This window comes from Actinoplanes sandaracinus, from assembly GCF_030009775.1.
Taxonomy (GTDB): domain Bacteria; phylum Actinomycetota; class Actinomycetes; order Mycobacteriales; family Micromonosporaceae; genus Actinoplanes; species Actinoplanes sandaracinus.
In genome coordinates this window covers 56445-113527 of record NZ_JASCTH010000019.1, presented here as the reverse complement: position 1 = coordinate 113527, position 57083 = coordinate 56445, and the positions used below count along the sequence as shown (strand labels likewise).

Below are 57083 nucleotides of genomic sequence, written 5' to 3'. Positions count from 1 at the left end.
GATCGACGCTGTCGAGGCGTTCTATGCCGGTCGTGACCTTCCGGTGACCGTGCAGATCAGCCCGGCAGGGCAGCACACCGCGCTGGACGCGGCGCTGGCGGCGCGGGGCTACCGGCACGAGGCGCCGACACTGGTGCTGACCGCCCCGGCCGCCGAGGTCGTGTCCCGGGCGCCGGCCGGGCCGGCCGTCGAGATCACCGCCGGGCTGACGCCGGGATGGCGCGACGCCTACGCGAACCTGGCGGTCAGCGATCTCGTCCTCGCCCGGATGCGGCTGCCCACCGGGTACGCGTCGGTCACCGTGGACGGCCGGACCGCCGCCCTCGGGCTGTTCGTCGCGGGAGACGGGCTCACCGGGGTGTACTGCATGGCCACCGAGCCGCGGTTCCGGCGCCGGGGATTCGCCGCCGCGATCCTGCGGGCCGGCGCGGAGTGGTCGGTCACCCATCGTGCGGATCTGATGTATCTGCAGGTGGAGGCGGACAACGAGGGGGCGCGGCGGCTCTACGGGAAGGCCGGCTTCACCCACTCGCACGGCTACCACTACCGGGTTTCGGCATCGCGTACGGTGCCCCTGTGACATCGGCGACCCGATGGACCACCCAGGCGTGGTTCGCTTCCGTGCTGGCGACGATGGTGCTGCTGATCGTGGCCGGGAGCGTGCTGGGCGCCAGTGTGCTGGCCGACACGACAGCGGTGTCGAACCGGCTGAGCGACCGCATCTCGCCTGCCCGGACCGCGGTGGTGGAACTCGACGCGGCGCTGCGCGACCAGGCGTCCGGCGTGCGGGCCTTCTCGCTCAGCGGGCGGGCCGAGCTGCTGGAGCCGTACCGGCAGGGTGTCGCCGCCGAGCGGGACGCGGCCGGCCGGATTCGTTCCCTGCTCGCGGAGGAACAGGATCTGCTCGCCGCGCTCGACCGGGTGGAGCGGCAGGCCGCGCAGTGGCAGCGGGACACCGCGGAGCCCGCCGTCGACACCGGCGCCGACTCTTTCGCCGGGGTCCGGGAGCAGGTGACCGCTCTCGACGCGTTGCTCGTCGAGGAGCGGGCGCGGGGACGGGCGGCGCTCGACAGTTCCCGGCAGGTGCGTAACGCCGTCTTCATCGGACTGGCCGTCCTGCTGCTGGTGGCGGTCGCCGCGATCGCCGTTCTGCTACGGGTCGTGGTGGTGCGCCCGCTCGGGCGGCTCGGCGCCGCGGCGCGGACCGTGGCCGCCGGCGACTTCGACCGCCCGCTGGTCCCGGGCGGCCCGGCCGACATCGCCGCGGTCGGCCGGGACGTCGAGGCGATGCGTGGCCGCCTGGTCGAGGTGCTCGTCGCCACCGGTGAGGCCCGGGACGCGCTGGCCCGTTCCAACGCCGACCTGGAGCAGTTCGCCTACGTCGCCTCGCATGACCTGCAGGAGCCGCTGCGCAAGGTGGCGTCGTTCTGCCAGATGCTCCAGCGCCGGTACGCGGATTCCCTCGACGACCGGGCCCAGCAGTACATCTCCTTCGCCGTGGACGGCGCCACCCGGATGCAGCGGCTGATCAACGACCTGCTCACGTTCTCCCGGATCGGGCGGGTCTACGACGGTCGCCGGCCGGTCGACCTGAACGAGATCGTGGAACAGGCCGCCGCGTTGACGATCGAGCAGAACGGGGCGGGCATCGACTGTCCGGAGCTGCCGACCGTGCCCGGAGATCCGACGCTGCTGATGATGCTGTGGCAGAACCTGTTCTCCAACGCCGTCAAGTTCCGCCACCCCGACCGGCAGCCGCACGTGACCGTCACCGCCACGTCCGAGGGTGAGCTGTGGACCTTCACGGTCCGGGACAACGGCATCGGCATCGACCCGCAGTTCGCCGAGAAGATCTTCGTGATCTTCCAGCGGCTGCACGGCCGGGAGCAGTACACCGGCACCGGCATCGGCCTGGCCATCTGCAAGCGGGTCGTCGAACACCATGGCGGGACCATCCGCCTCGACACGTCCCACGACGGCGGCGCCGGGTTCGTCTTCACCCTTCCGGGGCCGGACATCCGGCCGGATGTGCCGCTGGATGAGGGCGGATAGAATGCCGGGACGTGCACAGCGGCAAGCCGGGGGAGTGGTCATGATCGAGGCGGGGATGCTCGATCGTCTTCGCCCTGGCGATCATGCCTGCGTCGTCATCGGCGACGATGAGACCAGGGTCCGCTGTCTGGCGACATACATCAGCGCCGGCCTTCGCGAGAGCGACCGGATTCTCTACCTCGGTCCCGATCCGGACGGGCTCGCCGGCGACCTGGTCGCCGCAGGCGTGAACGCGCACCCGGCACTGGCTCGTGGCCAGCTGGTGATGGCGACACCCGAGCAGGCCTATCTGGCGTCCGGGACCTTCGATCCTGAGGTGACGATGGCGGGCTGGCGCACCGAGGCCGGCCGGGCCCAGGCCGACGGCTACCGCGGCCTGCGGGCGATCGGTGACATGTCGTGGGCGGCCCGGCCGGTCCCCGGCGCCGACGATCTGGCCTGGTACGAGGCGAATGTGAACCGGGTGTTCGCCGACGGGGGCGCGATGGCGATCTGCGTCTACGACCGGCGCCTGTTCAGCGCCATCGACATGGAGCGGGTGAACCGGGCGCATCCGGCCTCGGTGGAGCCCGGCGCCGACCCGGAGGAGGACCCCGCCCTGCGGTTCATCCGGACCTTCGACCCGCCCGGTGTGCGGCTGCGGGGCGAGGCGGACCTGTCCAACCGGCAGGCCCTGCGGGCGGTGCTGGAGCGGCTGGCCGACGACACCCCCGCGGACGGGCGGCCCCTGACGGTCGACGTCTCGGAGCTGGCGTTCGCCGACGCCGCCGCCATGCGGATCCTGATGGCGGCCGCCGGCGCCTCGCGCGTGCGGGTGACCGGCTCCTCACCCAGTCTGCGGCGACTGCTCGCCTTTCACGGCGCCGACGCGGTCGCCGGTCTCACGGTGGAGGCCGCATGAGTTTCGACCATCCCGGGCTCCTCTACGAGGGTGTCGAGGACTATCTGACCGCGACGACCAAGTTCGTCCGGGGCGCCGTGGCGGCCGGTGACGCCGTCCTGGTCGCTGTTCCCGGGCCCAACCTCACCGCCCTGCGGGACTCCCTGTCGGACGTGGCCGCCTCGGTCGATTTCGCGGACATGACGGTGGCCGGGCGGAACCCCGGCCGGATCATCCCGGGTGTGCTGCTGGCGTTCGCCGCCACGCACGCGGGCCGCCGAGTGTCGATCATCGGCGAGCCGATCTGGCCGGGCCGGTCAGCGGTCGAATATCCGGCCTGCGCCCAGCACGAAGCCCTGATCAACGCGGTGTTCACCGGGCGTGACGCGGCCATCCTGTGCCCGTACGACGCCGGTCGCCTCGACGCGGCCGCCGTGCGGGACGCCTGGCAGACCCACCCGGTGATGATCGTCGACGGCGGCCGGCAGGACAGCCCGGCCTACGTCGACCCGATCATCACCGCGGCACAGTTCAATCAGCCGCTGCCCGCGGTGCCGGCGGGGGCGGCGCGCCAGCCGTACTCGGAAGCGACCGACCTGGGCCGGGTCCGCCGGTTCGTCGCCGAGTCCGCGGCCCGGGCTGGCCTGCCCGAGGCCCGGGCCGACGACCTGATCACCGCCGCCAACGAGCTCGCGGAGAACACCATCGTGCACACTCCGGGCGGCGGAGTGATGGCCATGTGGACGGAGCCGGGGACCCTGGTCTGCCAGATCGACGACCACGGGCACCTCGCCGATCCGCTGGCCGGCCGCATCCCGGCGCCGGCTCACATCGAGGGCGGCCGTGGCCTGCTGCTGGCGCACCATCTCTGCGACCTGGTCCGCATCCACACCACCGCTTCCGGCACCACGATCCGCCTGCACATGACGCTCTAGCGCCCGCCTTCCCCGTTCTCCGGTTCGGCTGGGCGCGGTCACCAGCGACCCCTCGCGGGTGCGTGTCGGCGCACCCGGGGCGACGTCGACCGGGGCGGAAGCACGGCGATGACCTCCGCCGGTCATTTGTCCCAGATGGTGATGGTGTAGTCCCTGACACTCGTGAGGTCGAGGACACCGACTGTGCTGTGGCCGGCGACGTCGCGGCCGTGTGGCCGGCCGCCGCCGAGGAGGGCACGGTGATCACCATGTCGGCTAGAACACCGCCGACGAACGCGGCGAGAGTCCCGCCACACGCGAATGGCCAATCACCGATCTCGCCGAAAGGTCGGTCCGCTCGCTGTGCTCCCGATGTTCCCGACGTGAAAACAATGATCCGCTTGAGATCGAACCCATGGAGTCGCGCCGCTCACAAAATGGTCGCCACCCACGCGCCGGACGAATCGAAGGCGAATGGGCCGCCGCCGGTAGGTGCTAACCCGGTGCAGCCACCGATGAGAGGGAACTCCACCGTGGGCGGGACGGGCGCAACGATGGCCGGCACGCGGTGGCGCCGGTCCCGACCGTCACTCGGGCCGTCAGGCTGACTCGGAAAGCCGTCGGCGCCGGCGTTCTCCTCATGCGGATCACCTCGTCAGGGATGGAGTCCGTACCTGCTGACCGCACCACTTCGGACGCCTCGCCGCTCGGTCTTCCCCTAAAAGATGTCTCGTAACTCGGAACAAGCGTTGCCTGGCAACGGCTGTGAGGTCAGCCGGCCAGAGCGATGTTGTGCAGGTGGGCGATTCCGGCCGCGGTGACCGCGAGGGTGGAGCCTGCGCGGCGGTAGTCGCGCAGGATCTTGTAGGTCTTCAGGCGGGCCAGGGCGTGTTCGACGCGGGCGCGGATCTTGCGGTGTCCGCTGTTGTAGTCCTGCTTCCAGGGCGGGAGTTCGCTGCCGTCGCGGGGTTTGCGGTACGGGATGATCACTTCGGGGTTGCCGCGGTAGGCGCCGTCGGCCATCACTTCACAGCCGGCCAGTTGCTCATTGATGCCGCTGCTGCGATAGACGATGGTGCCGTTGCGGTTGCCGGGCTGGGGATCGCCCAGACCGATGACCAGGCGGGTGTTCGCATCGATCGCGACTTGCAGGTTCGCCGAGTAGCGGTAGTTCTTGCTCTGCGCGGCGAGACGGTGACCCCGGGTCGGGATCAGCGTGCCGTCGACGATCGCGACCTGGCCTTTCGGACGGCGGTGTACGGGGGCCAGCGCGAGTAGCGGGCCGACAGTGTCGATCACCCTATGAGCCGCGGAGTGCGACACCTCGAACAGCGGACCGATCTGACGCATGGTCAGGTTTGTACGCCAGTACACGGCTACCAGCAGGACCCGATCCGACAAGTCCAGGGCCCATGGCCGGCCCGGGCGCCCGTCAGCGATGGCGTCACCGCCGCGGCGAGCGACCACGCGCACCAGCCGACGCAACTGCGCCGGCTGCAAGCCAGTGAACGGGTGGATCATATCTTGCCGGGAGGCTGGGAAAATCCGCACCCATCGATGATTGCCGAGAGTGCGAGCCGGACCTTCACCGGGTTACGTGGCGCCGCTTAGCCGTACTACTCCGTTGGAGTCCGTTATGACTCTCCGTCAACGGTCACCCGGCTTCTGATGCATGGTCAATAAACGGTGCTGAATAGCACTCCGTCGTCTGAACTGCTGGTCGTGCCAGTCACGCCAAGACGGGCCCGTAGGTCGTTCTGTGACGGACAAGTGGAAGGTGCCGTACCCTTGGCTGCGCCGGGTGACCACGTAGCCCGCCGCGGTCAAGACTCGCTGCATCGCATCGAGCATCGCCTCGTCCACCTCCGACGAGAAACGCATAGCGGCACTACCCCGCTTCAACCGTGCGTAGTCCTGGGAACCGACCTCCCTCAACGCATGGTGTACCCGCCACGTGATTTGGACATCTTCGTCAAGAAGATCGACCTCCACGCGCGCCCCCACGTCGACGAAATCGACGAAGCCCCCAGGAGCGATCGGCATGCCTGCAACCCCTAGGTCCTCCCTGACCAAGTCGGCTAGTGCCTCAAGTTTCTGCTGGATGGGCTGCTCCGCGGCTGGTTCCGGTGCGGGTGGCGGCTCTGACGGCATGCCGGCACAGTAACGGAAGGGTTGACCCGGCCCGAGGGCTACCGCGGCATGGATGACCGTCGCGGCCGCGGGTGGCCCGAGCTGACACAGGATATGTAGACGTGAGCCCTGAAAACACGACGCGACCACGCCAGCATTGAGTTACGAGACATTCCTTAGGCTCCAGCCGTTCGGCCGCTTTGTGGCGCGCGCCAGGCGGAACGGGCCGGAACCAGTCCCGCCGAGGCGGTGCGGCGCGTAGAACCCGGTCGAGGAGCCGGCCGGCCCAGCCGGCGCCCGGGGTCAGGGCAGGCCGGAAACCCTGGGCGTGCCGGGGAGCAGGGCCCGGTCGATGGCCGCCTCGCAGTGCAGGCGGGTGGTGGGAAAGACCGGAACGCTGCTGTCGGTCTCGTCGACCAGCAGTTCGATCTCGGTGCAGCCGTAGATGACACCCTCCGCGCCCGCGTCGACCAGGTCACGGATGACACGGCGGTAGGCGTCGCGGGACTCCGGGCGGACGACGCCGAGACACAACTCGTCGTAGACGATGTCGCTGACGAGCCGCTGGTCCTCGGGGCTGGGGACGAGCACCGTGAGGCCGTGCCCGGCGAGACGGCCGCGATAGAAGTCCTCCGACATGGTGAACCGGGTGCCGAGCAGGCCCACCGTGGTCACGCCCCGCCGCTTGACCGCCTCGGCGGTGGTGTCCGCCAGGTGCAGCAGCGGGATGCCGGCCGCCGCCTCGATCACGTCGGCGACCTTGTGCATCGTGTTGGTGCACAGCACCACGAAGTCGGCGCCGGCCGACTCCAGCACGCGCGCCGCCTCGCCCAGCACGGCGCCCGCCTCGTCCCACCGGCCCTCGGCCTGCATGGTCTCGATGGCGGCGAAGTCGACCGAGTAGAGCACGCACCGCGCCGAGTGCAGGCCGCCCAGCCGCTCGTGCGTGAGGTCGTTGAGGATGCGGTAGTACTCGGCGGTGGACTGCCAGCTCATCCCGCCCAGAAGCCCGATCAGTCTCATGAGCGCGCCAGGATCTGCTCGCGGAGGATGTCGGCGTGGCCGCAGTGCTGGGCCAGCTCCCGCAGCACGTGCAGGTAGATCCAGCGCAGCGGCAGCGGCCCGCGCCGGTTGCCGGTCACCACGTCGTCCAGGCTGAACGCCGAAGCGGCTTGCCGGGACGCCGCGCACGTCTGCGCATAGGCGGCCCGGACGCTGTCGACGGTGTCCGTGTCGTCGAGGGCGAACGACTCGTCCGGTGTGGCGGGGATGCCGATCTCGCTGCGCGGCCGGCCGGTGAACGCCTCGTCGAACCACACCTTCTCCACGAAGGCAGCGTGCTTGACCAGGCCCAGCAGGGTGGTCCGGGACGGCACGAGCCGACGCCGGGCCTGTTCCTCGGTCAGGCCGTCCAGAGAGGCGGCTAGGGCGGTGCGGTGCTCGTCGAGGAACGACTCCCACTGCGCCCGGAGCGGTTGATCGATGACATCGTCCATAGGCACCGGTACAGACTGTCACACCGGGGCCGCCCAGCCGACCAGCCGCTGGAGGTGAGGGTCGGCGTCGCCGGCAACGGTTTCGGCCGGGCCGGCGACGATCTCGCCGCCGCTGCCGTCGATCGTGATCAGGACGCCCTCGGGGAGGGAACGGCCGTCCACACGCACGATCCCGGCGCCGGGATCGACGGTGAGGGCGGACGCGCCCACGACGGCGGGCCGGCCCATCGAGCGGGCGACGACGGCGGCGTGGCTGGTGGGCCCGCCGACCGTGGTGACGATGCCGGCCGCGGCGGCCAGGCCGTGCATGTCGAGCGGCGAGGTGTGCGGGCGGACCAGGATGACCGGCCCGTCGGGAGCCATCCGGGCGGCCCGGTCGGCGGTCACCGCGATCCGCCCGGCGGCGACGCCGGGGCTGGCGCCCAGCCCGCGGGCGAGCACTCTCGCGGCGACGATCCGGGGCGTACGGGCTGCCCGCAGCTGTGCCGCGGAGACCCGGCGCACCGCCGTCGCCCGGTCGATGACCCCCTCGTCGACCAGGTCGACCGCGACGCGCACGGCGGCCCGCCCGGCCAGCCCGCCGGGCCGCACCTGGAGGAACCAGAGACGCCCGGACTCGAAGGTGAACTCGACATGGCAGACGTCGCGGTAGTGGCGTTCCACTCTGGCCAGGCCGTCGAGCAGCGCCGCCCACACGCCCGGTTCGCGGTCGGCGAGCTCGGCCAGTGGCCGGGTGGCGGTGCGGCCGGAGACGACGTCCGCACCCGGCCGGCCGAACAGCACTTCGCCGTACGGGCTGGGGGCGCCCGTGCTCGGGTCCCGGCTGAACGCGACGCCGCTGCCGCTGTGCTCGTCACGGTCGCCGAACACCATCGCCTGCACGATCACGGCGGTGCCCAGATCGTGCGGGATGTCGTGCAGATGCCGGTAGGAGGTGGCGCGGGGCGAGTGCCACGACGCGAACACCGCCGCCACCGCCTCCAGGACACCCCGGCCGGGGCGCACGTTGAGGAACGTGTCCATCATGCCGGGCATCGAGACGGCCGCGCCGGACCGCACCGACACCCGCTCCGCTGGCCGCATGTCGCAGATGGCGGCTTCCAGCCCGCCGGGGAGGCGGCCGTCGCGGAGGAAGGCCCTGCAGGCGCTCGTCGCGATGACGAACCCCGGTGGCACCGGGAGCCCGAGGCCCATCATCACGACCAGCCCGTGCGCCTTGCCGCCGAGCACTCCGGCGTCGGCCGTCACGGCGGGAGAGAGGCGATGGACGAGGGTCATCGCGGGATCCCCAAGGTGACCAGCAGGTCTTCGTGCAGCTGGAACCAGACGTTGTGGTACGACGTCGTGGTGTCTGCCAGATGCTCCAGCTCGCCGGCCTCGGCCCGTGCCAGCGCCGCCGCGAGCCGGCCCCGGTAGCGGCCGAACCGTGGCAGGGCCGCACCGAGCGCGCCGCAGACGGCTTCGGCGCGCCGGTCCAGGTCGGCGAAGCGGGCCAGCACCCGGCCGTCGTAGGCGGCGTCCGTGTGGTCGTTGACGGTCGCCACCCCGTCGACCTGCCGCAGGTGCCACGCCGAGCAGAGATCCAGCAGTTCCGGGTTGAGGACCAGGAAGTCCTCGAACGCCCCCACCACCGCGTCGCGCGCCCCGGCGGCGGTCAGTTCGGCGGCGACCAGCCGGGCGTCCGCGGCCTTGCCGGCCTCGGTCAGACCCCACCCACCGAACGGGCCGGCCGTGCGGGTGACCAGCCCGTCGACCGCGAGGTCGATCAGCCGCGACTCGGCCTCGGGCTCGGGCAGGCCACTCGCGTCGGCGATCCGGGCCAGGTCGGTGAAGCCGAGGCAACGCAGGGTGTGCAGCACGAGCAGGTCGGTCACGACTGATCCGTTCCGGTGGCGGGGAGGGCGATGGCGACGGCGTGGCCGGCGCCGCGGCCCGACGCGCGGGCGACGACGCGACCCCCGCGGACCCGGACCGCGGCCTCGGTGCCGTCGCCGGCCTCGGCGCCGATGGCCGCGGCCAGCACGGGACCGTCGTCGAGGTCCACATGCACCGGTGGAGCGGCCGAGGCCGGGAACGCCCGGCGCAGGCAGGCGGCGAGCCCGGTGACGCGCAGGCGGATCAGCGCGCCGGTCTCGGCCGGGTCGCCGGAGACCACCGCCACGGTCACCCGGTCGCCGGGCCCGGCGGCACGGACCGCCTCCTCGGCGGCGCTCAGCCGGGCCGAGCCGAGCACCACCAGCAGACCGTCTTCGGCCACGCCGTCGGGCGACTGCCACGGGTCGTCACAGAGCTCGGCGGCCTGGACGAACGGCAGGTGGGGCGGATCCCAGTCGTCGGGCGGCGCGGCCCGGGCCAGATGGCCGCAGGCCCGGGCCACGTCGAACGGGTCACCGAACCCGGGGGCCGACCCGGCCAGATGATCGGCCCCGTGCAGCAGCGTCAGGATCAGCTCGGCCAGCCGCACCCGCCGCCCGGCGGCCGGTGGGCAGGACTCCAGAGCCAGGGCCAGCAGCAGCGCTTCCAGCCGGGTGACCTCGCCCAGGGCGGTGCGGCCCGGCTCGTCGTCGAAGACCCCGGTCACCGACCGGGACCGCAGCCGGGCCGCGGCCGCGGTGTCGCCGGCGAACGGGAGCCGCTCCAGCCAGGCGCGGGCGAACGCCTCGGCCGCCTCGTCCACCGCGATCCGGCCGGCCGGCGCGCCGGCCGGCAGGATCGGCGCGTGCGGCCAGGAGTCCAGCAGGACGGCCAGGTAGAGCGACCGCTTGCTCGGGAAGTTGGAATAGACGGCGCCGCGGGTCAGCTCCGCCCGGGCGGCGATCCGGTCGACCTTGGCATCGGCATAGCCGTGCTCGGCGAATTCCCGCACCGCCGCGCCCAGCACGGCGGATCGTGTGCGTGCCTGCTGTTGTGCCCGTGTCAGCCGAACCATGTCGCCAAGATACTCCGAACATCCGGATTCTCGGAACATCCGAAAAATCACTCGCCGGTGGGATCCGAGGCGCTCTAGAGTCGGCGCCATGTGTGAGGGAACCGTGTTCATGAGGACGCGCGGCCGCCGCTGACGGCGGCGCGACCTGCGAAAGTCCTGCCCGCCGTCTCGGTGTCCTGCCGGGCGGCCGTCGGCGGCTGCCCGGCTCATCCTCGAGCCGCGGAGCGCACCTCACCATGTCTGTTGCACATCTTCGTGCCGACAACGTCACCATCCGACTGGGCGGCCGCCTGGTCCTCGACCACGTCTCGGTCACCATCTCGGCCGGGTCCCGCCTGGCGGTGGTCGGGGAGAACGGGCGCGGCAAGACCACTCTGCTGCACGTCCTGGCCGGTCTGATCACGCCCGACGCCGGCACGGTCCAGCGGGCCGGCACGATCGGGCTGGCCGCCCAGACACTCGCCGCCCGGCCCGGCGACACCGTGGGCACCCTCACCGGTGCGGCGCTGCTGGAGTCCCGTGCCGCACTGGCGGCCCTCGGCGAGGCGGCAGAAGCACTGGGCGCCCCCGGCCAGGACGCGGAGGACCGCTACGCCGCGGCGCTGGAAGCCGCCACCCACCTGGACGCCTGGGACGCCGAACGTCGCGTCGACATTGCCCTCGAAGCCCTGCACGCGTGCACCGACCGTGCCCGTGAGCTGCGCACCCTCTCCGTCGGCCAGCGCTACCGGGTCCGGCTGGCGTGCCTGCTCGGCGCCCACCACGACCTGCTGCTGCTCGACGAGCCGACCAACCACCTGGACGCCGCGGGCCTGACGTTCCTCACCACCCGGCTGCGCGCCCACCCCGGTGGCGTCGCCCTGGTCAGCCATGACCGGCAACTTCTGCACGACGTCGCCCGCGAGTTCATCGACCTGGACCCCAGCCAGGACGGGCGGGCCCGGAGATACGCCGGCGGTTACGACCAGTGGCAGCACGGCCGCCGCCGGGACCGCGAACGATGGCTGCACGAACATGCCGAACAGCAGGCCGAGCATCGCCGCCTGGCCGAGGCCGTCGATCGCGCACGGGGCCGGCTGAGCACCGGCTGGCGCCCGGACAAGGGTGTCGACAAGCACAAACGCCAGTCCCGCACGCCCGGTGTGGTGCAGGCGCTCCACCGTGACCGGGAGGCCCTCGAGGCACACCGGATCACCGTGCCGGAGCCGCCGCCGGCGCTGCGCTGGCCGGAACTCGGCACCCGCAAGGGCGTGCCGCTGCTGCGCGCCGACCAGGTGCGGGTCCCCGGCCGTCTCGACCGGCCGGTCACCCTCAGCCTGGCCGGCGGCGACCGCCTGCTGGTCACCGGTGCCAACGGCGCCGGCAAGTCCACCCTGCTGTCCATTCTGGCCGGGCGGCTGCGACCGGCCACCGGCACGGTCCACCGTGCACCGGGCGCCCGGATCGGCCTGATCGCGCAGGAGGTGCCGGACCGGCCCGACGACACCACGCCGCACCGGCTGCTGGCCGGCCGCAGCACCGGCGGCCTCCTCGACGCCGAGGCTCTGCGCACCCCGGTCCGGCTCCTCTCCCAGGGCCAGCAGCGTCGCCTGGACCTGGCCCTCCACCTGGTGGAACAGCCCGATCTGCTGATCTTCGACGAGCCCACCAACCACCTGTCGTCCACCCTCGTCGACGAGTTGACCGAGGCCCTGCTGGCCACCCCGGCCGCCATCGTGGTCGCCACCCACGACCGCCGGCTGCTCAGCGACCTCGCCACCTGGCCCCGCCTGCACCTGACCTGACCGGGATCCCGGGTCCGGGGCCACCGGCCGAGAAGTCGGGTGCGACTGTCCGGCCGCGACTGTCCGCTTGTGCGAGGCGTCGCGGCCGGAGCGGCGGCTATGGTTCTGCCTCATGACGGTGCGTGGTGAGTTGATCACTGGTGCGGTGGACCGGGGGCAGTCGCACGATCTCGTGGTCGTCGTGCCCGGGATCATGGGCAGCGAGCTGACCGACACGGCGACCGGCGCGAAACTGTGGGGACTGCGCGACCTCGGCTGGTACGTGAAGGCCTGGAGCACCGGGTCCGGGTTGGCGGCGCTGCGGCTCGACGAGGACGAACGAGCCGGGCGGTACGGCCGGGTCACCCCGTCCGGACTGTTGCGCTTCCCCGCGTACGCCATCGGTTTCCAGGGTTTCGAACCTTATGAACGCCTTGTCGAGGCGGCCCGCCGCGCGGTGGTGGCGGACGCCCAGATCGTGCGTTTCGCCTATGACTGGCGGCTGCCGGTCGCACACAACGCCGGCCTGCTCGCCGAGACGATCGCGACCGCTCTGGATCAGTGGCGCGCCGACCCGTCGCACGACGAGCTGCGGCGGCTGCATCCGGACGAACGGCCCGCCCAGGTGGTGATCGTGGCGCACTCGATGGGTGGGCTGCTCGCCCGCTATCTGTCCCGGATCCCCGGAGCCACCGACGACGTCCGCGCGACGATCACTCTCGGCACACCGTTCTACGGTTCGGTGAAAGCGGCGGTCCTGCTCAACACCGGGCGCGGCGCTCCGCTGCCGCTGCCCTCCCGGCGGCCCGCGCGCCACCTCTTTCGCGAAGACGCGGACGAGGGGGTACGAGCCCTCGTGCGCTCCCTCCCCGGAGTGCACGACCTGCTGCCCTCGTACCGGTGCGTCAACGAGGGCGCACCCGGCCGTCGCCTGACCGAGAGTGACGCCGTCGGGCTCGGTGGTGACCCCGGCCTGGTCGCCGGCGCGTGGCGACTCCACCGCGAACTCGCCGAAGTGGAACCCGTGGCCCACCGCTGCATGGTCGGCACCTCCCAGCCGACCGCCCAGAGCCTGACCGTCGTCGACGGTGTCGTGACCACCCACGAGGGACTGTGGACCGACGGCCCCGGCGGCGCCGCCCGGTGGATCGACGCCGGCGGGGACGGAACGGTCTACCGGAACTCGGCGTCGCTGCGGGTGCCGCCGGACTACCTGCCGCAGCAGCACGGACCACTGGCCCGCACCGACGAGGCCGCCGCCTTCGTCCGGGGCGTCATCACCGAGCAGGACCCGGACCGGCTCGGCCCGCCGCTCGCCGCCGCCGAGATCGGCGTCGAGGTGCCCGATCTCGCCCTGCCCGGCGAGGAGTTCGGGGTCCGGATCACCGGCATCGACCGCCCCCGCGAAGCGGTCGTGACCTTCAGCGACGCCGGGTCCGGCCGGGTGCTGGAGATCCTGAAGGTCGAGCGTCGCGACGGCCGGTGGATCGCCCCGGTCACCGCGGGACGGCCCGGCCTCTACCGCGTCGAGGTCGCCGGCGGCGGCTGGAGCCCGGTCCGCCAGCTCACCCTGGTCACCGAACCGTCATGAGCGAGGAGCCGCGCATCGCGGTGTTCCCGGTCGGGATCGGGGCCTACCAGGACTCCGGCCTGCAAGACCTGGCCGTGGACCCGGAGATCGAGCGGGTCTGCCGCTCGCTCGCCGTGTTCGGCGGCCGGCACGTGCCGTGGCCGGCCCCGATGCGCGAACGCGGCGGCGACGCGGTCGTCAAACGCCTGACCGAGTGGCGTGACGGCGAGCCCGACAGTGACACCGTCCTCTACTGGGCCGGTCACGGCTGGTCCAACAACGAGGACGCCGCTCTGGCGCACCACCTGAGCCCAGCGCACGTCGGGGTGAGCGGTCTGCGGCCGGACGTCCTCGCCGCGATGATCGCCGACCGGCAGTCGATGTCTCCCGGATCCTGGGCGGTGGTGGTCGTCGAGGCCTGCCGCTCGTCCCGGTTCGTCGAACTCGTCGAGTCGTCGCTCAGCCGGATGCCGCACAGTCCCGGGCGGGTCCTGCTGATCGGCGTCTCCGGCGCCGGATCGATCCGGCTGGGGACGTTCGCGGACGCGCTCGCCCACTGCCTGGAGAACACCTTCCGCGCCGCGGAGACCATCGAACTCTGGGACCTGGCCCGGCAACTGGAGCGAACCCTTCAGGGCAGCCATGTGGTGCCGCGCCGGCTGGGCGAGTCGGCCCTGCGGCGGGTGCTTCCCTCGCCTGCGACCCCGCCGATCGCGGTCGACGTCGACGACGAGCTGAAACGCCTGCTCGCCGACCTGCCCGACGACGTGCGGCGGCACTTCCTCACCAAGGCGCAGGGCGGCGAGACCGGCGAGTTGCTCTGGTATTTCGAGGGCCGCGAGCGGCAGCTCGCGGAGATCGCCTCCTGGTTGCGGACCGCCCGGTCCGGGATGCTGGTGGTCACCGGCCCGCCCGGAAGCGGCAAGTCGGCGCTGCTCGGCCAGGCGGTCGCCCTCTCCCAGCCGGGGTTCGTCGACGTCATGACCGCCAACGAACTGATCGGTCCGGTGAGCGACGAGGCCCGGCCGCCGGCCGACGTCTTCGACACGGCGCTGCTCCTCACCGGTCTGACGGCCGCGGACGCCATCGGCCGGATCGCCGCCGACCTGCGGCTCGGAGCCGTCCCGGCCGCTCTGGCAACGGTCGGCGCCCAGCTGAGATGGCTGACGGCCGCGCTGTCAGGCGTCCGCGCGACTCTGTTGTTCGATGCCCTCGACGAAGCCCAGCAGCCGATCGTGCTCGCGGGCCGGATCCTGCCGGCCCTCGCCGCGGTGCCCGGCGTCCGGGTGATCGTGGGGACCCGGCGATCCACTCTGGAGGGCCCCGACCTGCCCCCGCCCGTCTCCGACGACCTTCTGGAGGCTCTCGGCCGGCCCACCACGGTGGAGGTGCCCCGGGACACCGAAGCCGTCCGGCGGTACGTCCGGCGGCGGGTCGGATCGCTGACCGCGGCCACACCCGAGGCCGCGGACCGGATAGCGGCGGCGATCGCGGCCCGCAGGCAACATTTCCTGTACGCCCGTCTGGCCGTCCACGAGGTGGCGGCGCGGCCCGACCTGTTGTTCCCCGGATCCTCCGCCATGCTGGCCGAGCTGCTCAACGGCGGCCATCGAGGGCTGTTCGCCGCGGCGGTGAAGCGGATGTCCCAGCGTGACCTGGCATACCCGGTGCTCCTGCGGGCGCTGAGCCTGGGGCTGGGACGAGGACTCCCGATCCGTGACGGGATCTGGGAACTCGTCGCGTCGGCGCTGCCGGGCGGGGAGACCGTCGAGGACGCCGCGATCTCGGGCCTGCTGCGGGACGCGGCGCCCTACCTCATGGTGGACGTCGAGGCGGGGCAGAGCGTCTATCGTCTCGCGCACCGGACGTTCCAGGAGCACCTGCTGAACTGGCCGGGGACGGACATGACGGTTCTGCACCGGCGGATCCTGGGCGTCCTGCTGTCGGCCGGGGGACTCAACCCCTATGTCGTCCACCACCTGGCCGGTCATGCCGCCCAGGTGGGCACCGCCGCGTGGGGGCTGCTCGCGTGGCGGCCCGATGTTTTGGACGAACTGGACCCGGCCGGCGTGGTCGCCGCCGTGGCGGGCCTGGGCGACCCGCAACTGCCGCCGGCCGTCGCGGCGGTTCACACGGCCCGCGGCGACCTGATCACCGCCGATCGCTCGCTCCGCCGTGTCCTCCGGCACCTGGCCATGGCCAGAACCCGGGCCGTCAGCGACTTCCGTGGCGAATCGGCCCGTCCCGGGCTGTGGTGTCTGCGCTGGGCGAACCTGACTCCCTATCCACGCCACGGCATCCTGCACGGCCACGACGGAACGGTCCGGGCGATCACCGCCCTCACCGTCGCCGGCGGTCGCCCGCTGCTGGTCTCCGGAGGATCGGATCACACGGTACGGCTGTGGAACCCGGCGACCGGCGTCGAGCTCCGGCAGTTCACCGGTCATACCGGGCCGGTCCTGGCGCTGGCCATGCTGCCCGGGAGGGTGCTCGCCTCGGCCGGAGCCGACGCCGTCGTCCGGCTGTGGGAGGTGGACACGGGCGTCGAACTGCGCAGGCTGATCGGCCATGCCGGTCCGGTGCACGCGCTGGCCGTGTGCCCCGACCTCGTCGTCTCGGCCGGCGACGACGCCACGGTGCGACTGTGGGATCCGGGCTCGGGCGCCCCGGTCAAGGTCCTGCGCGGGCACAGCGGGGCCGTACGCGCCCTGGCGGTGCTCTCCGACCGGGTGATCGCCTCCGCGGGTGAGGACGGCACGATCCGGTTCTGGGATCTGGACGAGGGCGACGAGATCCACGAGCCGATCGCGGCCGACGGGGTGCTGGCCCTTGCCGCACTGCCCGGAGTGGACGGCCGGAACCGCGTCGCGGCGGTGGGCCGGTACGACGGCGTGCGCGTCTGGAACCCGCTCACCGGCGCCGAGGTGGAATGGTGGCGCGACCACGTGGGCGGGGCCCACGCCCTGGCGGTGCTGCGGACCGAGCTCGGCGAGACGGTGCTCGCCTCCGGCGGGACCGACCGGGCGGTGCGGTTCCGCAGTTTCGACGGCGACAGCGCCGCCGCCCCCCTCGCCGGCCACACCGGTGGCATCAACGCGCTGGTGTTCCTGCCCGGACGCGACCGCAGACGGCTCGCGTCCGCGGGCGCCGATCAGACGATCCGCATCTGGAGGCCCCGCGTCACGGCCGAACCGGAGCGTTCGCTCAGCGGTGAGGACGAGATCAGCGCCCTGGCCCGGCTGCGGGCGCCGGACGGTCGTGACCTCGTCGTCTCCGCGGGCGCCGAGGGAGTGCTCCAACTGTGGGACCCGGAGACCGGCGCGAAGATCAGGCGGTTCGACGGCCAGGCGAACCCGGGGTCGTCACTGGCCGTGCTCTCGGCGACCGACGGGAGGACCGTCATCGCCGCGGCGGGAGCGGGTGGCCGCGGACTCGACGCGCGGCTGCGGTTGTGGGACTCGGCCACCGGGCACGAGATCGCTTCGTTCGGCGGCCTCTCGCACCCGGTCATGGCGGTGCTGCCCGGCCACGGCGGCCTGACCTGGCTGGCCGTCGCCGGCAGCTCGACCGTGCGGATCTGGGACCCGATCGGCCGTACCCGCGCCCTCGACATGAACATCGGTCACTCCGGCGACGACGTCGGATGGGTGCGGGCGATGGCCGCGGTGCCCGGCCGGCGGGGTCGCACCCGGCTGGTCACCGCGGGCACGCTCGGCGACGTGCGGTGGTGGGATCCGGTCGACGGCTCGCTGGTCGCACGCACACCGGCGAACCGTGACGACGGCGTCCGGGCCCTGGCGGCGCTGCCGGGCGACGGCGGGCCGCCGTTGCTCGCGGCGGCGGGCGACGGCGGTGTGGCGCGGCTGTGGAACGCGATCACCGCCGCTCCCGCCGGGGAGCTGTCCGACGCGGCCGGGCGGGTCACCGCGATGACGGCGGTGCCCGGCACGAACGGCCGTGCCCTGCTCGCGATCGCGAGCGATGACGGCGTGGTGCGGCTGTGGGATCCCCGGGCCCGCAGCCGACTGGCACACCTGCCGTGCAACTTCCGGATCAATGCGCTGGCCTGGGCCGGCGGCAGCCTGCTGATCGCGGGTAGCGACGGGTTGCTCGCGGCACGGATCGGGCTGATGGACCATCACCGGGGCCCGCCCGCGCCGCGCCTGCATCCGATCGGCGGGCCGGACATCGCCGCGGCGCGCCGGCTCGGCAACAGCCGCACCTGGTGAGCGAGGACCAGCCGCTCGTCCGGGCTGTCCGGTGGCCCGGACGACAGCCGGTCTCTCGCAAACCCGGTGGTCAGACCTGGTAGTTGCTGACGGCGGCGCCGAGGCGCTGGGCCATGCCGGCGAGTTCGGCCGCGGTGGTGCGGGCCTCGCCCGCGCTCCGGGTGGTCTCGTTGGCGGTGGAGGCGACATTGGTGATGTCGGCGGCGATGTGACCGGAGCCGGAGGCGGCCTCGGCGACGTTGCGGCCCATCTCGCCGGTGGTGGCGGTCTGCTCCTCGACGGCGGCGGCGATGGTGGTGGTGTAGTCGTTGATCTGGGCGATGACGTTGCCGATGTCGGCGATCGCCGACACCGCCGCGTCGGTGTCGGACTGGATGGCGGCGATCCGCTTGCTGATGTCCTCAGTGGCCCGGGCCGTCTCCTGGGCCAGATCCTTGACCTCGGAGGCGACGACGGCGAAGCCCTTGCCGGCCTCGCCGGCCCGGGCCGCTTCGATGGTGGCGTTGAGGGCGAGCAGGTTGGTCTGTTCGGCGATGCTGGTGATCGCGTTGATGACCTCGTTGATCTCGGTGCTGGCCTGGCCGAGTTTGGCCATCGTGTGGCTGGTCCGCTCGGCGGCGGTGGTCGCGGTGCCGGCGACCTGGGCGGCGTCGCCCGCGCTGGTGGCGATCTCGCGGATGGAGGCGCTCATCTCCTCGGTGCCGGCGGCGACGGTCTGCACGTTCGCGGAGATCACCTCGGCGGCCGCGGAGACGGAGCCGGCCTGATCGGCGGTGGTCCGCGCGGACCGGTTGAGCTCCTCGGCGATGGTCGACAGCCGGTCGGAGGTGCCGGCCAGGGCGGCGGCGTCGTCGCGCACCTGCCGGACGGTACCGGCGACGGTCTCGGCGGTGTGGTTGAGCGCGGTGGCGAGTTCGCCGATCTCGTCGGCGCCGCCGATTCGGGTCCGGGCGGTCAGGTCGCCCTCGTCGATGCGGCGCAGCACCCGTACGCAATGGGCGAGGGGCTGGGTGAGGCCCCGGGCGAACATCACCGCGATGGCCGCACCGATCAGCAGAACGGCCACGATCGCGGTGATGACGATGGCGCGGCCCTGGCTGTAGGCGTCGGCTGCCTCCTCGTGGGAGGCGGTGGCGTCGGCGACGGCAGCGTCCGAGACGCCGGTCAGCGTGTCCCGCACGGTGACGACGAGCGGCTGGACCTCGGTCGCCCGGACGGTGCGGACCTGCGCCAGATCTCCCCGGTCGGCGAGGGGGAACAGTCGGTCCGTGACGATGGTGAGGTACTGCTCCCAGGCGTCGTCGAACGATGCGAGGCTGTCGCGTTCGGCGTCGGCGCCGGCCAGTCTCCGGTAGCCGGTGACCGCCTCGGCGACCGTGCCGACCTCGGCGTCGAAGTCGCGCCGCTCGGCGGCCCGGGTGGCGGCGTCACCGGCCATCAGGTACTCCAGCGCGTCGATGCGGGCGCGGTTGAACGCCGACCGTACGTCGGCGATCGCCTGTGCCTTGAGGGTCTGCGAGTATTCGCTCTCGCCGGCTTCCGCGAGGGTGGACATCTGCCGGAGGGCGAAGAGGCCCACCGCGCCGCCGAGCGCCGCGACCAGCAGCACGACCACCAGGATCTTGGTGCCGATGCGCACGTTGCTGAGCAGGCGGGCAGCCGATGGTACGGGCTCGCTCATGACGTCGTTCCCCTCGTCCGGATTTCGCACCCGAAAGGAATCATTCGCCATCGAGGGTGAGCCCATGGCCGATTGCCGGTAATAGGGGCATCCGTCGGGACCTGTGGCCGGTCGCCATGAGGAACATGGTGCCTATGGGGCCGGTGCACATGGATGGCGGCGCCGGCGGCTCGTAGGGTGGCGCCATGACGACGCGGGTGGTCACGCTCGGCCCCGGCTGCCGGACCGTGCTCTGACATGCCGAGCGGACTGGAATACCTCGAGCTGCTGGCGCGCGAGGCCGCGCTGGTCGAGTTCGAGCGGCCGGTCGTCGACGCCCGCACCGCCGGGATCTCCGGTGCCGCACTGGACGGGCTGGAAGAGGCGAAACTGCTCGCGCTGAAGGTGCGGGCGCTGCTGGAACGCCGCCGCCGGCGGGAGGAGGAGCTGTCCGCCCTCTACGACACGGCCGGTGACCTGGCCGGGCTGCGCGACGTGGACGCGGTGCTGCGGGCGATCGTGCACCGGGTGCGGACACTGCTCAATGTGGACGTCTCCTACATGACGCTCGACGACGCCGGGCGCGGGGACACCTACATGCGGATCACCGACGGGTCGGTGGCGGCGAGCTTTCAGCGGCTGCGCCTGCCGCCCGGCGCCGGTCTCGGTGGGCTGGTGGCACTGACCGGGGCGCCGTACGCGACGGCGAACTACCCGACCGATCCCCGGTTCGAGCACACCGCGGAGATCGACCAGGGGGTCGGTGACGAGGGTCTGGTCGCGATTCTGGGCGTACCGATGAGGTTGGGGTCGGCCGTGATCGGTGTGCTGTTCGCGGCCGATCGCGCCGAGCGGCCGTTCGCCCGGGAGGAGGTCGCGTTGCTGTCGTCGCTGGCGGCGCATGCCGCGGTCGCCCTGGACACGGCGCGCCTGCTCAGCGAGACCCGGTCGGCGCTGACCGAGCTCTCCGCCGCCAACGTGGTGATCCAGGCGCACAGCGCGTCGGTGGAGCGGGCGGCCGCCGCACACGACCGGATGACCGCGGTGGTGCTGCGCGGCGGCGGGGTCGAGGACGTCGCCGCCGACCTGGTCGACGTGCTGGACGGCGCGCTGCTGGTGATCGACGCGGACGGCCGGGCTCTGGCCACCGCCCGTACCCCGGGCTGCGCCACCGAGCTGCCCGAACCCGCCGGTGCGGCCGTCGACGAGGCGGTGGCCGCCTCCCGTGGCGAGGGCCGCGGGGTGCGCCGCGGTGACCTGGTGATCGCGGCCGTGGTGGCCGGCGCGGACAATCTGGGCGCGCTGGTGCTGCGCCCGTCCGGCCCGCTCACCGATGTGGACCAGCGCATTGTGGAGCGTGCCGCACAGGTGACCGCACTGTTGCTGCTGTTCCGGCGAACGGTCGCCGACGCCGAGGCGCAGGTTCGCGGTGACCTGCTCGACGACCTGATCAGCCGGCCGGTCCGCGATCCCGACGCGGTCCGGTCGCGGGCCGCGCGGCTCGGTCTCGACGTGGACGCGCCCTGGGTGGTGGTCGCCGCCGGGGACGACGCCGGCGACGGTCTCGGGCAGCGGGCCGCCTCCTGGGCCCGCACGTTCGCCGCCGCCCGGCACGGCCTGGCCGTGCCCCGTGACGGGCGGGTGGCGCTGCTGCTGCCCGGCGCGGATCCGGCCGGCACCGCCCGGCTCGTGGCCAGGGAGCTCAGCCGGGTGCTCGGCCGGCCGGTCACCGCGGGCGGGGCCGGGCCGGCGGGTGGCGCCGAGGCCGTCGCCGCCGCGTACCGGGAGGCCGATCAGTGCCTCAGCGCCCTGATCAGCCTGGGCCGGGCCGGCAGCGGCGCGGGCACCGCCGACCTCGGCTATGTGGGGCTGCTGCTCGGCGACCGCCGGGACGTCGGCGGGTTCGTCGACGGCGTGGCCGGGCCGGTGATCGACTATGACACCCGGCGTGGCACCGCCCTGATCCGGACCCTGGAGGCGTACTTCGAGGCCGGTGGGGGACTGGCCCGCGCGGCCGAGGTGCTGCACGTGCACGTCAACACGGTCACCCAGCGGCTGGACCGGGTGGCGCAGTTGCTCGGCGACGACTGGCAGCGGCCGGGGCGGGCTCTGGACCTGCAACTGGCGCTGCGCCTGCACCGGCTGCGCGGTCCCCTGGGCGACGCCACCACCTGAACGACCCTCAATGTGTGGGCTGCGTCCATGGGTTCACGGGCGGTCCCGGACGTAGCGTCCCGGTACCACCGAATCCTGTGAGCTCCCGAGAGGATCAGCATGGCCACGATCGCCACCGAACGTGCCCCCATCGTCAAGGTCGTCTTCGCGTCGCTGGTCGGCACCGCCGTGGAGTGGTACGACTTCTTCCTCTACGGCTCCGCCGCCGCCCTCGTCTTCGGCGCGCTGTTCTTCCCGGCGTCGGACCCGGTCACCGGCACGCTGCTCGCCTTCGGCACCTACGCTCTCGGCTTCGTGGCCCGGCCGCTCGGCGGCATCGTCTTCGGCCACTTCGGTGATCGGGTCGGCCGTAAGAGGATGCTGGTGCTCTCGCTCATGCTGATGGGTGCGGCGACCGTCGCGATCGGACTGCTGCCGACCTACGCGACGATCGGCGTCGCCGCCCCCATCCTGCTGCTGATCTGCCGCCTCGCCCAGGGTTTCGCGGTCGGCGGCGAATGGGGCGGCGCGGTGCTGATGGCGGCCGAGCACGGCGACGACGCCCGTCGCGGCTTCTGGTCCTCGTGGCCGCAGGCCGGGGTGGCGCTCGGCAACCTGCTCGCCACCGGGGTGCTGTGGCTGCTCGCCCTGCTGCAGCCGGACGACCAGTTCCTGGCGTGGGGGTGGCGGATCCCGTTCCTGCTCAGTGCGATCCTGGTGCTGGTCGGGCTCTGGGTGCGGATGACCATCGCGGAGTCGCCGGTCTTCACCCAGGCGCAGGCCGCCCGCCGCAACCGGAGGATGGACCACCAGCCGTTGCTGGAGGTGGTGCGCCGCTATCCGCGGGAGGTCCTGCTCGCGATGGGCATGCGGCTGGCTGAGAACATCGGCTACTACCTGGTCACCGTCATCTCGATCACCTACCTGACCACGTACGCCGGCACGTCGTCGGACAAGGGCCTGATCCTGACGGCGTTGCTGATCGGCTCGGCCGTGCAGTTCGTGATCATCCCGGTGATCGGCGCGGTCTCCGACCGGGTGGGCCGCCGGCCGCTCTACCTGACCGGGGCCGTCGGTCTCGCGATCTGGATGTACGTGTTCTTCGGGCTCCTCGACAGCCGCTCCGCACCGCAGATCATCCTGGCGGTGCTGGTCGGCCTGTTCCTGCACGCGCTGATGTACGCGCCGCAGGCGGCGTTCTTCTCCGAGCTGTTCGGCACCTCGGTGCGCTACACCGGCGCGTCCGTGGGCTATCAGCTCGCGTCGATCCTGGCCGGGGCGCTGGCCCCGATCGTCGCGCTCAAGCTGCTGGGCGACGTGACCGATCCCGACCCGACCGCGGTGGCGATCTACATGACGGTCGCCTCGGCGCTGACCGTCGTGGCGGTCCTGGCCGCGCGGGAGACGGCCCGCACCTCGCTGCACCACGATCGCACCCTGGAACAGGTCGCTGACTGAGCACCTGGCGGACGGGACCACACCGGGGTCGCGCATCTGCCATCATCTCCGGCGTGATTCGTCTCTACGGACTGTTCGCGCTGATCGACCTGGTGTTGATCATCGTCGCGCTGATTTCCTGTCTCTCCGCCGAGGAGCATGAGATCCGGGCTCTGCCGCGGGTCGTCTGGGTGATCCTCATCCTCCTGTTCTCGCCGATCGGGGCGATCGTCTGGTTCGTGGCGGGCCGCCCGGCCCGCCCGGTCAGGCTGAGCAACGGCACCGTCTGGAAACCGGGCAGCGGCTTCCCGGAGAACGAGCGGCCCCGGCCGGTCTCGCCCGACGACGACCCCGAGTTCCTGCGCGGCATCGCGGCCCGGCGGGCCGAGCAGCAGGGTCAGGACGAGGACCTGATGAAGAAGTGGGAGTCCGACCTGCGCCGCCGCGAGGAGGAGCTCAAGAAGCGCGAACAGGAAGAGTGACACCCTTAATTGCACACCGATGAGCAAGAAGATAACCTGCACGTGATTGTGCAGGTTCGCTCATCGGAGGCCGGCTGTGTCCTCGACCCTCTATCGCGTCGCGGCCGCTGTCGTCAGGCACCGGGCGCGCACCATCACCCTCTGGCTGCTCGCCATCCTCGTGATCGCCGGCGCCGGCAACCTGGTCTCGGCCGGCACCGACGACGAGTTCACCATCCCCGGCTCGCCGTCACAGACCGCACTCGACACCCTCTCCCGAGTCTTCCCGCAGGTCAGCGGGGCCTCCGCGCAGCTCGTCCTGACGCTGCCGGACGGCCGTGGCGTCCGGGACCAACCGGTCCATGACGCTGTCACCGACGCGATCGACCGGGCGAAGGGCGTCGAACACGTCATCGCCGTGATCTCGCCCTACGACGAGAAGATCAAGGGCGCGATCTCCGCCGACGGTCGCGCGGCGATCATCACGGTGCAACTGGACGTCTCGGTCACCGAGATCGAGGAGGAGACCAGGGTCCGGCTGACCGCCGTCGCCGACGGTCTGCGGCAGCGGGCCGGACCGGGAGCCGCGGTGCTGGCTGGCGGTGACGCGTTCGCCGACCGGGTCCCGAAGCTCAGCCCCACCGAAGGCCTCGGCCTGCTCGTCGCGCTCATGGTCCTGCTGATCACCTTCGGCTCGATGATCGCCGCCGGGATCCCGCTGCTGACCGCCGTCCTCGGCGTCGGCCTGTCCGCGTCGCTGCTCTACGGCATCACCGTGGTCGCCGGAGTCCCGTCCACCGCCGTCATGCTGGCGGTGATGCTCGGCCTGGCCGTCGGCATCGACTACGCCCTGTTCATCCTCTCCCGGCACCGCGACCAGCTACGCGACGGCCTGGACGTGAACGAGTCGATCGCCCGCGCGGGAGCGACGGCCGGGTCGGCGGTCGTCTTCGCCGGACTCACCGTCATCATCGCCCTGGTCGGGCTCGCGGTGGCCGGCATACCGTTCCTCACCACGATGGGCCTGGCCGCCGCCCTGGCCGTGGTGATCGCCGTCGCCATCGCGGTCACCCTCATCCCGGCCCTGCTCGCGGTGGCCGGCGAGCGCATGCGCCCGCGCCCCCGGCGTCGCCGGTTCACCCTGCCCGAGATCAACGTCTTCCACCATTGGGTACGCCTCGCGACGCGCCGCCCGGTCATCACCATCATCGTGATCGTTCTCGGACTCGGCATGGCGACCCTGCCCGCCGGGGAACTACGGCTCGCCCTGCCCGACAACGGCAGCGAGGAGCACGGCAGCGCGGCCCGCACCACCTACGACACGGTGAGCGAGCACTTCGGACCCGGACACAACGGCCCCCTTCTGGTGACCGCGAACATCATCTCCAGCCGGGACCCGGTCGGTGACATGGACCGTCTCGGCGCCGAGATCGAAGCGCTGCCCGGGGTGGCTCTGGTCGCACTGTCCACCCCGGATCCGAAGGGCCAGGTCGGCATCATCAAGGTGATCCCGGACAGCGCCCCCGACTCGGCCGCCACCACCGACCTCGTGCACCGGCTGCGCGCCCTGGAACCCGCGCTGCACGAGAAGTTCGGCGTGCACACCGCGGTCACCGGGATCACCGCCGTCGGCATCGACGTGTCCGCCCGGCTCGGCGCCGCGCTGCTCCCGTTCGGGCTGCTCGTGGCCGGGCTGTCGCTGGTGCTGCTGACCATGGTGTTCCGGTCGATCGCCGTGCCGGTCAAGGCCACCGCCGGATACCTGCTGTCGGTCGGCGCCGCCTTCGGGGCCACCGCGCTGGTCTTCCAGCGCGGCTGGCTCGCCGAGACGCTGCACGTCAGCCACACCGGCAGCGTGATCAGTTTCCTGCCGATCATCCTGATGGGTGTCCTGTTCGGCTTGGCCATGGACTACGAGCTGTTCCTGGTCTCCCGCATCCGCGAGGAGTACGTGCACACCGGCGACGCCCGGCACGCCGTCGGCGCCGGATTCCGGGCCTCCGCGCCCGTCGTGGTCGCCGCCGCGATCATCATGCTCGGCGTCTTCGCGGCGTTCGTGCCGGACGGCAGCGCCACCATCAAACCGATCTCGTTCAGTCTCGCCGTCGGCGTGTTCGTCGACGCCTTCCTGGTGCGGATGACCCTGGTCCCGGCGGTGCTGCAGCTGCTCGGTGACCGGGCCTGGTGGCTGCCGCGCCGCCTCGACCGGGCCCTGCCGTCGCTGGACGTGGAGGGGGAGGGGCTGACCCGCGAACTGGCCCTGGCCGACTGGCCGGAACCCGGCGCGACCGACGTCGTCGCCGTGGCCGGCTACACCACGGACATCTTGCGGATCGGGCCGGGCGAGATCGTCGAGGTCCTCGGGGACCCCGGCACCACCCGCGCCTTCCTCTACGCGATCGGCGGCCGGGCCACCGGTCTGCCCGGCGAGGCGAAGACTCTCGGCCTCGTCCTTCCGCAGCGCGCTTCGACCGTACGGCAGAAGGCTGTTCTGGTCCGTTGCCCCGTGCTCGCCGAGCCGGGCCGGGCGACCGTGGCCGCCGCCCGCCTCGCCCCGCCGTTGTTGCTGGTCGAAGGCCTCGACCACGTGCCTGGCAGCGAGCCGCGGGAGGCCGTCTGGCGGGCGCTGCGCGACGCCGCCCGCCAGGGAACCACGGTGATCGTCACCGCCCGCGACTCGTTCGGCGCCCCGCGCGCCATCGATCTCAACCCCACCGAGGTGTACGCATGAAGATCCGCCGCCGTCTGCCGCACCTCGGGATCCTGCTCGTGCCGGTGCTCATCGCCGTCGCCCTGATCGCCGCCTTCGACCGTCCCGCCGACCGGCTGGCCACCGTCACCGCCGCCGTCGTCAACTCCGACGAGCCGGTGCAGCGTGACGGGCAGACCGTCCCGCTCGGCCGGGAACTCGCCGGTCGCCTGGTCAACGACGACGGCGACAACTACACGTGGGTGCTCACCGACGCCGCCGACGCGGCCGAGGGTCTGCGCACCGGTGGGTACGCGGTGGCCGTCACCATCCCGGCGAACTTCTCCGCCGCCGCCGTCTCCTCCGGCGGTGACACCCCCTCGCAGGCCGAACAGGCCCGCATCGACGTGACCACCTCCCGCGCCGCGGCCGGAGTCGACCCGATCGTCGCTCGCATGCTGACCGACGCCGCCGTCACCACTCTCAACCGGACCGTCGTCGAGACCTACCTCGACAACGTCTACGTCGGCTTCACCACCATGCACGGGCAACTCGGCAAGGCCGCCGACGGCGCCGGGGACCTGTCCGACGGCGCCGGGAAGCTCGCCGACGGCAGCGGACGGCTCGTCGTCGGCCTGAACCGGCTCGCCGACGGCAGCGCCGACCTCGCCACCGGCCTCGACCGACTCGCCACCGGCGGCGACGACCTCGCCGACGGCGTCGCGGACCTCGGCGACGGCGCGGGTGACATGGCCACCGCCACCCGGAAGCTGCACGACGGCGCCACCACGCTGGCCGAGGGAACCGCGGGGCTCGCCACCGGCACGAAACAACTCGCCACCGGCACCGGACAACTCTCCGACGGCCTCGGCGCCCTCGCCGGCAGTACCGCCGGCCTGCCACAGCAGACCCGCGCCCTGGCCGACGGCGCACGTCAGGTCGCCGACGGCAACAAACAGCTCGCGGACACCGTGGTGCCGCTCGCCGACAAGGCCGTCTCCGGCATCGACGCGCTGCCCGACCTCACCGCCGAGGCCGCACGCGCCCGCGCGCTCGCCGACCAGTGCGAGACTCCCGCCGACCTGTGCGACCAGCTTCGGGCCCTCGCCGACCGGATCGTCACCGAGGCCGGCGGCGCCGAGACCGCCAAGGACCGCCTGCGCGGCCAGGTCGTCGGAGTCCGCGACGGCATCACCACCCTGGCCGACGGCTCCCGGCAGGTCGCCGACGGGGCCGCCGCCCTCGCCGGACAGACTCCGCGCCTGGTCACCGCGATCGGCCAGGCCGACACCGCGGCCCGGCAACTCGCCACCGGCGCGAACCAGGCCGCCACCGGCGCCGCCGGAGTCGACAAGGGAGCCCAGCGGCTCGCCACCGGATCCGGCCGCCTCGCCGGCGGCGCGTCCCGGCTCGCCACCGGAGCGGGACGGGCCGCCACCGGCGCCGAGAAACTCGCCGACGGCACGGCCGACGCCGCGGCGGGCGCCGGCCGGCTCACCGGCGGCGCCCGCGAGGCCGGAGACGCCGGGCAGCAACTCGCCGACGGCTCCGGAAAGCTCGCCGAGGGTGCGGGCGCTCTCTCCACCTCGCTCGGCGACGGCCGAGACCAGGTCCCCACCTACACCGACGCCGAACGCGAACACCTCAAGACCGTCGCCGCCACCCCGGTGGCCGGCGACGTGCACGGCATCGGCGGCACCGGCGGCCTGATCGCGGGCGCGGTCATCGCCATCGCCCTCTGGATCGGCGCCATGCTGATCTTCCTGATCACCCCGGCCGCCGGCCGGGACCCGCTCGCCTGGCACGGCGCCACCTGGCGGCTCGCCGCGGTCAACGCCCGCCGCCCGCTGCTGCTCGCCGGGGCGCAGGCCGTGCTCGTCACCGCGGCCGCCGGGGCGCTGCTGACTCCCGGCCCGGTCGAACTGGCCGCCCTGCTTCTCGTCGACCTCCTGGTCAGCGTCACCTTCCTGCTGGTCAACCAGGCGATCGCGGTCGCCTTCGGCAACAGCGGCCGGATCCTCGCCGTCATCGTCCCGGTCGTCGTCCTCGCCGCCGCGATCGTGTCCGGCGTGCCGGCGTGGGTGACCACACTCGACGGGATCCTGCCGGGCCACGGGCCGGTGCTCGCGATCCGGGCCGTCACCGCCGACGCGGGGCTCGGCCCGGCCGGGATCGCGCACACCCTCGCCTGGCTGGCAGTGGGCGCCGTCGGATACCTCCTGGCGACCGCCCACCGGCGGACGACCGGCCCACGAATCCACGGCGCCTGAGCGGTGAAGCGGCACATGGCCGGCGGTCGGGAACGCACGGAACCGGTCCGCCCCGGCCGGTCCCGCGGGCTCGCCGGATCGGACTCCGGCGCCCACGCCCGGAAACCGCTCGCATCGATGGCCACTGATCACCTTCCGGCGTAGGTTGACAGCGGAACCGTCGATTGCCAGCGAAGCACCGCCCAAGGAGGCCGCCGCCCATGACGCTCCGTGACAAACCTCCGTTCCGCGCCGATCACGTCGGCAGTCTGCTGCGCCCGCCGCGGTTGCTCAAGGCCCGCGAGCAGCACGCGGTCGGTGAGATCAGCGCCGACGAGCTGCGCGCCGCCGAGGACGACGCGATCCGTGAGGTCGTCCGGATGCAGCGGGACGTGGGCCTGCGTTCGGCCACCGACGGCGAGTTCCGCCGCACCTCCTGGCACATGGACTTCATCTATCGGCTCGGTGGCATCCGGCCGACCGACGAGAAGATCCAGGTCCACTTCCGCAACGAGAGCGGCGAACTCGACTTCGAGTCCGCCGCGCTGGCCGTCGACGGCCCGATCCGTCTCGAGGAGACGATCTTCGGCTCGGACTTCGAGTTCCTGGCCGCACAGACCGAGCCCGGTGTCACCGCGAAGCTGACGATCCCGTCACCCAGCATGGTCCACTACCGGGGCGGCCGGGCGGCCATCGATCCGGCGGTCTACCCCGACGAGGAGAGGTTCTGGGCCGACCTGAGCGCCGCCTACGCCGATCAGGTCCAGCGGGTCGCCACCCTCGGCTGCCGCTATCTGCAACTCGACGACACCAGCCTCGCCTATCTGAACGACCCGGCCCAGCGCCGGCTCCTCACCGCACGCGGCGACGACGCCGAGCACCAGCATCTGCGGTACATCCGCCAGATCAACGCCGCGATCGCCGGCCGTCCCGAGGGCCTGAACGTCACCACCCACATGTGCCGTGGCAACTTCCGCTCGTCGTGGGCGGCCGAGGGCGGCTACGACTTCGTCGCCGAGGCCCTGTTCAGCGAGCTCGCCGTCGACGGCTTCTTCCTGGAGTACGACGACGACCGTTCCGGCGACTTCGCCCCGCTGCGGTTCGTACCGCCGGGAAAGATGGTCGTCCTGGGTCTGGTCACCACGAAACGCGGCGCCCTGGAGTCCAAGGACGACCTGAAACGCCGCATCGACGAGGCCGCCCGGCATGTGCCGCTCGAACAGCTCTGCCTGTCACCGCAGTGCGGCTTCTCGTCGACCGTCGAGGGCAACACCCTCACCTACGACGAGCAGGTGGCCAAGCTGTCCTTGATCGCCGAGACCGCCGCCGAGGTCTGGGGCTGACACCTGCCCCGGCCGGTCGCGGAGACGAAGACCAACCCGCCGCCCGGCCGTAGCTGGAACGTGTCACGCGGCGCTCGTAGCACGCCTGAGCGACGGCTGACCGGTGTCCGTGCCGGCCAGCCGTCGCGCGGACGTCCTTTGCGGCGCTTGAAGGGCGGCTGGGCTACGGCGCTGGGTGGGGTTACGTTGGCCGGTGCGCCGCCCGCAAAGCCCGAGCGACCGCGCCGACCCGCCCCGCCGGAATGCCCGCCAGGTTGATGCGGCCGGACGGCAGCCCGTACACCGCGTGCTCGGACCGCAAGCGCAGCATCGCCGCCGGGCCCAGCGGCAGCTTGAGGAACATGCCCCGCTGTTCGCCGAGACCGGCGAAGCCGGTGAGGCGGGCGAGCCCGTCCCGGAGGACGCCCAGCCGGAGCCGCATGGATTCGAGCTCGCCACGCCAGCAGGCGGTGAGCGCCGGATCGGTGAGGATCTCCGCGACGATCGCCGCGCCGTGCGCGGGCGGCTGGGAGTAACTGGCCCGGGCGATGTTCTCCAGCAGGGTCGCGGCGTGCCGGCGTTGCGCGGCGTCGTCGCTGAGGATCAGGGCGCAGCCGGTCCGTTCGCTGTAGAGGCCCCACGCCTTGGAGGCGCTGACCGCGACGACGGCGTCCGGGACGGCCCGCAGCAGCCGCCGCATCCCGTCGAGGTCCTCGTCGAGCCCGTCGCCGAGACCGAAGTAGGCCTGGTCGATGAAGGGCACGACACCTCGCCGGGCCATGACCGAGGCCAGTTCGTCCCAGAGCGCGGCGGACATGCTCAGTCCGGTCGGGTTGTGGCAGCACCCCTGGATCAGCAGCACGTCACCGGGCCGGGCCGTGCGCACGGCGGCGAGCATGGCGGAGCCGTCCGGGGTGACCGGGTGGGTGACGGTGCGCAGGCCGGCCGCCGCCAGGATCGCCGGATGGTTGACATAGGCGGGCGTGCCCAGGTGCACGGTCCGGTCCGGGCCGGTGGCGGCGAGCAGTTCGGCGAGCAGCCGCAGCGCGCCGGTGCCGGCCACCGTCTGCACGCCTTCGGTGCGAGCCTCCAGCGCCGGGTCGGCCAGCAGCAGCGCCGCCGTCGACCTGGTGAAACGCTCGCAGCCGGCCGGACCGACATAGGCCTTCGACCCGGACCGCTCGGCGAGCCGCAACTCGGCGGTGCGGACCGCCTGCATCACCGGGGAGACGCCGGTGTCGTCGCGGTAGACGCCGACGATCAGATCGAGCCGCTGCGGGCGGACGTCACGGGCGCAGTCCGCGGTGAGCTGCCAGAGCGGGTCCGCGCTGGGTGGGTCCAGGGTCAGGAGCATGCTGTGCGGTTCCTCCGGCTAGCAGATTGAAAGCGACGACTCCGCCGACGACCAGGGCGAACGCTCCCGCTCCGGTGAACGGCTCGCCGAGCAGCGGCACCGCGGCGACGGCGGTGACGACCGGGCTCAGCGCGCCCAGCGATGCGGCGGCGCGGCTGCCGAGACACCGGATCGCGATCGGGTAGCAGAGGGCGGCCAGCACGCCGACGCCGACGCCCTGCACCACCAGGTAGAGCACCACGTCGGCCGGGCGGGCGGCGCCGGCGGCCAGATGCGACGGGACCGATCCGGTCATGATCAGGACGGCGGTCAGGCACGCGGACGGGAGGCAGAGCACGAGGACCGTACCGATCGGATCGAGAACGGTGACCCGCAGCGACAGGGTGTAGACCGCCCAGATCAGGCCCGCCAGGAGAAGCACGAGAGTGCCGGCGCCGGCCGGCTGCCGTCCGGCGAGAGCGACCCCCGCGAGGATCGCCGCGAGAGCGACGGCTTGCGGCCGTCCGATCTTCAAACCCCAGATTTTGTACGCGAGAAGCGCCACGAAAACCGGGACCGTCCCCGGGATCACCAGCCCGACCAGGGCCGCACTGGTCAGGCTGCCGCCGAACGAGGCGACGAGGAAGTAGGGCAGCCCCGCGCCCACGCAGAGCCCGGCGACGACGGCGGACCGCTCGGCGCGCAGTCGGCGCAGGGTCCGGGGGATCCATGGCGCGAGCAGCAGCACCGGCACGGTGAAACGGATCAGCGCCGCGTCCATGGTGGTCAGGCTGGAGGCGCCGATGCCCCGGATGCTGAGCGCGAACCCGGCCCACACGACGACCGTGACCGCCATCGCCGCCAATCCTCTGGTTCGCTCCATGACTGGCACGTTAGGCGTATCGCTGGGGCAGGCGATTGCTAATTCGTGCTCTCTCCGCTCCTTCTTTGGCAGAATCTGCCAGGTGAGAGGGCTGGATGAGATAGATCGGCGGATCCTGCTGGAGTTGCAGCGCGACGGGCGGCTGAGCAATCAGGACCTCGCCGACCGGGTCGGGCTGTCGCCGTCACCGTGCCTGCGGCGGGTGCGGCTGCTGGAGGAGTCCGGGGTGATCGCCGGTTACCGGGCGGTCGTCGACCAGGAGGCCGTCGGTCTGCCGATCACCGCCTTCGTGCGGATCACGCTGGAGTCGCACGGCTACGACCTGGTCGAGCGGGTCGAGGCCGAGATGCGGCAGATCCCCGAGATCGTCGAGGCCTACCTGCTCGCCGGCGACCAGGATTATCTGCTGAAAGTCACGATCGGCTCGTTCGCCTCCTACGAGACGTTCGTCCGCACCCGGCTGCGCACCATCGCGGGCCTGGCGTCGATCGAGACCACCTTCGCCTTCGGCGTCACCAAACGGGTGTCGCCGCTTCCGATCACCGGTCAGCGCCCCTGAACCGGACGCGAACCCTGTCCCGGCGACCCGGGCCGCTGAGTCAGCCGGCCTCTGAACCGGTGCGGCGGGCCGGGATGGCAGTCGGTGCATAAGGCCTGTGACGCCGGCTCCAGGGAGGGTGGACCGGGCCATGTTCGGCGGCTGCGCGGCGGTGGTGAAGAACGGCGCGACTCCTGGTTCGCCGGCGATACCGGCGCGGCGAGTTCAGGCCTTGACCCGTACCCCTGGGTGCGGGTTTAGCCTCGTCGCCGTGTATGTGGGTGAGTTGGCGGGGCGGACCGGCGCCACGGTCCGGGCGTTGCGCTATTACGAGGCGGCCGGACTGGTGGTTCCGCGGCGCGAGCCGAACGGGTACCGGGTCTATGAGCCGGTCGCGGTGCGACAGGTCGAGAGGATCCGTGCGCTGACCGGGCTCGGGCTGTCCGTGGAGGAGACCAGAGCGTTCGTGGAGTGCCTGGCGGACGGCGGTGACACCGGCGACGAGTGTCCGGCGTCGCTGGCCGCCTACCGGCGGGCGATCGTCGATCTGGAGGACCGGATCGCCCGGCTGGCCGAGCATCGCGACAGTCTGCGGGCCGGCCTGGCCGCGGCGACCGCCCGGATGGCGTCGCATCGGGGTGTGCGCCGGCGGTTGAGCGCGGCGGATCCGTCCGGGTTGCCGGGGGAGCGTCTGCCGCCGCTGTCGCTGGCGGCGACGGACGGGCGGCGGCCACGATTGGACCGGCTCGGCCCGGGACGGACCGTGATCTTCGTGTATCCGCTGACCGGGCGGCCGGGTGTCGACCAGCCGGAGGGCTGGGACACCATTCCCGGCGCCCGCGGTTGCACCGTCGAGGCGTGCGATTTCCGGGACCGGTACGCCGAGTTGCGGGAGGCGGGCGCGGCGCGGGTGTACGGCCTGTCCGCGCAGTCCCGCGCCTACCAGCGGGAGGTGGTGCACCGGCTGCACCTGCCGTACCCGATGCTGGCCGACCCGAGGCTGACCGTCGCCGAGGCGCTGGGCCTGCCCACCTTCGAGGCCGGCGGGATGACCCTTTACCGGCGTCTCACTCTGATCGTCTCCGGTGGCGTGATCGAGCACGTCTTCCATCCGGTCGACGAGCCCGGCACGCACGCCGCGCAGATCGTGGACTGGCTGACGGAAACGTGAACGGCCGGCGCCGCGGGGCAGCGGCACCGGCCGGGCAGGGGGCCCGTCGTCAGTGGGCGATCGGGCAGCCGCCGGTCAGCGTGCCGAGGAACGCGTTCGGGTCGTAGTAGTGCTCGACCTCGAGCAGCTTCAGGTCGTCGTCGACCTTGGCGACGCTCATGCCGAACATCTCGATGGTCTTCCCGTTCGGCTTGAAGCCGTGGTACTCGCCCTCGAAGGCGCCCCAGTGCCGCCACTTGAAGGCGACCACCGGCGGCGGGCTGAGAACCTCGAGGACCTCCCAGTAGAAGCCGTTCGGGAACGCGCCGTGGAAGATGTCGTGCTGGCTGTCGAACGACTCCTTGCCGACCCGGTAGAACGGGCTGTCACCGATGAGCACGTTGTAGCTGCCCTGGTCGGCGATGTCCTGCGCGGACGCCCAGCCGCCACCGTTGATGTTGGTGCGGAAACGCTCGCTGACCATGGAGACCCAGGTCGCCGGGTCCTTCTTGTGCGAGACCTCCATCTCGAAGACCTGCACGATGGACTCGACGATCGCCTCCAGCGAGCCGGGGGCGTGGTTGGTGGTGCGCTGCTCGGGCATCACGACGTGTGACAGGTGGTAGTCCGGAGTGCCGTGACGGAACTCGGACGGGTCAGCGGCCTCGATGACGGCAGAGCGGCCCTGCAGCCACAACGGGGTCTCAGACAAGACTAGAAGTCCTTCCAGCGAGGGGCCGGGGGTTTGATGTGTCGCACTTTGATTACCCCCCGTAGTTCCAAAGCGGTGATCACCATATCCACGTTGGACTCCGGCGAAAAGACCGCATCGGTTAACAACTATTTGCGGAACGACTCATGTATTAACGGCCGGCGAAACGATTTCCCGGCGATCGCATTCCTTCGGGGGCAAATGTCCGCCGGGCTGGACCGATGAAATCCCTGTAACACGCCCGCCATCACCTATAAAACCTACGGGTTATGTGGTTGTCTGGGGGGAGACCCAGACGCCGGGAGGACGCGATGCCGGAGCACTGCACGAAGCGGCCAACGAACGCGATGGCACCACGGTGACCAGCACTCTCACGCGTGAGCCCGCCACGGCCGCCCGCACCGGGCCCCATCTCGGCACCGTCGCGATCGTGGGAGGAGGCTGCAGCGGAGTGCTCGCCGCCCGCGCGATCACGCGAGATTCCGCATGGCGGACAGTCCTGATCTCCCCCGAGAGCCGTCCCGGACGGGGTGTCGCCTACGGCGCGGCCGAACCCTGGCACCTGCTCAACTCCCGCGCCGCCGCGATGAGCGCCGACAGCGGTGACCCGCAGCACCTGCTGCGCTGGTGCCGCGACCGCGGCCGGCCGGCCGAACCCGGCGACTTCCTGCCCCGCGCCTGGTTCGGCGACTACCTCGCCGACCAGTTCGCCGCCGCGGCCGGGCCACGGCTGGCTCATCACCGGGCCACAGCCGTCGGGGTACGCGCCGACGGGCCCCGTCACATCGTCACCGACGACGCCGGCGGCGAGGTCCGCGCCGATCACGTGATCCTGGCCCTCGGCAACCCGCCGCCGTGCGTGCCGTCCGCCGTCAGCGATGCCGCCCGCCGCGACCACGCCTTCATCGCCGATCCGTGGGCGCCCGGAGCCCTCGAAGCGGTGCCGGCCGACGAGCCGGTGCTGCTGCTCGGCACCGGCCTGACCGCGGTCGACGTCGCCCTGACACTCACCCGGGGCGCGCGCCGCGTACCCGTCGAGGCCCTGTCGCGCCGGGGTCTGCCGCCGCTGGCCCACCCGCGCCGGCCCGCACCCGCCGTCGATCTCGGCCTGCCGGCCTCCGCGTCCCTCGGGCCGCTGGTCCGCCGGGTACGGGAGGCAGTCGAAGCCGGCGCCGACTGGACCGCCGTCGTCGACCACGTCCGCACCCAGGCCGACCGCCTGTGGTCGGCCCTCGACGCGGACGCCCAGGCCCGGTTCCTGCGCCACTGCCAGCGGCACTGGGAGGTGCACCGGCACCGCATGGCGCCTCCGGTCGCCGCCCGCGTCGCCGACCTGCGCGAGCAGGGCCTGCTCAGGCTCCGGGCGGGCCGGCTCACCTCGATCGAGCCGCACCCCGGCGGTGGCCTCGTGGTCACGGTCGACGGCGAACGACCGCGGCGGTACGCGGCGGTCGTCACCTGCACCGGCCCCGGCCCGCTGCCCTGCTCGGCCGGCCCGCTCCTCAGCGATCTGCTCGCGGACGGCCTGGTCCGCACCGGCCCGCACCGGCTCGGCATCGACACCGACACCAACGGCCAGGCCCGGCCCGGCCTGTGGCTGGTCGGCCCGCTGCGCCGGGGCCGGCTGTGGGAGGCCACCGCCGTGCCGGAGATCCGCGCCCAGGCCGACCGCCTCGCCGCCGCCCTCCCGCAACCCGCCGGGCGTCATCCGCGCCGAGCGGCCCGACTGGCCTGACCGGTCGGCGGCAGCGCTGACGAGGTGGCGGCGCGGGCCGCGACGGCCGGCCATGAAGTGCTGCCGCAGATGCCCGGAATAACTGAGGCAGACAGCCGAAGGTGCGACAGAGAAAGCCCACACCGGGCTGCATCTGCGGAACCGCTAGAGTGCTCGGCGTGACGGTGTTTCGGATCGGTGAGGCCGCGGAACTGCTCGGCGTCAGCGCGGACACGGTGCGCCGCTGGATCGACGCCGGCCGGCTGCCGGCCGGGCGGGACGAGGCCGGGCACCGGGTGGTCGACGGGGCCGAACTGGCCGCGTTCGTGCGCGCGGCGGGCAACGACCCCGACGAGCGGGCCGACGCGTCCTCGGCCCGCAACCGGCTGCGGGGCATCGTGACCGCGGTCGTCAAGGACACCGTCATGGCCCAGGTGGACATTCAATGCGGACCGTTCCGCGTGGTGTCGCTGATGAGCCGCGAGGCCGTCGACGAGCTCGACCTGCGGGTCGGCTCGGTCGCCGTGGCAGTGATTAAATCCACCACGGTCGTCGTGGAGCGCGTGCCGTCCAAGGGGAGGACCAGTTGAGGATCCGCATCGCCGCGACCATCGGGCTCACGTCCCTGATCGTCCTCGCCGGTTGCGGGGGCGGCACCGGCCCGGCGGCGGCTGAGAAGAGCGGCTCGGTCACCGGGCCGGTCACCGTGTTCGCCGCCGCGTCGCTGACCGAGTCGTTCACCACGCTCGGCAAGCGGTTCGAGTCCACCCACCCGGGCGTCGAAGTCACGTTCAACTTCGCCGGCAGCTCGGCGCTGGCCACCCAGATCAACGAGGGCGCGCCGGCCGACGTGTTCGCGTCGGCGTCGCCCAAGAACATGGCGGCCGTCGCCGACGCCGGCACACCGGCCACCTTCGTCAGGAACCAGCTCGTCATCGCGGTCGCCAAGGGCAACCCGAAAGGCATCACCGGGCTGTCCGGCCTGACCGGCCCCGGGCTCAAGGTGGCGCTCTGCGCCGAGGCGGTGCCGTGCGGGGCCGCCGCCAGGACGGCGATCGACGCGTCCGGCGTCAAGGTCACCCCGGTCACGCTGGAGCAGGACGTCAAGGCGGCGCTGTCCAAGGTGAGACTCGGCGAGGTGGACGCCGCTCTGGTCTACCGCACCGACGCGAAAGCGTCCGCGGCCGCCGTCGACGCCGTCGAGTTCCCCGAGTCGGCGAAGGCGGTCAACGACTACCCGATCGTCGTGCTCACGACCGCGAAGAACCCCGGTGGGGCGCGGGCGTTCGTCGACTACGTGCTCTCCGCCGACGGGGTGAGGGTCCTCACCGAGGCCGGATTCCAGGCGCCCTGACCATCATGACCAAGCGTGTGCCCGTACCCCTGCTGGTGCCCGCGGTCCTGGGCTTGATCTTTTTGATCCTGCCGCTCGTGGGCCTGCTGGCGCGCACGCCGTGGGCGACCCTGCCGGCCCGGCTCGCCGAGCCGCGCGTCGTCGAGGCGCTGAGGTTGTCGCTGCTGACGTCGTCACTGGCGACCGTGCTGTGCCTGCTGCTCGGGGTGCCGCTGGCGTGGCTGCTGGCCCGGGTCGAGTTTCCGGGCCGGCGGCTGGTCCGGGCGCTGATCACCGTCCCGCTGGTGCTGCCGCCGGTCGTCGGGGGCATCGCCCTGCTGCTCGCCCTGGGCCGGCGCGGGCTGGTCGGCCAGTGGCTGGACACGACGTTCGGGATCACGCTGCCGTTCACCACCGCCGGCGTGGTGATCGCCGAGTCGTTCGTGGCGCTGCCGTTTCTGGTGATCGCGGTCGAGGGGGCGCTGCGCGGCGCCGACAGCCGTTACGAGGAGGCCGCCGCCACCCTCGGCTCGACCCGGTGGACGACGTTCACGCATGTGACGTTGCCGCTGGTGGCGCCGGGGATCGCGGCCGGGGCGGTGCTGTGCTGGGCGCGTGCGCTCGGCGAGTTCGGGGCGACGATAACCTTCGCCGGGAACTATCCGGGTGTCACGCAGACCATGCCGCTCGCCGTCTACCAGACGATGGAGAGCGGCGATCTGGAGGGAGCGGTCGTGCTCAGCCTGATCCTGCTGGTCGTCTCGGTCGCCATCCTGGCGGGGCTCCGCGACCGCTGGCTGACCGCGCCGTGAGCTTCTTCCTGCCCGCCGTCCGCGGCGCAGGCGAGACGGCCGCGCCGTGACCGCTCTCCTCGATGCTCACCTGGTGGTGAACCGCGACGCTTTCCACCTGGATGTCGTGTTGCGGATCGCGCCGGGGGAGACGGTGGCTCTGCTCGGGCCGAACGGCGCCGGCAAGACCACCGCGCTGCGCGCCCTCGCCGGGTTGGCCCCGCTCGCCGGCGGCCACCTGCGGCTCGACGGTGAGGACCTGCGCCGGGTTCCGCCGGAGAAACGCCCGATCGGCGTCGTCTTCCAGGACTACCTGCTGTTCCCGCACCTCAGCGCCCGCGACAACGTGGCCTTCGGACCGCGGCGGCACGGCATGGACCGGCGTTCCGCGCACGCCGTCGCCGACCGTTGGCTGGAGCGCGTCGGGCTCGCCGACCACGGCCGCCGCAAACCCCGTAACCTGTCCGGCGGGCAGGCGCAGCGGGTCGCCCTGGCCCGCGCGCTCGCCGTCGACCCGGTGCTGCTGCTGCTCGACGAGCCGCTCGCCGCCCTGGACGCCCGCACCCGCCTGGAGACCCGCGGCGAACTGCGGCGGCACCTGGCCGCGCACCCCGGCGCCACGTTGCTGGTCACCCACGATCCGCTGGACGCCCTGGTCCTCGCCGACCGCCTCGTCATCGTCGAGCAGGGCCGGGTGGTGCAGGAAGGCGACGCGGTCACCATCACCGCGCGGCCGCGCACCGATTACGTGGCGCGGCTCGTCGGCCTCAACCTGTACCGCGGCCACGGTGCCGGCCATGTCGTCTCGCTGCCCGGCGGCTTTACCCTGACCAGCACCGACACTGTGCACGGTGACGCCTTCGTGGCCTTCTCGCCGGCGGCCGTCGCCCTGCACGCGCACCGGCCGGACGGCAGCCCGCGCAACACCTGGCCGGTGGTGCTCGACGACGTCCAGCACCACGGCGACAACCTGCGGGTCCGCCTCGACGGGCCGATCAGCGTGGCGGCCGACATCACGCCGGCCGCCGCCGCCCAGCTCGACCTGTCGCCGGGCCGGGAGCTCTGGGTCGCCGTCAAGGCCACCGAGACCCGCGCCTACCAGGCCTGACCCAGGCCCGCCCCCACCCGAGGCGAGCACCCGCGGGCGGGCGCTAGAGTCGCCGTTCGTGACTTCGACGCCGCTGCCGCCCTATGCCGAACAGACCCGGGCACTGCTCTGGATCCAGCTGATGATCAACATGGTCGGGATCCTGTTCGTGGTGTTCGTGGTGGTGAACTTCTGGCCCACCCTGCCGGCGAACGGCGGCGTCCACGCGTACACGGCGATCGGCGGCCTGCTGTTCGGCGGCCTGCTGTCGGCCGCGGCGGCGAAGATGTTCCCGCGCGGCCGGGCGTCCGCCTGGGTGGTCGCGGCGCTCGCGCAGGCGTTCGTGCTGGCGGCGGTGTGGGCGGTTGGGCAGCTCGGCCTGATCCTGGGCGTCGGCATCCTTGTCACCCTGGGCACGGTCGGCTGGATCGGTGTGAACCTGTGCCGCGCCCAGGTCCGCCGGCACTTCTTCTCGTCCGGGGCTCGCCGGCCGACCGGTCAACCGCTGGACGGTCAACCGCTGGACCAGGGCGGAAGAACGGCCGGCTGACGCCGGGGAGCCCGGCGCCAGGATGGCTCTCGCCTATTCGCCCTGGAAGACCGGGGCACGGCGTTCCAGGCTGGCGGCGATGCCCTCGGCGCTGTCCTTCGTCGCCCAGTGGATCTTCTGCTCGGCGAGTTCGTGATCCAGCGCCTGCCGGACCCGCTCGGCCAGACCCTCGCGCAGCGTGGCCCGGATCGACCGGATCGCCAGCGGCGCCGACGCCGCGATCTCCGCGGCCAGCAGTCGCGCCACCTCGCGCAGCCGGCCCGGCTCGGCGAGACGGTCGGCCAGCCCGATCCGCGCGGCCTCCTCGCCACCGATCCGGCGCCCGGTCAGCAGCATGTCCGCGGCGGCCTGCCGGCCCACGATCTCCGGCAGCGTGACGCTCGTGCCGAAGCCCTGGTGAAAGCCGAGCCGGGCGAAGTTGGCCACGAACCGGGTCGACGGCTCGGCGACCCGGAAGTCCGCTGAACACGCCAGCCCGAGGCCGCCGCCGACCGCGGTGCCCTGCACGGCCGCGATGATCGGGGTACGCACGTCGAACAACTCCGCCGCCCGCCGGTACAGGCGCTCCGCCGCCGTCACATGGTCGCGTGCGAACTCGCCGCCACCGAAGTCGGCGCCGGCGCAGAAGTGCCTGCCCTCCGACGCCAGGATGATCACCCGGCAGGCCGGATCGTGGTCCAGGCCGCTCGCGACGTCGACGATCTGCCCGATCAGTGCCTCGTCGAAGTGGTTGGCCGGTGGCCGCCGCATCTCCAGCAGCGCGACACCCTCTTCGAGCACGACGGACAGGTCCTCGGTCACCGTAGCCTCCTTGACGAACGTACAGATCTTGATCGTCCCATGATCCCTTAGCAGCGCATTTACGGTCGTACATTGAGGTCACTTCTCCACCGAAGCAGGAGGACCGCTCAGTGACTGACATCCTCACTCCGGACCAGACGCAGGTGTTGCGCCTCTTCTGCGACACCGTCGTCCCTCCCATCGACCACCCCGGCGACAGCGACGGGTTCTGGGCCCGCCGCGCCACCGACACCGGCGCTGACCAGGGGGTGCTCGCTCTGCTCGCGGGTCTGCCGGCTGAACAGCGGCAGGCGGTCGCCGGCCTCTTCGACGCCCTCGCCGAGCACGGCTTCCTCACCTCGCCGCAGGCGGCGCGCGAGCAGATGCTCCGGGCCATCCCCGAGACCGCCACGCTGACCAGCATGGTTCTGCTGATGACCTACGGGATCACCGACGCGTCCGGCCGCAACCCGAACTGGGACCGGTTGGGCTATCCGGGCCCGGTCCCCGTCGACGTGCCGGCCGGCGAACGCCCGATCACCCCGCTGCGGCCACACGGAGACCTCGACCTGGAAGCCGACGTCGTGGTGATCGGCTCCGGCGCGGGCGGCGGCCTGATCGCCGGCCGGCTCGCCGCCACCGGCGCCCGCGTCGTGGTCCTGGAAGCCGGCCGCTACCGCACCGAGGCCGACTTCCACCAGCTCGAACTCGCCGCCTACCGGTCCTCCTACTGGCGTGGCGGCCCCACCCCGACCGGCGACCTCAACCTGACGCTGATGGCCGGCGCGGGCCTCGGCGGCGGCACGGTGATCAATTGGACCAACTGCCTCAGGACCAGAGACGGGGTACGACGGGAGTGGGCCACCGAGCACGGCCTCACCGACCTCGCCACCGCCGCCTTCGACCGTCACCTCGACGCCGTCTGGCGGGAGCTGTCGGTCACCGATCAGTGCTCCGAACTCAACCGCGTCCACGAGGCGATGTTCCGCGGCGCGGAGGCCCTGGGCTGGTCCTTCGCCACCGTGCACCGCAACTGGGACGAGAAACGCCACGACGCCGCGATCGCCGGGCACCTCGGTTTCGGCGACCGGTCCGGCGCGAAACGCTCCACGGTCAAGGTCTACCTGGAATCCGCGGTCGCCGACCACGACGCCCGCGTCGTCGACGGCTGCCGCGCCGACCGCATCCTGGTCGAGCAGGGCCGCGCCGCCGGCGTGCGGGGCCACTGGACCAGCGAGGACGGCACGTCGTCGGCGACCGTGACGGTCCGCGCCCCGGTCGTCGTGGTCGCCGCCGGCGCGCTGGAGTCCCCGGGTGTGCTGCTGCGGTCCGGCCTGGGCGGCCCCGCGGCCGGGCGGTACCTGCGACTGCACCCGTGCACCGTCACCATGGGCGACTACGGCTCCGACATGCGGGCCTGGTGGGGCCCGCCGCAGGCCGGCCTGGTCAACGAGTTCGCCGACGTCGAGGACGGTCACGGCTTCCTGATGGAGAGCGTGCAGTACACCACCGCGCTCGGCGCGTCCGCGCTGCCGTTCACCACCGCCGCCGAACACAAGCAGGCGATGGCCGATTACCGCGACAACGGATCGTTCATCGGCCTGATCCGCGACCGTGGGCACGGCCGGGTCACCCTCGGCGCGGCCGGTGACACGGTCGCCTGGTACTCGCTCGACGACGAACTCGACATCCGCAACACCCACCGCGCCCTGGCCGCGGAGATCCGGCTGCACCACGCGGCCGGCGCCCGCAAGATCAGGGTGCTCGCCCACGGCCTCGGCGGCTGGAGCGAGGGCGACGACCTGGACGCCTACATCGCGGCCGCCCAGCGGGTGCCGCTGCGGGCCGGCGGCATGACCCTGTTCTCCGCACACCAGATGGGGAGCTGCCGGATGGGCGCCGACCCGGCCACCAGCGTCGCCGACCCGCGCGGCGAACTGCACGACACACCCGGCGTGTGGATCGGCGACGCGTCGGCGTTCCCGACCCCGTCCGGCACCAACCCGATGATCACCATCATGGCGCTGGCGTCGCGCACCGCCGAGAACATCGCCGCCGCGCGCTGACCGGAGCGGCCGGCACGGTCTCCGCCGTGCCGGCCGCTCAGCCCGCGCCTTGTTCCGCGCCTCAGCCGGTACCTCAGCCCGCGCCTCCGCTCTCGCGTCAGCCGCCGATCAGGGCCAGTCTCGCCGCGGCGTCGCGGGCCAGCAGGAAACCGACGATGCCGACGACCCAGGCCAGGGTCTCGCTGTTGGTCATCCACTCGCTGATCCGGGTCAGCGCCGGCACCAGCCGCTTGCCCGCCGCCAGGCGCGCCGCCAGCAGCACCAGCGCCGGAGCGATCATCAGCAGGCAGTACCCGGCCATGGTCACCGTCACCGTGGCCAGCGGCAACTCCGCCGTGGTGATCAGGCCGATCGCCGCGAGATAGGGCAGCATCGTGGTCACCTCCAGAGCCGCGGCAGCCAGGGCCAGCCCGGCCAGCGACCCCGCTCCACCCTCGTCGGCCAGCGCCCGCCGCCGCCACCGGAGCAGGCGGCCCTCCTCGGCCGGCTTGCTCTTGCGGCCCATCCGGAAACTCCAGAAGAACAGGGCAACCCCCAGGATCAACTGCGCCCACTGCGCGGTACGGGTGTCCAGAAAGGCCGTGATCTCCGGGAGGAAGGCGCCGGCCCCGAGCGCGACAGCCATACCGACGGCGAAATAGAACGCGGAGACCGTACCCAGAAAAATGAGAAGGCGACCGGGACGCACCGGACCCGGATGGATCAGCAGCCAGATCGGAATGAGCAGAGTGCCGAAACTGGTGGAGTCGATGAGCGCGAGCACAGCGAGCGAAGCGAGAAGAGCGACGTCCATGCCGTCACCATGGCCGAAAGTGCCCCTGCCGCGCGTCGGCCGAAAGATGTGCGGCGGTCGCGGGCGTACCACTTTCGGTGGACGCCGTCGTGATGATCGACATGATGGGATGGCCACGTGAACGTGCGGGAGCGATGGCGGACCAGCACCCGCTTCCAGGACCTCGCCAACGCCGGCGGCACGTTCGGCGCCGGGGTTCTGCTCAATCTCGTCGGCCTCACCGACGTCTGGTCCCTTCCGGACCTGTTCCCCGGCCTGCCCGATGGCTGGCACTCGCTGCTCCTCGCCGCCGGCTGCCTCGCCATGCTCGGCCGGCGCCGTCATCCGATGGCGGCGCTCGGCGCCGGAACCGCCGCCTTCGCCGCCGACCTCGCGCTCGGCGGCAGCATCGCCTTCATCCTGGTGCTGTTCGACCTGCTCTTCTCGGCCGGCCGGTTCGCCTCCGCGCGCGCCCGGACCGCGGTCACCACGGCGGTCTTCGTCCTGATCGGTACGGCCAGCGTCGTCGGCGGACTGGCCGCCGAGAAGTCACGCGTCGCCGTCGCCGTCGTCATCTGCCTGCAGATGACCTCGCTGCTGTTCGTGCCCCTGTGGTGGGCCGCCAACCTTCGCCAGCAGCACCGGCTCGGTGTCCTCGACGCCGAACGCGCCGCCCGGGAAGCGGTGCTCGCCGAACGCGCCACCATGGCCCGTGACCTGCACGACGTCATCGCCGCCCATCTGGCGACCACCGCCATGCACTCCGGCGCCGCGCTGGCCATGCCACCCGACAACGACCGTGACCGGGCCGCCCTCCAGGCCGTCCGGACCAGCAGCCTCGCCGCCCTGGAGGAGATGCGGTCGATGATCCTGCTGCTGCGCGCCGACGACACCGGCCCGAAGGACCCCACCCTGCCCGGCGGCCTCGACCGCCTGCCCGACCTGGCCGCCGCCGCCACCGCCGGCGGGCTGCGGGTCGACGTGCGGGTCCGCGACATTCCCGGCATCCCGGTCGTGGTGGAGCACACCGTCTACGGCATCGTTCGCGAGGCGCTGACCAACGCGGGCAAACACGCCCCCGGGTCCGAGGTGCGGGTCGACGTGCGGCCGGCCGGCGACCGGGTCGCGGTCACCGTCACCAACACGCTGACCGGCTCCGGCGGCCTCGACCACCGAGCGCTCAGCGCCGGCACCGGCCTGTGGTCGATCCGTGAGCGGGCCGCCCTGCTCGGCGGCGAACTCACCGCCGCCCGCGACGGCGACCTCTGGAAGGTCCACGCCAGCCTGCCGGTGCACGCGGCATGACCGTCTGGAGTTCTCTGCAGTGGCTACATGCTCATGGGGAGCGCCGCTTGATTGCTCGCCAGCGCCGCGACTGCATCGGGGCGCCGCGTGACTGTGTGGGGTGCCGTGTGACTATTTCGGGCGTCGCGTGATTGTTTGGAGTGCTGTGTGACCGAGCCGATCAGGGTGTTGCTCGCCGATGACCACGCCGCCATCCGTGCCGGCATGCGGCTCATGCTGGAGCAGGCGCCCGACATCGTCGTGGTGGGGGAGGCCGCCGACGGCGCCATCGCGGTCCGGCAGGCCTCGGCTCTGCGGCCCGACGTGGTGCTGATGGACATCCGGATGCCCGGCACCGACGGCATCCAGGCGACCCGCGAGATCACCTCGGCCGGGTTCGCCGACGTGCTGATCCTGACCACGTTCGACCTCGACGACTATCTGTTCGGCGCCCTCCGGGCCGGGGCGGCGGGCTTCCTGCTCAAGTCGGTCGAGCCCTCCGCGCTGGTCGAGGCGGTCCGCCGGGTCGCCGCCGGAGACGGCATCCTCGCACCCGAGGTGACCCGGCGTCTGCTCACCGCATTCGTCGCCACGTCGCCGGCACGGCACGAGAAGCCGCTGCCACCGGCGCTGAACGACCTGACCGTCCGCGAACGCGACGTGCTGACCGGCCTGGGCCGTGGCCTCTCCAATGCCGACCTCGCCGCCACGCTCGCGATCACCGAGGCGACGGCGAAGACCCACGTATCCCGCGTCCTCGCCAAGCTGGGCTGCACGTCCCGGGTCCAGGCGGCGATTCTGGCCCGCGAGGCGGGCCTGACCTGACCCGCTCCTGCCTGCGGCGGTTGTCGATGGTGCCGGTTATCGATGGTGTCGGCTGTCGGAGGCGTCGGCTGTCGCAGGCGTCGGCTGTCGGGGGCGTCAGCTTTCTCTGACGACGATGCCCAGCGCACCGGCCAGCGCGTAGGACAACCCGATCAGGTCGTCCGGGTGCACGATCGCGCCCGCCCAACTGGTGATCCCGCCGACACCGGCCAGCTCGCACCGCTGGAACCGGGTCCCCCGCATGCTCGCCCCGCTGAACTGCGCACCGGTCAGATCGCAGTCGGTGAACCGCGCCCCACGCAGATCCGCGTTCGTGAAATCCGCGCCCGACAGATTGCACCCGGTGAAGGAGACGACATCGAACCGGGCCGACCGCCAGTTCGTCAGATCCAGCCTGCTGTCCGCGACCGCGACGTCCTTGAGGAGGCCACCGCTGAACGCCAGCCCCGTCATCCGGGTCCCGGACACCGTCACCCGTTCGAGAGCGCCGTTCTCACCACGCAGATTCGACCAGTCCGACCGCTCGACGACACAGTCGGTGAACCGAACCTTGTACAGCACCGCCCCCGCCAGCCGCGCCGCCCGGAACCGGCACTGCCCGAACTCCACCGACTGCGCGAACGCGCCGATCAGATCAGCGTCGGTGTCAGCCTCGCCGAAGGCCACCTTCTCGTAGAACTCGTCGGACTCGAGGCCGGGCCCCGCCGCCGGCAACACCTCGGGCACGATGGGCGCCCTGGGCTCTGCCGCCGAAGACCGACCCGCGGATGAGGAACCTGACCGTGGCACCCGGACACTCTACGAGACGCACCGACCTACGACAGGACGACCATGGACGACATGATCTGGGACGCCGCCCGCCGCTGGAAGGAGTTCCTCGACGACCGCAACGGCACCGACCCGCTGGAACTCACCTGCCGCATCATGAAGATCACTGAGGAGGCGGGCGAGGCTGCTCAGGCCTGGATCGGGCTGCTCGGGCAGAACCCGCGCAAAGGTGTCACCCACACGACCGACGACGTGGTCGGGGAACTCGCCGACGTCGTCTTCACCGCCATGGTCGCCATCTCCAGCCTCGGCGCCGACCCCCGCAAGGCCATCCACGACGTGGTCGCCAAGGCCAACGGCTACCTCCCCGCCTGAAACGGCACCCGCCCGACCACTGCGCCAGCCGCCCCCGGAGCACACGGCGGCCACAGCGCCCGCTGAGTGCCCGCGACCCCCACGCTGCCGGCCGACCAGCGGCACCCCAGACAAGCAACGCCCCGCCCAGCCGTAGCCCACAGGTGCCATGGCGGGCTGATCGCGTGTCCCAGCTACGGCCGGGGGGCCTGTCAAGGGGGCCTGTCAAGATAACGGCTCTGTCTCACTTTCGGTGGTGACGGTGAGTGAGGTGTCAGCCGAGCAGAACGCGGTGGCGGAGCAGTGCGAAACCTGCTCTTCCATACGTTTGGCGTTTGGGCAGCTTGGTTTTTGGTGTTGACGCCTTCGGCCGTTCCGTTGTGGTGGGGCAGCGTGACGGCGGCGTCAACGGCGTCACGGTCTCGGTCGAGTCCGCGGGTGAGGGCGGGCAGGTGCGGAAGGCCTTCCTGGCGGGCAGCGTTGATCCATTCGGTGAGCCGGTCGGCGTTGCTGCTGACAGGTTTGAGCAGGGCGGCGAAGGAGTGCACGAGGCCGGTGAGAGCCGTCATCTCGGGGCAGGCGGTGGTGAAGGATTCGAACGTGTCCTGTTGCCGCTGGCTGCGGTGATCGGGATGGGTCAACAGGTAGCCGGTTAGGCGGCGGGGCGAGACCGCGGGACGATCGGCTTCGACCCGGCCCTGGTTGATGTATTTGTGCAGCGGGTGACGGGCTCGGCCGGGCCCGTCACGTTGGGGAGTCTCGCCGGCCGCGAGTGTCCGGATTTGCGCGAGGCCGTCGCCGAGCAGGCCCGCCGGCACCTCGTCAAGGGTGCCGTTAGATTCCGAACCAAAACCAACGACAGCGCTGGTCAACGGGCTAACCATGCAAGCGACATTGCCGCCGTGCGGTACTGGTCCTGAGCAGCGCTGCCGTCGGTTTTATCATTGGTTCTTGCTGTGTCGCAGAAGTGACTACGGGGGGTTCCCGCAGCTGTCGATTACCGTCACGGCGCGGCTTCGATCAGATTTCCGCCGTTGAACACGCCTTAGCAGGTAACCGTCTTGTCGTAGTGGGAGAACGGCAGCGCGACCGGAGATGACCTGACCTTAGTGGCCCCGTTGTTCAGGGTGAAGCAATCCGAGTCGCGCGCATGCGTCCAAACAACCTTCAGCCGCTTGGCGGAACCACAAGTATTGGTGAGCGTTACTTTCGCTCCATTCGGGGTCCCACCGGTCTTGCCGGGTGTCTTCTTGATGCAGGTCGGAGCCGGCGAAGCTGCGTAAGGCGCAGTTGTCACCGCGGCCACTGCGGTCGCGCTCTCCACCTGGGCGGCCTGGGCGGCGGAGGCTTGGGGGATGAGTATCGCCGCCGTCGCTCCTACGGCGGCGGCGACACGGATTGCGATCCTGCTGTGCATGACGTGCTCCTCAACTCGGAGGGTTGGGTGGGGTCCGCTGACCCCTTTACGCCTCACCCTGTCCTTGACGGCCAGGGCGGTGTAACGCGGTCGTCCGACCATGGCCCTGCTGGGGTGAAGCGGTGCTCGACCAGAATGGACGCGCCGTGAAGTTGTTCGGCCCTGCGCGGCGGACCGAACAAACAACGCGGAACAAACTCGCCGTCGGCGCACGCCACTGAGCTGGGATTTCGTTTCCTTACCGTCGCATCGGGCGCGGGCGCGGGCACGGCTGTGCGGCCGCCGATTGCTGGCAGTTGCCTGACAGCTCGGCGTTGCGGCAGCATCGACGTCCATCGTTGCAATCCGCGCTTGGAGGCCGCCGTTGGGTGACCGTGCCGGCGTGTCGGACATTGATGTTCGGTTATCTTGTCGAGGCGTGATGCGGTGTGTGGCCGGCGCGGGAGGGGGCAGGGATGCCGCGGCGTGAAGGGCCGTTGGATCCGTCTGGTGGTCCGGTTCAGCGGTTCGCGGCCGGGTTGCGGGAATTGCGGGAGAGCGCGGGCCGGCCGGGCTACCGGGAATTGGCGCGGCGGGCGCATTATTCGGTCACCACGTTGTCGGTCGCGGCCGCCGGGCACCAGTTGCCTAGCCTCGCGGTGACGTTGGCCTATGTTGAGGCGTGCGGTGGTGATCGGGCGGCGTGGGAACAGCGGTGGCGGGCCGCCGCCGCGGAACTCGGCGACGGCGAGACGGCCGGGGCCGGTACCGAGCCGCCGTACCGCGGCCTGGCCGCCTACCAGCCCGACGATGAGCTCTGGTTCTTCGGCCGGGAGCGGCTGGTGAACGAGTTGCTCGACAGTTTGGCCTCGCGGCGGGTGCTGGCGGTGTTCGGTCCCTCCGGCAGTGGCAAGTCGTCGGTGCTGCGTGCCGGGCTGCTGCCCCGGATAGCCCGCGATGGCTTGTCCTCGGATTGCGGGTGGCCGGTGGCGTTGATGGCTCCGGGGGCCGACCCGCTGACCGGACTGGTTCGCGCGGTCGCCACCTCGCTGACCGTCCCCGTGGCCGACCTGGTGACGGAGCTGATGCGAGATCCCGGCGCGTTGGACACCGCCGTCGGCAAGGCGTTGGCCGGTGAGCCGGACGAGGTGGAGCTACTGCTGGTGGTGGATCAGTTCGAGGAATCCTTCACCCAGTGCGGTGATGACGTGCGGCGCAGAGCGTTCTTCGCCGCGTTGCTGGACGCGGCGCAGGCAGAGGACAGCCGCGTGCGGGTGGTGCTGGGGGTGCGGGCCGACTTCTACGCGCGGTGTGCGCAGTATCCGGAACTGGTGGGCGCGTTGCGGGACGCGCAGACGCTGGTCGGGCCGATGAGCCCGGCGGAGTTGCGCGATGCGCTGGTCAAGCCAGCCGAGCGGGCCGGTTTGCGGGTGGAGGGCACGTTGGTGTCCACCGTGGTGGCGCAGCTGGCGGACCGGCCCGGCGTGTTGCCGCTGGCCTCGCACGCCATGGTGCAGGCGTGGCACCGTCGGCGCGGCCATACGATCACCCTGGCCGGTTATGAAGCGGCCGGCGGGCTGGACGGCGCCATCGCGCACAGTGCCGACGCCATCTACAGCGTGCTGGGGCCTGCGCGGCAGCGCACCATCCGGCGGGTCCTGCTGCGGCTGGTGGACATCGGCGACGACGCCCTGGTTACCCGGCGCCGGGTGACCCGCACGGAGTTCGACGACGACCCCGACGTCGCGACGGTGATCGACCGGTTGGTCACCGCCCGGCTACTGACCGTTACCCGGGACACTGTGGAGATCAGCCACGAGGCACTGGTGCAGGCCTGGCCGCGGCTACGCGGCTGGGTCGACGACGACCAGGACGGCCTGCGGCTGCACCGGATGCTCACTCACGCCGCCGCGGACTGGGAGGCGCTCGGCCGTGACGATAGCGCCCTGTATCGGGGCACCCGCCTTGCCCGCGCGGCTGACTGGTGGGCCGAGCACCCCGACGCGGTCACCGGCCGCGAGCGGGACTTCCTCGACCGCAGCCTGGCCCTGCAGCGCCGGGCCCGGACGGCCCGCCGCCACCGCCGACGTGCGCTACTTGCCGGCCTACTGGCCGTCGTCGTTGTGGTCAGCGGTCTGGCCGTCACCGCCTGGGTGCAGGCGTCGCGAGCACAACGCCAGCACGACATCGCCCTGTCGCGCCAGCTCACTGCCCAAAGCCAGAACCTCAGTCTCACGCAGCCGATCACCGCTCGGCGTTTCGCCGCCGCAGCATGGCTCGTCGCCCCGACCAACGAGGCACGCGACAACATGACCGCGCTGCTCACCCAGCAACGCGGAACACTCATGGGCCACACTGGCGCCCTGTGGGGGGTGGCGTTCAGCCCGGACGGCAAAAGGCTCGCCAGCACCAGCGAGGATCAGACAGCCCGGCTCTGGGACCCGGCTACCGGTCAGCCGGTCGGCAGCCCGCTCACCGGCCACACTGGCGCCGTGATGAGCGTGGCGTTCAGTCCGGACGGCAAGCTCCTCGCCAGCACGAGCGATGACGCTACGGTGCGGCTGTGGGACCCGGCTACCGGTCGGCCGGTCGGCAGCCCGCTCACCGGCCACACTGGCGCCGTGATGAGCGTGGCGTTCAGTCCGGACGGCAAGCTCCTCGCTACCACCAGCGATGACGCTACGGTGCGGCTGTGGGACCCGGTCACCGGTCGGCCGGTCGGCAGCCCGCTCACCGGCCACACCGCTCCCGTGTGGGGGGTGGCGTTCAGTCCCGATGGCAAGCTCCTCGCTACCACCAGCGATGACGCTACGGTGCGACTGTGGGACCCTGCCACCGGCCGACCGGTCGGCGATCCCCTTACCGGCCACGCCGGCGCTTTGCGAGACGTGGCGTTCAGCCCGGATGGCAAGCTACTTGCCACCACCAGCGATGACGCTACGGTGCGACTGTGGAACGCCGCCACCGGTCAGCCGGCCGGCGGCCCACTCACCGGCCACACCGAGTCCGTGTCGGGGGTGGCGTTCAGCCCGGACGGCAAGCTACTCGCCACCACCAGCTGGGATGCAACCGTCCGGTTGTGGGACCCGGCCACCGGCCGGTCGGTCGGCGGTCCCCTTACCGGCCATGCCGCTCCTGTGTGGGGGGTGGCGTTCAGCCCGGATGGCAAGCTGCTCGCCAGCACCAGCGAGGATCACACAGCCCGGCTCTGGGACCCGGCCACCGGTCAGCCAGTCGGCGATCCCCTTACCGGCCACGCCGGCGCTCTGCGAGACGTGGCGTTCAGCCCGGATGGCAAGCTACTTGCCACCACCAGCGATGACGCTACGGTGCGACTGTGGAACGCCGCCACCGGTCAGCCGGCCGGCGGCCCACTCACCGGCCACACCGAGTCCGTGTCGGGGGTGGCGTTCAGCCCGGACGGCAAGCTACTCGCCACCACCAGCGAGGATCACACAGCCCGGCTCTGGGACCCGGCCACCGGCCAGCCAGTCGGCAACCCGCTCACCGGCCACACCGAGCCCGTGTCAGAGGTCGCGTTCAGCCCGGATGGCAAGCTACTCGCCACCCCCAGCTGGGATGCAACCGTCCGGTTGTGGGACCCCGTCACCGGCCGGCCAGTCGGCAACCCGCTCACCGGCCACACCGCGTTCGTGTCGGGGGTGGCGTTCAGCCCGGATGGCAAGCTACTCGCCACCACCAGCCATGACGCCACGGTGCGGCTGTGGGACCCGGCCACCGGCCAGCCGGTCGGCAACCCGCTCACCGGCCACACCGGCGCTCTCAGGGGAGTGGCGTTCAGCCCGGACGGCAAGCTACTCGCCACCACCAGCGAGGATCAGACAGCCCGGCTCTGGGACCCGGCCACCGGCCAGCCGGTCGGCAACCCGCTCACCGGCCACACCGAGCCCGTGTCAGAGGTGGCATTCAGTCCCGACGGCACGCTGCTCGCCACCACCAGCGAGGATCACACAGCCCGGGAGTGGAACGTGGCTGTACACAGCAATCCGTTGCAAGCACTCTGCACCAGGTTCGGCCTGCCAACTATCAACGAATGGCCCATTTACGCTCCCGGCGAGCGAATACCAAGCGCTGCCGCTTCCTGTGACGCTCGCTGAACCGATGGATCCGAACGAGGCGTTCGCCGAGCTCGGCCGTATCCGACTCGCTGATGTCGACATCAACTCGCTGATGGACAAGATCGCGCAACTGGCGAAGCGCGCCATCCCCGGCGCCGGCGCGCACAGCTCTCTGCCGATCGGCCTGCCGGTGCACGAGAAGGTCGCCGGCGCGCTGAGCGTCTACGCCACCGAAACCCACGCCTTCGACGACGACGCGATCACTCTCGCCCAGACGTGCGCCGGTTTCGCCGCCGTCGCCCCGGCCAATGCCCACCTGTACGAGACGCAGGCCACGCTGGCCGCGCACATGCGGTAGGCGATGGAGAACCGGGCCGTCATCGAGCAGGCCAAGGGCATCATCATGGGCGCGCGTCACTGCACCGCGGCCGAGGCCTTCGCCATCCTTACCAAGTTGGCACAGGACACCAACCGCAAACTCCGCGACGTCGCCCTGGGGGCTGTCAAGAAAACGGCTCTGTCTCACAGTTCCCCCGGCCGGGTCGGGGTAATGCTGGCCGGCCGTCGCCCGAGCGTGCTGTGGCGGGGTGGTGGGGTGGCTGGGGTACGGCGGGGCGGGGTGCCGGTGGGTGGGCAGCAGCCCGGTGGGCGCGCCGCGGCCGGGAGTGGGCCGGGCCTCGCGCGGTAGGCGAGGGGCGGGGATCGATGCCGGGGGCGGCCTCGCCGTACCAGAGCAAGGTCTTCTTGGGGTGACGCTTGCCTCGTGCGGTGGCCGGACGGGCTGGCGGTCGGCAAGATCAGGTTACGTTTCTAGACTTCGGTGGCCCGCAGCAGACCTTCGGAAGGACGCCCTGTCGTGACCCTGACCCAACACGCCCCCGCGCCGCGCGTGACGCAGCCGAGCTCTGGCGATCAGGCCGTGCTCATCGTCCACGGCCGGGACCGGACCGGGATCGTGGCCGCCATCAGCACCGTGCTCGGGCGGCACGGGGCGAACATCGTGTCGCTGGACCAGTACTCCGACAACCCGCAGGGCGGGGCGTTCTTCCAGCGCACGGTCTTCGGTCGGGCCGATCTGAAGGCCGCGCTCCCGGAGATCGAGGCGGATCTGCGGCGGGAGCTGGCGAACGGGTTCGAGCTGGAGTACACGCTCCGCGACCTGTCGGCGCCGAAGCGGGTGGCGATCTTCGCGTCGAAGGCCGACCACTGCCTGCTCGACCTGCTGTGGCGGCACCGGCGGGGCGAACTGCCGATCAACATCAGCATGGTGATCTCGAACCACGCGGACACCGCCGGCGAGGTGCGCTCGTTCGGGATCCCGTTCTTCCACGTGCCGTCCAGCGGACCGGACAAGTCGGCCGCCGAGGCCCAGCACCTGCGGCTGCTCACCGGAAACGTCGACTTCATCGTGCTCGCCCGCTACATGCAGATCCTGTCCGGCGACTTCATCGAGCGTGTCGGCGTGCCGATCATCAACATCCACCACAGTTTCCTGCCGGCGTTCATCGGCGCGGGGCCGTACGCGAAGGCCAAGCAGCGTGGTGTGAAGCTGGTCGGGGCGACCGCCCACTACGTCACCGAGGACCTGGACGAGGGCCCGATCATCGAGCAGGACGTGGTGCGGGTCAACCACGCCCACACCGTCGCCGAGTTGCAGCGTCAGGGCGCCGACGTGGAGCGGGCGGTGCTGTCGCGCGCGGTCCTCTGGCACGCCGAGGACCGCGTCATCCGCGACGGCAACCACACCATCGTCTTCCAGTAGGACTTCGGATCGACGTTCGGCGGGGCTTCAACGGCGGCGCCACGGCAGCCAGGGGAAACGACCCGGCGGCCGGCTGGTGACCGCGCCACGGACCAGGGCGTGCGGGTTGCGGACGGTGACGGCCGGAGGCAGCCCGGCATCCGTGAGGGCGGCGCCGACTTGCGCGTTCTCGCCGACTAGGACCGCCGCGCCGACGCTGCCTGGATCGATCTCCGCGTCGGCCAGCAACTGTTTGACGGTGTCGGCGAGACGGTCCAGGTGCACGGCGGTCGCCGCGGCCAGGTCGTCGCGGGTCACGACGACCGCCTGATGCGGTTCGGGCAGCAGCATCGCCGCGCGGGGTTGCACGACGAGGGCGGCGCGGGCCCGGTCGATCTCGCGGCTCACCCGCCAGTCGTCGGGGTCGGCGTCGGCGCCGGCCCGGGCCGCGGCCACCCGCATCAGCGCCTCGTCGATCGCGGGTGCGCCGCCGGCCCGGACGGCGGCCGTCGCCAGATGGCGATGCCCGTCGCGGGTGTCGACCAGGGTGAGTTCCGGCCATGCGGAGCCGGCCACGCACACGAGCACGATGGCGGCGCCGGTGAGGGAGGCGGCTGCCGCGGCCGTGGTCACCACGGCCGGGTGGGGCATCCCGGCGAGCGAGGCGGCCTGTTCGAGCCGGTCCCGGGCGGGTGGATCCCAGGTCTGGGCGGTGACGACGGTCAGCGCCGACGGTCGTCCGGTGTGTTCGGCGACGTGACTGAGGACCGCCGCGATGGCGGCGGCCGGGCCGCCGTGGCGGAGCAGGGTCATCGGGTCGGGACGGTAGGACTCGGGGTGTGCCAGGCCCTCGGCGAGGGCGCCGGCCCCGGCGGTGTAGTCGCCGGAGTGGTGGAAGACCCCACTGGGGGCCCGGGCCCGTCCGTCGAAGAGCACGGGCTGGACGGTGCCCCCGCACTCGTACACCGCGGTGATCCACCATGCGGCGATGTCGACGACCAGACGATGATCCGTCGCTGGCATGTCCGGCAGTGTCCCAAATGGACGGACGATCGGCACGTCTTGTCCGGAATTTTCCACGCATAGTGATAGATGCGTCAGGTCAATGTACCCTTCTGGATCTTGAGCGTCCGGTCCGCCTCGATCATGCGGAGGATCACGACCGCAGTCTATACGTGCCCAATCGTCGCAGGATCTCCTCCAGCACCGGGCGGGACGTTCCGAAGTTCAGGCGGGCGTACCCCTCGCCGCCGGGGCCGTACTGCGGGCCCGGGCTGAGCATCACCTGAGTCTCGGCGAGGATCCGCGCGGCCGGGTCCGGCCCGAGCTCCCGCAGGTCGAGCCAGGCGAGATAGGTCGCCTCGGGACGGTGGTGCCCGGGCAGGGCCTCCGCGACCAGGCGCCGGTTGCGGTCCAGCAGGCCACGGACCTCCGCCAGCCAGGGCTCGCCGTGCTCCCAGGCGGCCAGCGTGCCGACGATCCCGAGAGTGCCGGGCTGACCCAGCATCAGCGGCGGCAGCGTGTCGAGAGCCTTGCGCACCGACGGCACCGCCACGTCCGCGATCGCGCAGCGCAACCCGGCCAGATTGAACGCCTTGCTCGCCGACGCCAGCGTGACCGTCCGCCCCGGGGCCAGGCTCGCGAACGTGATGTGCCGGTGCGGCTCGTAGATCAGTTCCGCGTGGATCTCGTCCGCGATCACCAGCACGTCGTGCTTCTCGGCGAGCGCGGCGATCTCCGACAACTCGTCGCGGGTGAAGACCCGGCCGGTCGGGTTCTGTGGATTGACCAGGATCAGCACCCGGCAGGATGCCACCGGCGCGGGATCGAACGTCCACCCCGAGCCGGTGTCGATCATCGGGATCGGCACGAGGCGCCGCCCCATCTGCGCGATCGTCTCCAGGAACGGCGGATACCCCGGCGTGTGCATCGCCACCGCGTCGCCCGGCGCGGTCGTCAGGTGCAGGATCGCCTGCAACGCCTGGATCATCTCGGTGAAGAATCGGATGCCGGCCGGATCGGGGCGATGGCCGTACTTCGCGGAGGTGCGCTCGACGTAGGCGTCGATCAGCGGATTGGCGAGCGGATCCTCCTCCCACACGGGATAACCGAGATCGGCTTCGGCGGCCCGGCTCAAGGCCGCGCGCACCGGCTCCGGGGCCGGGAAGTCCATGTCGGCGATCCACGCCGGGATCGCCCCGCCGGCCCGGGCCCGGGCCCACTTCACTCCGGGGCGCGCGGACAGGGCGGCGATATCGATGTCGTCCAACATGAGACCAGGCTAAACGGGACGACCCGGGCTGCGATTGACAATTCTTGCCCGCTGACGCAACGTTTTTGCGTGCCCGAACTGGACGATCTGGACCGCCGGCTGCTCGAACTCGTCAGCGTCGACGCCAGCCGCCCCCTGCGGGAGCTCGGCGACCTCGTCGGCCTGTCACCGAGCGCCGTCCAGCGCCGCCTCACCAGGCTGCGGGCGTCCGGGGTGATCCGCGCCGAGATCGCCGTCCTCGACCCGCGCGCGATCGGCCAGGCCATGACCACGCTCGCACTCGTCTGCCTGGTCTCCGACGAGAGCCACCACTTCGCGGCGTTCACCGGGCAGATCCGCGCCGAACCGGCGGTCGTCACCTGCTATCACGTCGCCGGCCAGTGGGACTTCGCCGTGGTGATCCGGACCGCCGACTTCGACGGGTACCGCCGCATCGCCGAACGGCTCTTCCTGACCAACCCGGCGGTCCAGCGATACGAGACGCTCCCCGTCTACGCCACGGTGTGACGCGGGCGGCGACGGCTCTTCCGAAGATCAACGGCAATGCAGGCCATCATCGGTACGGCTACCCGAACCGTGGCTGTGCGACCCGCGAGGTGGCTGCCACGCCGGCGCTCCCCGCGACCGCCGGGGCGAATCCGGTGGTCACCGGCTGTGTCGCTCCGGCGGTCCCACGAGCCCCCGATCAGGGCCGGGACGACGCCCGCGATCAAGGGCAGG

48 protein-coding genes and 1 pseudogene (2 of these 49 cut by a window edge) are annotated in these 57083 nt (G+C 71.9%); 30 read left to right on the top strand and 19 right to left on the bottom strand.

Annotated features, from left to right (window positions below; all coding sequences use genetic code 11):
* The 4 genes in view from QLQ12_RS27475 to QLQ12_RS27460 are tightly spaced (at most 40 nt apart) and all read left to right on the top strand, a layout consistent with a single transcriptional unit that may run on beyond the window.
* Positions 1-580, top strand: partial view of a GNAT family N-acetyltransferase gene (locus tag QLQ12_RS27475; protein WP_282763402.1) — the 3' portion only. The gene continues 161 nt to the left of window position 1, outside the view; only the last 580 of its 741 coding nucleotides appear in the window; the start codon falls outside the window, past its left edge; it ends in the stop codon at positions 578-580.
* The gene (locus QLQ12_RS27470; RefSeq protein WP_282763400.1) at positions 577-2052 is read left to right on the top strand and encodes a sensor histidine kinase; all 1476 of its coding nucleotides are present in this window, start codon (positions 577-579) and stop codon (positions 2050-2052) included. The genes QLQ12_RS27475 and QLQ12_RS27470 overlap by 4 nt, the downstream gene beginning before the upstream one ends.
* Before the next feature lie 40 nt (positions 2053-2092).
* The gene (locus QLQ12_RS27465; protein ID WP_282763399.1) at positions 2093-2953 is read left to right on the top strand and encodes an MEDS domain-containing protein; all 861 of its coding nucleotides are present in this window, start codon (positions 2093-2095) and stop codon (positions 2951-2953) included.
* Positions 2950-3867, top strand: a complete 918-nt coding sequence (locus QLQ12_RS27460; RefSeq protein ID WP_282763398.1) for a sensor histidine kinase — start codon at positions 2950-2952, stop codon at positions 3865-3867. The genes QLQ12_RS27465 and QLQ12_RS27460 overlap by 4 nt, the downstream gene beginning before the upstream one ends.
* 750 nt (positions 3868-4617) lie before the next feature.
* Here the strand turns inward: QLQ12_RS27460 and QLQ12_RS27455 are convergent.
* The 7 genes from QLQ12_RS27455 to QLQ12_RS27425 form a co-directional block, all read right to left on the bottom strand.
* Complete coding sequence (locus tag QLQ12_RS27455; protein WP_407651595.1) at positions 4618-5367, bottom strand: transposase family protein; 750 nt, start codon at positions 5365-5367, stop codon at positions 4618-4620.
* 126 nt (positions 5368-5493) lie between these two features.
* Positions 5494-5889, bottom strand: coding sequence for a hypothetical protein (locus QLQ12_RS27450; RefSeq protein WP_282763396.1), 396 nt, complete (start codon positions 5887-5889; stop codon positions 5494-5496).
* Positions 5890-6279: 390 nt separating this feature from the next.
* Entirely contained in the window at positions 6280-6999 is a 720-nt protein-coding gene (locus QLQ12_RS27445; RefSeq protein ID WP_282763395.1) for an aspartate/glutamate racemase family protein, read from the bottom strand.
* Positions 6996-7472: a DinB family protein gene (locus QLQ12_RS27440; RefSeq protein ID WP_282763506.1), complete on the bottom strand. Its 477-nt coding sequence runs from the start codon at positions 7470-7472 to the stop codon at positions 6996-6998. Before QLQ12_RS27440 ends, QLQ12_RS27445 begins: the two co-directional genes overlap by 4 nt.
* Positions 7473-7490: 18 nt before the next feature.
* Positions 7491-8750 (bottom strand): PEP/pyruvate-binding domain-containing protein, encoded by a 1260-nt coding sequence (locus tag QLQ12_RS27435; RefSeq protein WP_282763394.1) that lies wholly within the window; start codon positions 8748-8750, stop codon positions 7491-7493.
* Positions 8747-9346 (bottom strand): transcriptional regulator, encoded by a 600-nt coding sequence (locus QLQ12_RS27430; RefSeq protein ID WP_282763393.1) that lies wholly within the window; start codon positions 9344-9346, stop codon positions 8747-8749. Before QLQ12_RS27430 ends, QLQ12_RS27435 begins: the two co-directional genes overlap by 4 nt.
* Positions 9343-10401, bottom strand: a complete 1059-nt coding sequence (locus QLQ12_RS27425; RefSeq protein ID WP_282763392.1) for a TetR/AcrR family transcriptional regulator — start codon at positions 10399-10401, stop codon at positions 9343-9345. The genes QLQ12_RS27430 and QLQ12_RS27425 overlap by 4 nt, the downstream gene beginning before the upstream one ends.
* A gap of 236 nt (positions 10402-10637) precedes the next feature.
* Between QLQ12_RS27425 and QLQ12_RS27420 the strand changes: the two genes are divergently transcribed.
* From QLQ12_RS27420 to QLQ12_RS27410, 3 genes are all read left to right on the top strand, one after another.
* Positions 10638-12185, top strand: a complete 1548-nt coding sequence (locus QLQ12_RS27420; RefSeq protein ID WP_282763391.1) for an ABC-F family ATP-binding cassette domain-containing protein — start codon at positions 10638-10640, stop codon at positions 12183-12185.
* Positions 12186-12297: 112 nt separating this feature from the next.
* Positions 12298-13755 (top strand): esterase/lipase family protein, encoded by a 1458-nt coding sequence (locus tag QLQ12_RS27415; RefSeq protein ID WP_282763390.1) that lies wholly within the window; start codon positions 12298-12300, stop codon positions 13753-13755.
* A complete protein-coding gene (locus QLQ12_RS27410) occupies positions 13752-17963 on the top strand; it encodes a hypothetical protein (protein ID WP_282763389.1) in 4212 nt (1403 codons plus the stop codon). Before QLQ12_RS27415 ends, QLQ12_RS27410 begins: the two co-directional genes overlap by 4 nt.
* A 70-nt stretch (positions 17964-18033) precedes the next feature.
* Here the strand turns inward: QLQ12_RS27410 and QLQ12_RS27405 are convergent, their stop codons facing one another.
* Positions 18034-19644: a methyl-accepting chemotaxis protein gene (locus QLQ12_RS27405; protein ID WP_282763388.1), complete on the bottom strand. Its 1611-nt coding sequence runs from the start codon at positions 19642-19644 to the stop codon at positions 18034-18036.
* A 237-nt stretch (positions 19645-19881) separates the two neighbouring features.
* Here QLQ12_RS27405 and QLQ12_RS27400 point away from each other — a divergent pair, with 237 nt between their 5' ends.
* The 6 genes from QLQ12_RS27400 (at position 19882) to QLQ12_RS27375 (ending at position 29956) form a co-directional block, all read left to right on the top strand.
* Entirely contained in the window at positions 19882-21798 is a 1917-nt protein-coding gene (locus QLQ12_RS27400) for a helix-turn-helix domain-containing protein (RefSeq protein ID WP_282763386.1), read from the top strand.
* Positions 21799-21897: 99 nt separating this feature from the next.
* Positions 21898-23235: an MFS transporter gene (locus tag QLQ12_RS27395; RefSeq protein ID WP_282763385.1), complete on the top strand. Its 1338-nt coding sequence runs from the start codon at positions 21898-21900 to the stop codon at positions 23233-23235.
* Between the two features lie 53 nt (positions 23236-23288).
* A complete protein-coding gene (locus tag QLQ12_RS27390; RefSeq protein ID WP_282763384.1) occupies positions 23289-23696 on the top strand; it encodes a PLD nuclease N-terminal domain-containing protein in 408 nt (135 codons plus the stop codon).
* A 76-nt stretch (positions 23697-23772) separates the two neighbouring features.
* The gene (locus QLQ12_RS27385) at positions 23773-26406 is read left to right on the top strand and encodes an MMPL family transporter (protein WP_282763383.1); all 2634 of its coding nucleotides are present in this window, start codon (positions 23773-23775) and stop codon (positions 26404-26406) included.
* Positions 26403-28634 (top strand): YhgE/Pip domain-containing protein, encoded by a 2232-nt coding sequence (locus QLQ12_RS27380; protein ID WP_282763382.1) that lies wholly within the window; start codon positions 26403-26405, stop codon positions 28632-28634. Before QLQ12_RS27385 ends, QLQ12_RS27380 begins: the two co-directional genes overlap by 4 nt.
* Positions 28635-28834: 200 nt before the next feature.
* Positions 28835-29956: a 5-methyltetrahydropteroyltriglutamate--homocysteine S-methyltransferase gene (locus tag QLQ12_RS27375; protein WP_282763381.1), complete on the top strand. Its 1122-nt coding sequence runs from the start codon at positions 28835-28837 to the stop codon at positions 29954-29956.
* Positions 29957-30137: 181 nt separating this feature from the next.
* Here the strand turns inward: QLQ12_RS27375 and QLQ12_RS27370 are convergent, their stop codons facing one another.
* Both QLQ12_RS27370 and QLQ12_RS27365 read right to left on the bottom strand, forming a co-directional pair.
* Positions 30138-31289: an aminotransferase class I/II-fold pyridoxal phosphate-dependent enzyme gene (locus QLQ12_RS27370; RefSeq protein WP_282763380.1), complete on the bottom strand. Its 1152-nt coding sequence runs from the start codon at positions 31287-31289 to the stop codon at positions 30138-30140.
* Positions 31222-32151: a DMT family transporter gene (locus QLQ12_RS27365; protein ID WP_282763379.1), complete on the bottom strand. Its 930-nt coding sequence runs from the start codon at positions 32149-32151 to the stop codon at positions 31222-31224. Before QLQ12_RS27365 ends, QLQ12_RS27370 begins: the two co-directional genes overlap by 68 nt.
* An 82-nt stretch (positions 32152-32233) precedes the next feature.
* Here QLQ12_RS27365 and QLQ12_RS27360 point away from each other — a divergent pair, with 82 nt between their 5' ends.
* Both QLQ12_RS27360 and QLQ12_RS27355 read left to right on the top strand, forming a co-directional pair.
* Positions 32234-32710, top strand: coding sequence for an Lrp/AsnC family transcriptional regulator (locus QLQ12_RS27360; protein ID WP_282763378.1), 477 nt, complete (start codon positions 32234-32236; stop codon positions 32708-32710).
* 250 nt (positions 32711-32960) lie between these two features.
* Entirely contained in the window at positions 32961-33860 is a 900-nt protein-coding gene (locus QLQ12_RS27355; protein WP_282763377.1) for a redoxin family protein, read from the top strand.
* Positions 33861-33909: 49 nt separating this feature from the next.
* Here the strand turns inward: QLQ12_RS27355 and QLQ12_RS27350 are convergent, their stop codons facing one another.
* Positions 33910-34551, bottom strand: coding sequence for an ester cyclase (locus QLQ12_RS27350; RefSeq protein WP_282763376.1), 642 nt, complete (start codon positions 34549-34551; stop codon positions 33910-33912).
* 358 nt (positions 34552-34909) lie between these two features.
* Between QLQ12_RS27350 and QLQ12_RS27345 the strand changes: the two genes are divergently transcribed.
* The 6 genes from QLQ12_RS27345 (at position 34910) to QLQ12_RS27320 (ending at position 40026) form a co-directional block, all read left to right on the top strand.
* Positions 34910-36286 carry an FAD/NAD(P)-binding protein gene (locus tag QLQ12_RS27345; RefSeq protein WP_282763375.1) on the top strand — a complete coding sequence of 459 codons (1377 nt, stop codon included), beginning with the start codon at positions 34910-34912 and terminating at the stop codon, positions 36284-36286.
* 158 nt (positions 36287-36444) lie between these two features.
* Positions 36445-36855: a TOBE domain-containing protein gene (locus QLQ12_RS27340; protein WP_282763374.1), complete on the top strand. Its 411-nt coding sequence runs from the start codon at positions 36445-36447 to the stop codon at positions 36853-36855.
* Entirely contained in the window at positions 36852-37619 is a 768-nt protein-coding gene (gene modA, locus QLQ12_RS27335; RefSeq protein ID WP_282763373.1) for a molybdate ABC transporter substrate-binding protein, read from the top strand. The genes QLQ12_RS27340 and modA overlap by 4 nt, the downstream gene beginning before the upstream one ends.
* Positions 37620-37624: 5 nt before the next feature.
* A complete protein-coding gene (locus QLQ12_RS27330; RefSeq protein ID WP_282763372.1) occupies positions 37625-38410 on the top strand; it encodes an ABC transporter permease in 786 nt (261 codons plus the stop codon).
* A 46-nt stretch (positions 38411-38456) separates the two neighbouring features.
* The gene (locus tag QLQ12_RS27325; protein ID WP_282763371.1) at positions 38457-39497 is read left to right on the top strand and encodes an ABC transporter ATP-binding protein; all 1041 of its coding nucleotides are present in this window, start codon (positions 38457-38459) and stop codon (positions 39495-39497) included.
* 58 nt (positions 39498-39555) lie between these two features.
* A complete protein-coding gene (locus tag QLQ12_RS27320) occupies positions 39556-40026 on the top strand; it encodes a hypothetical protein (RefSeq protein ID WP_282763370.1) in 471 nt (156 codons plus the stop codon).
* Positions 40027-40059: 33 nt separating this feature from the next.
* On the opposite strand, the gene QLQ12_RS27315 is transcribed toward QLQ12_RS27320, so the two are convergent.
* On the bottom strand, positions 40060-40827 hold the full coding sequence (locus QLQ12_RS27315) for an enoyl-CoA hydratase/isomerase family protein (protein ID WP_282763369.1): 768 nt from the start codon (positions 40825-40827) through the stop codon (positions 40060-40062).
* 110 nt (positions 40828-40937) lie between these two features.
* Here QLQ12_RS27315 and QLQ12_RS27310 point away from each other — a divergent pair, with 110 nt between their 5' ends.
* The gene (locus QLQ12_RS27310; RefSeq protein WP_282763368.1) at positions 40938-42872 is read left to right on the top strand and encodes a GMC family oxidoreductase N-terminal domain-containing protein; all 1935 of its coding nucleotides are present in this window, start codon (positions 40938-40940) and stop codon (positions 42870-42872) included.
* A 97-nt stretch (positions 42873-42969) separates the two neighbouring features.
* On the opposite strand, the gene QLQ12_RS27305 is transcribed toward QLQ12_RS27310, so the two are convergent.
* The gene (locus QLQ12_RS27305) at positions 42970-43665 is read right to left on the bottom strand and encodes a GAP family protein (RefSeq protein ID WP_282763367.1); all 696 of its coding nucleotides are present in this window, start codon (positions 43663-43665) and stop codon (positions 42970-42972) included.
* Between the two features lie 117 nt (positions 43666-43782).
* Here QLQ12_RS27305 and QLQ12_RS27300 point away from each other — a divergent pair, with 117 nt between their 5' ends.
* Positions 43783-44949 (top strand): sensor histidine kinase, encoded by a 1167-nt coding sequence (locus QLQ12_RS27300; protein WP_282763366.1) that lies wholly within the window; start codon positions 43783-43785, stop codon positions 44947-44949.
* Between the two features lie 147 nt (positions 44950-45096).
* Entirely contained in the window at positions 45097-45753 is a 657-nt protein-coding gene (locus QLQ12_RS27295) for a response regulator (protein WP_282763365.1), read from the top strand.
* Between the two features lie 96 nt (positions 45754-45849).
* Here the strand turns inward: QLQ12_RS27295 and QLQ12_RS27290 are convergent, their stop codons facing one another.
* Entirely contained in the window at positions 45850-46482 is a 633-nt protein-coding gene (locus QLQ12_RS27290) for a pentapeptide repeat-containing protein (protein WP_407651594.1), read from the bottom strand.
* A 102-nt stretch (positions 46483-46584) separates the two neighbouring features.
* Here QLQ12_RS27290 and QLQ12_RS27285 point away from each other — a divergent pair, with 102 nt between their 5' ends.
* Complete coding sequence (locus tag QLQ12_RS27285; RefSeq protein WP_282763363.1) at positions 46585-46896, top strand: MazG-like family protein; 312 nt, start codon at positions 46585-46587, stop codon at positions 46894-46896.
* 253 nt (positions 46897-47149) lie between these two features.
* On the opposite strand, the pseudogene QLQ12_RS27280 reads toward QLQ12_RS27285, so the two are convergent.
* Positions 47150-47594 (bottom strand): annotated as a pseudogene (locus tag QLQ12_RS27280) (transposase); the annotation flags it as partial.
* Between the two features lie 326 nt (positions 47595-47920).
* Positions 47921-48292 carry a hypothetical protein gene (locus tag QLQ12_RS27275; protein ID WP_282763361.1) on the bottom strand — a complete coding sequence of 124 codons (372 nt, stop codon included), beginning with the start codon at positions 48290-48292 and terminating at the stop codon, positions 47921-47923.
* A 455-nt stretch (positions 48293-48747) separates the two neighbouring features.
* Between QLQ12_RS27275 and QLQ12_RS27270 the strand changes: the two genes are divergently transcribed.
* The 4 genes from QLQ12_RS27270 to purU all read left to right on the top strand — a co-directional run bounded on the left by QLQ12_RS27270 (position 48748) and on the right by purU (position 54112).
* Positions 48748-52389: an nSTAND1 domain-containing NTPase gene (locus QLQ12_RS27270; RefSeq protein ID WP_282763360.1), complete on the top strand. Its 3642-nt coding sequence runs from the start codon at positions 48748-48750 to the stop codon at positions 52387-52389.
* Positions 52390-52393: 4 nt separating this feature from the next.
* A complete protein-coding gene (locus tag QLQ12_RS27265) occupies positions 52394-52708 on the top strand; it encodes a hypothetical protein (RefSeq protein WP_328518313.1) in 315 nt (104 codons plus the stop codon).
* Positions 52709-52711: 3 nt separating this feature from the next.
* A complete protein-coding gene (locus QLQ12_RS46915; RefSeq protein WP_328518312.1) occupies positions 52712-53038 on the top strand; it encodes an ANTAR domain-containing protein in 327 nt (108 codons plus the stop codon).
* 168 nt (positions 53039-53206) lie between these two features.
* Positions 53207-54112, top strand: a complete 906-nt coding sequence (gene purU / locus QLQ12_RS27260) for a formyltetrahydrofolate deformylase (protein WP_282763359.1) — start codon at positions 53207-53209, stop codon at positions 54110-54112.
* 27 nt (positions 54113-54139) lie between these two features.
* On the opposite strand, the gene QLQ12_RS27255 is transcribed toward purU, so the two are convergent.
* Both QLQ12_RS27255 and QLQ12_RS27250 read right to left on the bottom strand, forming a co-directional pair.
* Positions 54140-55114: an Hsp70 family protein gene (locus QLQ12_RS27255; RefSeq protein WP_282763358.1), complete on the bottom strand. Its 975-nt coding sequence runs from the start codon at positions 55112-55114 to the stop codon at positions 54140-54142.
* 133 nt (positions 55115-55247) lie between these two features.
* The gene (locus tag QLQ12_RS27250) at positions 55248-56363 is read right to left on the bottom strand and encodes a MalY/PatB family protein (protein ID WP_282763357.1); all 1116 of its coding nucleotides are present in this window, start codon (positions 56361-56363) and stop codon (positions 55248-55250) included.
* 69 nt (positions 56364-56432) lie between these two features.
* On the opposite strand from QLQ12_RS27250, the gene QLQ12_RS27245 reads away from it, so the two are divergent.
* On the top strand, positions 56433-56870 hold the full coding sequence (locus QLQ12_RS27245) for an Lrp/AsnC family transcriptional regulator (protein WP_282763356.1): 438 nt from the start codon (positions 56433-56435) through the stop codon (positions 56868-56870).
* 202 nt (positions 56871-57072) lie between these two features.
* On the opposite strand, the gene QLQ12_RS27240 is transcribed toward QLQ12_RS27245, so the two are convergent.
* Positions 57073-57083, bottom strand: the end of a protein-coding gene (locus QLQ12_RS27240; RefSeq protein ID WP_282763355.1) for a serine/threonine-protein kinase. Its footprint extends 3031 nt past the window's final position; 11 of the gene's 3042 nt are visible here — the last part of the coding sequence; the start codon falls outside the window, past its right edge — the gene reads right to left on this strand; its stop codon occupies positions 57073-57075.

What these genes read in the sequence shown, in the direction of transcription:
- QLQ12_RS46915 (WP_328518312.1), top strand. Translation starts at nt 52,712, where the DNA reads ATGGAGAACCGGGCCGTCATCGAGCAGGCCAAGGGCATCATCATGGGC.
- QLQ12_RS27405 (WP_282763388.1), bottom strand. Translation starts at nt 19,644, where the DNA reads ATGAGCGAGCCCGTACCATCGGCTGCCCGCCTGCTCAGCAACGTGCGC.
- QLQ12_RS27375 (WP_282763381.1), top strand. Translation starts at nt 28,835, where the DNA reads ATGACGCTCCGTGACAAACCTCCGTTCCGCGCCGATCACGTCGGCAGT.
- QLQ12_RS27305 (WP_282763367.1), bottom strand. Translation starts at nt 43,665, where the DNA reads ATGGACGTCGCTCTTCTCGCTTCGCTCGCTGTGCTCGCGCTCATCGAC.
- QLQ12_RS27250 (WP_282763357.1), bottom strand. Translation starts at nt 56,363, where the DNA reads ATGTTGGACGACATCGATATCGCCGCCCTGTCCGCGCGCCCCGGAGTG.
- QLQ12_RS27425 (WP_282763392.1), bottom strand. Translation starts at nt 10,401, where the DNA reads ATGGTTCGGCTGACACGGGCACAACAGCAGGCACGCACACGATCCGCC.
- QLQ12_RS27270 (WP_282763360.1), top strand. Translation starts at nt 48,748, where the DNA reads ATGCCGCGGCGTGAAGGGCCGTTGGATCCGTCTGGTGGTCCGGTTCAG.
- QLQ12_RS27455 (WP_407651595.1), bottom strand. Translation starts at nt 5,367, where the DNA reads ATGATCCACCCGTTCACTGGCTTGCAGCCGGCGCAGTTGCGTCGGCTG.
- QLQ12_RS27445 (WP_282763395.1), bottom strand. Translation starts at nt 6,999, where the DNA reads ATGAGACTGATCGGGCTTCTGGGCGGGATGAGCTGGCAGTCCACCGCC.
- QLQ12_RS27285 (WP_282763363.1), top strand. Translation starts at nt 46,585, where the DNA reads ATGGACGACATGATCTGGGACGCCGCCCGCCGCTGGAAGGAGTTCCTC.
- QLQ12_RS27370 (WP_282763380.1), bottom strand. Translation starts at nt 31,289, where the DNA reads ATGCTCCTGACCCTGGACCCACCCAGCGCGGACCCGCTCTGGCAGCTC.
- QLQ12_RS27435 (WP_282763394.1), bottom strand. Translation starts at nt 8,750, where the DNA reads ATGACCCTCGTCCATCGCCTCTCTCCCGCCGTGACGGCCGACGCCGGA.
- QLQ12_RS27275 (WP_282763361.1), bottom strand. Translation starts at nt 48,292, where the DNA reads ATGCACAGCAGGATCGCAATCCGTGTCGCCGCCGCCGTAGGAGCGACG.
- QLQ12_RS27415 (WP_282763390.1), top strand. Translation starts at nt 12,298, where the DNA reads ATGACGGTGCGTGGTGAGTTGATCACTGGTGCGGTGGACCGGGGGCAG.
- QLQ12_RS27265 (WP_328518313.1), top strand. Translation starts at nt 52,394, where the DNA reads ATGGATCCGAACGAGGCGTTCGCCGAGCTCGGCCGTATCCGACTCGCT.
- QLQ12_RS27440 (WP_282763506.1), bottom strand. Translation starts at nt 7,472, where the DNA reads ATGGACGATGTCATCGATCAACCGCTCCGGGCGCAGTGGGAGTCGTTC.
- QLQ12_RS27420 (WP_282763391.1), top strand. Translation starts at nt 10,638, where the DNA reads ATGTCTGTTGCACATCTTCGTGCCGACAACGTCACCATCCGACTGGGC.
- QLQ12_RS27365 (WP_282763379.1), bottom strand. Translation starts at nt 32,151, where the DNA reads ATGGAGCGAACCAGAGGATTGGCGGCGATGGCGGTCACGGTCGTCGTG.
- QLQ12_RS27330 (WP_282763372.1), top strand. Translation starts at nt 37,625, where the DNA reads ATGACCAAGCGTGTGCCCGTACCCCTGCTGGTGCCCGCGGTCCTGGGC.
- QLQ12_RS27395 (WP_282763385.1), top strand. Translation starts at nt 21,898, where the DNA reads ATGGCCACGATCGCCACCGAACGTGCCCCCATCGTCAAGGTCGTCTTC.
- QLQ12_RS27460 (WP_282763398.1), top strand. Translation starts at nt 2,950, where the DNA reads ATGAGTTTCGACCATCCCGGGCTCCTCTACGAGGGTGTCGAGGACTAT.
- QLQ12_RS27400 (WP_282763386.1), top strand. Translation starts at nt 19,882, where the DNA reads ATGCCGAGCGGACTGGAATACCTCGAGCTGCTGGCGCGCGAGGCCGCG.
- QLQ12_RS27465 (WP_282763399.1), top strand. Translation starts at nt 2,093, where the DNA reads ATGATCGAGGCGGGGATGCTCGATCGTCTTCGCCCTGGCGATCATGCC.
- QLQ12_RS27255 (WP_282763358.1), bottom strand. Translation starts at nt 55,114, where the DNA reads ATGCCAGCGACGGATCATCGTCTGGTCGTCGACATCGCCGCATGGTGG.
- QLQ12_RS27450 (WP_282763396.1), bottom strand. Translation starts at nt 5,889, where the DNA reads ATGCCGATCGCTCCTGGGGGCTTCGTCGATTTCGTCGACGTGGGGGCG.
- QLQ12_RS27380 (WP_282763382.1), top strand. Translation starts at nt 26,403, where the DNA reads ATGAAGATCCGCCGCCGTCTGCCGCACCTCGGGATCCTGCTCGTGCCG.
- QLQ12_RS27410 (WP_282763389.1), top strand. Translation starts at nt 13,752, where the DNA reads ATGAGCGAGGAGCCGCGCATCGCGGTGTTCCCGGTCGGGATCGGGGCC.